Origin of the sequence: Arthrobacter rhizosphaerae (assembly GCF_023062595.1) — a bacterium.
GTDB classification, from domain to species: domain Bacteria; phylum Actinomycetota; class Actinomycetes; order Actinomycetales; family Micrococcaceae; genus Arthrobacter; species Arthrobacter rhizosphaerae.
Map to the genome: position 1 here is coordinate 115,344 of NZ_JALLAN010000013.1, position 47,160 is coordinate 162,503.

Sequence of the window (47,160 nt, forward strand, 5' to 3'; positions counted from 1 at the left end):
TGCAGAAGAACATGCCATGAAAATGCCTGTCAAGATGCTCTTCCCTCTCATCTTCTTCATCCTGCCCACGCTTTTCGTTGTGGTCCTTGGACCGACGGTGTTGAGCATCGTCGAAATGTTCTCAAGGTAGGCGTGCCATGTTCCTACATCAAGCCTCGAAATTCTGGGCGAATTTAGGACGCGTCCGAAGCTTCAGCGATGAGGAGCGTGGGTCAACCGCCACAGAGTACGGAATGCTCATGTCATTCCTGGCAATGATTGTCATAACAGGCATTACCCTCTTCGGCCTCGAACTGCTGGGCTGGTATGACGAATTGACGGCCCACCTCGAGCTCGTATTGGGAATTCCCTAACTAAATACCCAGATGGAGAACCTGGCCAAGCAGGTACTCCCCCTCCTAGACCGGACCTCCCGCGGAACCCAGACCGCGGGGGGTCCTCTTGCGTGCGCCCGAAACCTGCCGGGCAAAAACAGGATCATGCCGAGAAAGATCCTCTTGAGCTAAAGCCAGTGAAAGCGCAGGTTGCGCAGGATTTGTGCAGGAAAAAGGCCGATTGGGAAGCCTTAGCACAGGATGTTGCAAGTTCCAGTCAACACCCCGTCAAGCGTTGCTATGTTTTTTTCAGAGCTGGTGCAGGACCAGCCTCCTCCCCCTTAACTCGCTCAGGAGTCTCAAATGCTTTCTCTCTACACCAAAGCCGCAGTCCGCCTTCGTCGTGAAGAAAAGGGCGCAACCGCCGTCGAATACGGAATCATGGTGGCCCTCATCGCAGTTGTCATCATCGTCGCCGTTACCCTTCTGGGGTCAACGCTCACCGAGCTGTTCAACAAAACCGCATGTGAGGTCTCAGGGAAGAACTGGACAGCTTCCAACCCGTCCGCTACTCCGCCTGTAGTCGGTTCCTGCTCATAGTCGCTGACATCCCGGGGTGGCAGAAGCCTGCAGCTTCTGCCACCCCTCGACGTTTCCCACCAGCTTCGCTTTGAAAGGCTCTAAGGCATGGCAAAGGACTCCGAGCGCGGCGCGGCTGCGGTCGAATTTGCCCTCGTAGCACCCATCCTCGTCATGCTTTTGCTGGGAATCATGGAGTTCGGTCGGGCCTACAACGCTCAGGTTTCCCTCACCAATGCAGCCAGGGAAGGAGTCCGTGTCATGGCAGTCTCAAACAATCAGGCATCGGCCCGGACGGCTGCAAAGAATGCAGTCGTATCACTCAACCCCACCCTCGCTGATTCCAATATCGCCTTCCGTTCAACCGATGGAACAAGCGGCTGCACGGCCGACCGCCAGATGACGGTTACGATCACGTACTCGCTCAGAACGCTAACTGGCATAGCGGGACCGTTCACCATGACCGGCAGGGGCGTGATGCAATGCGGCGGCTGAAACTTAGTCCGGACCATGAACGCGGCGGAATGAGCGTCATTGTTGCCCTCCTCATGGTGGTCCTGCTGGGTTTCACCGCCCTCGCTGTGGACGTGGGAAAGCTCTATTCCGAAGAGGCACAGCTCCAGAACGGTGCAGACGCCGCAGCGCTGATGGTGGCACAGAGATGCGCCAGGGACCAGGCCGATCCGAATTGCACCACGACCTCCGCCCTTGCTGCGACCATTGTCAACGGCAATGCCTTGGATGGCCAGAGCAACCTAAGGTCCCTGGCTCTCGATTTGACGAACCGCACCGTAAGTGTCACGGCAAGTGCCCAGGAACAGGGCGAGGAACCACATAAGGTTTCGCTGCTTTTCGCCAACGCCCTTGGTATTTCCACTGCTGAGGTCAATGCAACATCCAGCGTCCGGTGGGGCAGTCCGGTGAAAGGTCCAGCGCCATTCCCCATTACCGTCTCCATCTGCCAGGTGCGCAACCAGACCGGGGTGATGCAATTACTCCAACTGCATAGCAATGGTGCCAACCCTGACTGTAATTACGGTCCTTCCGGGGCGGCAGTAGAAGGTGGCTTCGGTGGCCTAAAACAGGACACTGGCGCTTGCGGCGCCCAAATAAACATAGCGGCCAGCACAGCTGGAGGAGATACAGGAAACAATCCACCGCCGAACTGCGAGGCCACGCTGAACTCCTGGGCGGCGGACATGAACGCCGGCAAAGATGTCATCCTCCTACTCCCTATCTTCAATGCCGTTACCGGCACCGGGAACAACGCTGTCTATGGACTCAAGACGTTCGCCGCATTCAACGTGGAAGGGTGGAAATTCGGCACGCCCGGGCTTCCCTACACTTTCCGCAATAGATCGGCCGACAACACGTCTGGCCTTGAATGCCGGGAACCATGCCGAGGCATCATCGGCACTTTTATCGAATACGTTTCCTTGGCAGACGGCTATGAGTTGGGCGAAGTAGACCCAGACGGGGTCACCGTCGTCGAAATAAGCGGTTAGCGCACCGTGAGAAACCCGAACCCACACAGGAGCAGTAAGTGAAGTCACGATTGTTGGCAGGCGTCGCAGCAGTAGTGCTGGCCATCATCGGCGCCGTGCTCATGTTCACCTACGCCCAGGGAGCTGACCAGCGGGCGGTTCAAAACATGGAGCCTGTGGATGTACTGGTAGTGAAGACGGCGATCCCAGCCGGTACACCCGTCGAAGCCATCAAGGCGTCGGTGGCCATTGAGCAGTTGCCGGGCGCATCCGTTACCAAGAGTTCCCTTAAATCCTTCGACGGAATCACAGGCAAAGTAGCCGCAGTGGACCTCGTTCCGGGTGAACAACTTGTGGAGGAGCGCCTCGTGGCACCTGAGGAACTGAAAGCCTCTGGCTCAGTAAAGGTACCGCCCGGGCTGCAGGAGGTGTCCTTCCAGCTCGAGCCCCAGCGCGTCGTCGGCGGGCGGATAACACCCGGCGACCACGTCGGCGTCTTCATCTCCATGGAGAAGGGCGGCATAGAGGCCAAAGCTGACAAGGAGACCACGCAGTTCTCCGTCCACAAGGCTCTGGTAACGGCAGTCCAACGGGCACCTGAAGCTCCAGCCGCCGCGCAACCGGCACCAACAGCGGGGGCAACGCCGTCGGCCAATCCCCGGGATTCAACCCTCCCAACTGGTTCACTGATGCTCACTGTGGCAGTGAACGACGTGGAGGCAGCCAAAATCATTTTCGCATCCGAGTTTGCGAGTATCTGGCTCACGCGAGAACCCCTTGATGCCCAAGACAACGGACCCCGTATCTTTGATCGCACGGAGGTGTACAAGTGAGCCGCTTCGTACTGGTGACTCCCGACGTCGGGTTCGACAGCCGTGTGCGTCAGGCCGTAGCCGGCGGACTCCAAGGTGGTGTTCAAACCTTCTTTACGAGTGCTCTGCCCGCTGATCCCCACGAGCTGTTTACCCAGTTGGACCAGGAATTTCCCCAGGTCCTAATCCTGGGTCCCGAGGTTGCTGTGGAGGACGCACTCCGCCTCTCCACGGTGTTGGCCGTCGGTTTTCCCGAACTGAGTGTCGTCCTGGTCAATGAACCGGATCCATCGTTCATCCTGCACGCCATGCGCGCGGGCATTCGCGATATTCTCAGCCCCGCTTCCGATCCCGCCCAGATCCGTGTGCTCCTGGAACGGGCATGCCAATCATTCGTAAGCCGCCACAGGGCGCAGGAACCAAAACAACCAGGGAGTCCAGCGACGCCCAAGGGGCTCGTTATAGGTGTGTTTTCGCCCAAGGGTGGAGTGGGTAAGACAACGATTGCAACCAACATCGCTATCGGGCTCGGCAAGATCGCGCCGATGAGTGTAGTAATTGTGGACCTTGACTTGCAGTTCGGCGATGTTGCCTCAGGGCTCTATCTGGATCCTGAGCACACCGTTACTGACGCGGTTTCCCCAGCAGCTGCCCAGGATTCCCTGGTGATGAAGGCCTTCCTCACTGTCCATCCTGGAAGCATCTATGCCCTCTGCGCTCCACCGAACCCGGTGGAAGCTGACGAAATCGCTCCGGAACAGATCAGCCGTCTGCTGGAGCAGCTGGCGGAGGAGTTCCAGTACGTTGTGGTGGACACTGCACCAGGTCTCCCCGAGATCGGCTTGGCCGCCATGGAACGGTGCACTGACGTTGTATGGGTCAGCGGCATGGACATCCCGAGTGTGCGCGGACTGCGCTCAGGGCTGGATGTCCTGCGCCAACTCGACATACTGCCGGAGACGCGCCACGTAGTCCTCAACATGGCTGATGCAAAAGCGGGCCTGACCGTCCAAGACGTGGAGTCCACTATCGGTGCTCCCGTCGACATTAGTATCCCTCGTTCCAGGGCAGTCGCCTTTTCCACCAATCGAGGCATTCCCGTTCTCCAGGAGCCTGCAAAAGATCCGGCCACCAAAGGGCTTCGCCAACTTGTGGAAAGGTTCAATCCGACCTGGCGAGCCCAGGCCCAACGAAAGCTGCACCGAAGGGTGGTTGTCTAATGAAACTCTCCGAGCGCATCCAGGCGGCCCAAGTAAAGGGGCAGCCGCAACAGGCAACCGTAGCCGGAGCCTCTCCCGCGGCCGCTCACAACACTCGGGTAGCACCGCCAAGCCCGTCAAAGCCGAGTGAATCCAGGCTCACCGCTATCAGCCGTCAGGCCACCAAGTCTGGTCCAGCAGCACCTCCGACTCCCCATGCAGCAGCGGCGAGCGCTCCTTCCGGTGGGGGTTTCGCTGATCAGTTTGATCAGGTCAAACCGAAAACACAGCAACCGGTTGACGTCTTTGCCGCCCTTAAGGAGCGTGCCGCTACAGCGTTGTTTGAGCGCATGGGATCGCGCTTTAACGATTCTGCCGTCACCGAACACGAGCTCAGGACCAGCGCGCGCGAAGAGCTGACGCGGATTATCGACACAGAACAGGTTCCCCTTTCAGCCGAGGAGCGATCACGGCTTGTTCGTGACGTGGCCGACGACGTCCTGGGTTACGGGCCGCTTCAGCGACTGCTTGACGATCCGGCCGTCACCGAGATCATGGTGAACCGCATGGACCAGATCTATGTGGAGCGCAAGGGACAATTGACGCTGACCGATTCCCGCTTCAGTTCTGAAGCCCATCTGCGGAAAGTAATTGAACGGATCGTGTCAAAGGTGGGACGGCGCATCGACGAATCTTCACCTCTTGTAGATGCCCGGCTCGAAGACGGCTCCCGTGTTAATGCCGTGATCCCGCCACTCGCAGTTGGAGGCTCTTCTCTCACTATCCGAAAATTCAGCAAGGTGCCCCTGACGGTGCGCAACCTGATCGATTTCGGGACGCTCACGCCGGAAATGGCGGAGCTGCTGAACGCCTGTGTAAAGGCAAAGCTCAACATCATTGTTTCCGGTGGCACGGGTACCGGGAAAACAACCCTTCTGAACGTGCTTTCATCTTTCCTCCCGGCGAATGAACGAATCGTGACTATCGAGGACGCCGTCGAGCTCCAGATCCAGCAGGAGCATGTGGTGAGGCTGGAAAGCCGTCCACCTAATACCGAGGGGAAGGGTGAAGTGACGATCCGTGAGCTGCTCCGAAATTCCCTCCGGATGCGGCCCGACCGCATAGTGGTGGGCGAGGTCCGTGGCGGAGAGTCCCTGGACATGCTTCAGGCCATGAACACCGGACATGACGGGTCCCTCTCGACCGTGCACTCCAACTCTCCTCGCGATGCTGTGGCACGCCTCGAAACACTCGTACTGATGGCGGGCATGGACCTACCGCTGAGGGCCATTCGCGAACAAATTGCGTCTGCCGTGAATCTGATCGTCCAGATTTCCCGTCTGCGGGATGGCACAAGGCGAATCACCCACGTAACGGAAGTCCAGGGCATGGAAGGCGACATCGTTACGCTTCAGGATGCTTTTGTCTTTGACTATTCAGCAGGCGTGGATCAGCATGGGCGCTTCATGGGCAGCCCTGTTGCCACCGGAATCCGGCCTCGGTTTATCGACCGCTTTGAAGATCTGGGTATCCATGTGTCCCCGGGGGTCTTCGCCACTCCTGCTGCTCCCGCTGTCCCGAATGTGGGCCGGCCATGATGTTGACAGTCGGAGCGGTTCTTTTCCTTGCGGCGGCCGTTCTCTTGGGTGTTGCCCTCATCGTCCGCCCCGCTCCTGAAATACCCCTCAACAGACGGCGGCCCTTCGAAGGCAACGCTCCCTCGCAGCTGACCCGTATCGCCGGTAAAACAGTCGGTACCTTTGACAGAGCCCTCGCCGGCGGAAATCTTCGCCTCTTTAACCGGGATGCGTTGGAACATGCAGGACTTCGCATGACCCAGGCTGAATTCATTGTCCTGGTTCTGGCAGGTGGGGTGGTGGGTGCATTGATCGGGCTGATAGTACTTGGACCGATCCCCGCCATACTCCTGTTTATCCTCGCACCTTTCGTTGGCCACGTGGTCTTGAACGTCCTGGCCGGTAAGAGGCGCAACAGATTCGATGAACAGCTCGGCGACACCCTTCAACTGCTTGCCGGTGGACTTCGCGCCGGTCACAGCATCCTCCGTGCCGTGGATGCCGCCGCCAATGAATCGCAGAGCCCGACGTCGGAAGAGATGCGCCGCGTAATCACCGAAACCAGCCTCGGGCGCGATCTGCTGGCCTCGTTGACCGACACCTCCGAGCGGATGAAGAACGAGGACTTCGTCTGGATAGCACAAGCGATCCAAATCAATCGTGAGGTAGGCGGCAATTTGGCGGAGGTCCTCGATCAGGTGAATGAAACCATTCGTGAACGCTCCGAGATCAAGGGGCATATCAAAGCGCTCGCGGCCGAGGGAAAGTTCTCGGCCTATATCCTCATGGCTTTGCCCATTGGCATCGTAGTCATGCTGATGGCGGTAAACCCTGGATATATGAACTCCATGTTCACCAACCCCCTGGGATGGGGGATGATCGCAGCCTCCGTAATCATGATGACCATAGGCGGTTTGTGGATGCGCAAAATCATCGATCTGAAGTTCTGATCATGAATCCATTGATATTGTCCTCGCTCCTCCTGGTAGCCCTGCCCATCGGCTTTCTCACCTGGTCCATCCTCTCTGTTGACCGCAAGAGCCGGACAGCCACCGTGGATATCCTGACGCGCGGCCGGCAGAACGCCGAAGCTCCGGAGAAAAGCAGCAGTGACTTACTTTCCGCCATTGGTTACCGTCTAACGCCGACGGCCTATGTCCGTAAACTCGATCGGCTGCTTTCGCTCGCAGGCAGGCCTGTGGCTTGGCCGCTGGGCCGGATCCTCGCAGCGAAACCCGTCTTGGGATTGCTCGGCGCGGCGCTGGGTCTTCTGATCAGTACCAGCAGCCCGGCTCCACTTATCAAGCTCGTGGGCCTTTTCGTGCTGTTCCTTGGATACTTCATTCCTGATCTCATGCTTTACAGCAAAGGCATGGAACGGCAGAAGGCCATGCAGCTGGAGCTGGCCAACACTTTGGACCAGATGCTCATCGCCGTCGAAGCCGGATTGGGTTTCGAAGGTGCCATGGCGCGCGCAGGCGAAAATGGCAAGGGTCCGCTGGCCGAAGAACTGGTCCGCACCCTGCAGGACATGCAGGTAGGCCGCAGCCGCCGCGAATCCTATCTGGCGTTGGCTGAGCGCACCAACCTTCCTGAGCTACGCAGCTTTGTCCAGGCGATCGTCCAGGCAGACACCTATGGGATTGCCATCAGCCGGGTACTGAGAGTCCAGGCCAAGGTGATGCGCGTGAAGCGCCGTCAAAGGGCTGAAGAGAAGGCCATGAAGCTTCCGGTAAGCATTCTCTTTCCCCTGCTTTTCTTCATCTTTCCTGTGCTCTTCATCGCGATTCTGGGCCCTGCGGTCATCAACGCCATCACCACTTTCAGCGGCCAATGATGAGCTCATGCAGCCCCCGCCCAGGCTCTCAAGGATGCCCGCGTTTAGGCTCTCAAGGAAGTCACAATGTTTCCGCAGGATATGCCGAGGGCGGCCAGTTCCGCCAAATCAGGAAGTAGCCTTAACTCATGTCGATTCCAAGCCCTATGTCCAGTGACGGTGGTGTTAGCCGCTTCTTGCCAGCAGCACCGCTGGGGCACGCGGGCTTGGCAGCAGACTTCGGACTCCTTGACCTTCTGTTGGTGGACCCCGCAGTGTTGAAGGACCTAGAAGACCAACTGGATGGCCGGGCCGTGGCGCTCAGATTTGTCAGCGACTACACCGATATGTGGGAACAGCGGTTCCGTCGTCTGGCCGCTGCCGTCGCAACTCAGGACTGGCCGGCAGCAATGGACGCCGTGATCAGCCTGAAGATTGCGTCGTCCATGGTGGGCGGCCAGCGACTGGCATGGCTGGCCGAAAGCTTGGAAAAGCTCATCCGCCGTGAGGATTACTCCGCGGCGAATGCCCTTCTGGCGGACATTGCTGAGCATGGCGGACAAACCATCCGCGAGCTCCGCTTTATGTACTTAGAGGTCGCAGAGTAAGGTCCAGGTTCAATCGCCTCAGTTGGACTCGTCCGGTTTGGACGGAGCGAGCCGGTAACCCACTCCACGAACCGTCTGAAGCCAGCGGGGTGACTGCGGATCCTCTCGGAGTTTCCGGCGGAGGTTGCCAATGTGAACTTCAACTGCCCGCTCGTCCGATTCGCTGATATACGTATTCTCTTCGTAGTAATCACCCCGGACCACCCGTACCAGGTCAGCCTTCGTACACACCGCACCCCCACCCCGGAGCAGTTCGTGCAGAAGGTCGAACTCGCTGCGGGTAAGCCCCAATGCTTCACCGCGGAGCAGAACCGAGCGGGTTTTGCGGTTCAGGTCCAGGCCGTTGTGCCGCAGAACGGCTGTGTCCTGCTGGGCGGCGGGAACTGCCGACGTTGCCGGAGCCGCCGGCGGTTGCGCCCCTTCGGCGTTGTACCTGGGCCGCCGCATCATCGCGGCGACACGGGCCCGCAGTTCGCGTGGCCGGAAGGGTTTGGCGATGTAGTCGTCCGCACCGGCGTGAAGAGCCATCAACACATCAGGCTCCTCGGTCCGGCCAGTCAGCATCACCACATAGGCGTCGCTGAAGTTCCGGATTCTCCGAAGCACCTCGAAGCCGTCAATGTCCGGTAGCCCCACATCAAGCGTCACAACATTGGCTTGATGCTCCCGAACAATTTCAACCCCCTGGCGTCCGTCCGCTGCCGAATGAACTTCAAAGCCGGCTTGCCCCAAAACCGCCTCCAAAAGGTTACGCATGTCGGCGTCGTCTTCGATGACAACGGCCACCCCAAGATCGTTCATTTGTTACCCCATGTCCGGTGAATTCCCTCATCTGCCCAGCGCCAATGTGGCATTCACTGCAACACTATCTACGCTACAAGGCTCAATGTCACTTAGCACCACTTTTTTCATCACGAATGGCCTCGCGTCATTTATCATGACACTAAATGCAAAATAAAGAATCGAGTGACCGCTTTATAGCGCGCACGGTTGACCGGTACTTCCGGAGACTCGGACCACGGGCTCAGGTGGCTTTGTGCCAGCTGCCGCTGACGGTCATCATTGTCGGTCTGGTTATTGCCGCACCGGCTGCATGGCCGGCTGTGCTGACAAGCGAATTGTTCATTGCATCGCTCGTGTTACATGCCCTGTTGTTTGCGGGTTGCCTGTTGGTTCCGTGGGAGCGGTTGGGTCCGTATGCCCAGTTGGTCATACCCATCCTGGACCTTGTCGCCATCGGGCTCAGCCGCAACGGCGCTGCGCCGAATTTGCAGGGCCTCAGCGTACTGGCAATATTTCCTGTTATTTGGCTGTCCGCCTCGGGTATGGCCGCCAAAACAGGCATAATACTGAGCTTTTTCGGGCCCGCTCTCATTGGACTGCCAAGTCTGTTGGCGAAAATCCCCCACATCACGCCGGCTGATATAACCACTGCTGTGCTGTTGCCCTTCATGATGCTGGCCGTTTCCCTGGCCGTTCGTTTTGCAAGCGTCAATATGAGGCTTCAGCAACGCCGTCTCGAATCCCAAGAAGCGGAAATGCGAAATCTTCTTGCCGCCAGCAAGGAGAATGAGCGCCTACTGCACACAATTTTGGACACCGTTGATGTGGGAATTATTGCTGTTGATGCTGACGGCAAAGTCCTGCTCGTCAACGATCAGCAGAATCATTTTGAGTCCGCGGCCCGTCCGGTTGGCCACACCCTGGATGCTGACCCTTCTTTGAAGAACGACGGGGACGACACCCAACCCCTGCTCCTGAGCCAGGACCGTAAGACTCCCCTCCCTCCCGACCGGCACCCGGTCAAGCGCGCAATCCGTGGTGAAACCTTCGCCGATCACCTTGTGTGGTTTGGCGAGAGCCCGCGCCAGCGTGCCGTTTCCACTGCCGCCAGGGCGATTCGAAACGACGACGGCGGGTTCGACGGCGCCGTCGTCGTGTTCAACGACGTGACGGGGCTGGTAGAGGCCATCTCGGCAAAAGATGAATTCGTTGCGAACGTTTCGCACGAGTTCCGGACTCCTTTGAACGCTGTTATTGGCAACCTGGACCTAGTGCTGGAGGACGAAGAGGCGCTGTATCCGCTGGCAGTGGAACGCCTCGAAGTCGCACAGAGGAACGCAGAGCGCTTGCTGGCACTCGTCTCCGACCTATTGGTTTCCGCATCCGCGGCTGCCCATATCTACCCTCGCAAAACGGATCTCGCGGGTTTGGTGGAGTCCAGTATCGGCTCGGCGCATCTCCACGCCGAGCGGTCCCGCGTGGAGTTGGATACCGATGTCCCTGCCCCGCTGTGGGTGCATGTTGACCCCCTTCGGATAGGTCAAGCACTGGATAACCTCGTTTCCAACGCCATCAAGTACTCCCCCGATGGAGGCCATGTGAAGGTTTCCGCACGCTCTGAAAAGGGCTGGGTAAGGCTCCAGGTTCAGGATGCCGGGATGGGCATGACGGAGGCCGAAACGTCACGGATCTTCACCAGGTTTTATCGGAGCGCTGCCGCTAAGGAGGCCAGCATTCCGGGAGTGGGGTTGGGGTTGTCCATCACGAAAGCCATCGTGGAACGCCATGGCGGCGAAATCTCGTGCACCAGCAAACCCGGCGCCGGCAGTACCTTCACGGTCGCCCTCCCAGCCGACGGTCCCCCTTCGCAGGCCTAAAGCGGCCGATTTGACTAACTCTTGAGCATTCCTGCGTCAATGCTGGGAAGAACTCAATCACCCCTTGAGTGGAGATCGCAACAATTATTGCAACGGGACGCTCAGGTCCCGCAGTAAGGTCTCAGCAGTACAAAGGTCTCAGGGGGGACACAAAATGAATAAAGCAACCAAAGGCGCAATAGCGGCCGGCGCAGCAGGCATCCTGCTCCTGGGGGGAGCAGGTAGCTTCGCGCTCTGGGAAGACCTCGACAGCATTTCTGGCGGGACCGTTTCCACTGGCCAAATGACCCTGGCGGTTGGCGCGGGCACATGGGCTCAAACAGCCACTCCTGCTACGCCGATCAATATCGCCACTTTTGACATCGTTCCTGGCGACAGTCTCACGTACACAACCACCGTGACTGCCACAGCCACAGGCGACAATCTCAAGGGTGAACTCAAAATCGCCGGAAGCACGCTTGTCACAGCCTTCAACGCATTGCCAGCTGAACATGTCGCCGCCACCGTCACTAACACCGCCGTCGACGGCGGAGGCCTTCTGGTAGACGATAACAATGCAAACCTGATGACTTTTGTAGAGTCCGGCACGCCGTACACCTTCAACGTGAAGATTACCGTTGCCTTCAGCAGCGCTGCTAATGAATTGGACGACCAGAACCTCGACCTGGCCCTCCCTGCACTGGGCTTGACCCTCGAGCAGAAGCTGTAATTCCTTTCACTCGGAGATCACGATGACGAAGAGACTGTGGCTGATTCTTGCCGGGATGGTGGTGCTGGTCATGCTTGTTTCGACCAGCACCACCGGAGCTCTCTGGCAGGATCAGTCAGCCGTCGATGTCGGTTCAATTTCCTCTGGCAGCCTCACACTGCTCGTGGGCGGGCAGGACGAAACGTATGTGTTCACGGCGCTCAACGCCAGTAATCTGATCCCGGGGCAGTCCGTCCGGGCACCGCTCAGCATCAGCAACGGCGGAAGCACCAATATGACGTACGGTCTTACCGCCAGCACCACAGCAGCCGCCGGCCCGGCCGATGAGGCGCTGGCCGCCTCGCTTCGCGTAACGGTCACGGACAACGCAGCATGCGATGCCCCACAGATCCAGGTTGCGGGCCTTCCCTTCCAAGCACCGCTGGACACGGCGACATTTACGGGAAGGGAACTGGCGCCGTCGTCGTCTGAATCTCTTTGCATTGAGGTCGAACTGGACGCCAATGCACCCATCACTGCCGCCTCAGGGTCTACAGCGGCGACTTTTACTTTCAGGGGTGACCAGAAGCTATGAGCATCACGGAGTCAGCACCCAAATCAACGGGTCCGTTGTGGTGGATCCTGCAGACCGCGTCGTGGATGCTCTTGCTGACCGTTGTGGCATTGCTCGTGGCAATGATCGGCCTTCCACGCGCTACCGGTGCGACCCCCTACACGGTGCTGACGGGATCAATGCGTCCAACGATGGATCCGGGAAGCCTGGTTGTCATCAAGCCGATCGAAGCCAGTGAATTGAAGGTCGGCGACGCCATCACCTACCAGATCCGTTCGGGTGAACCGGAAGTGGTCACGCACCGGATCATTTCCATTGCACAGACGCTGGGCGGAGAAACCCTCTTCACCACACAGGGGGATGCCAACCCGCATCCGGATGAAAAGCCGATCAAAGCGGGCCAGATTCGCGGTGTCGTCTGGTACAGCATTCCGTTCGCTGGCTATCTGAATTCGCTCCTGACAGGCGAGCAGCGCATCTGGGCCGTCGGCTCCGCGGTGGTCTTCCTGCTCGGCTATGCCGTATTCATGGGGATCGGTGCCATGATGGACGCACGGAGGTCCGTGCGGAAGTCAGGGGGCGCACGCACCAAGGTGAGCGCACCGTGAGATCCGAAATCCCTCTGGTGGGAAATCGGGGAGCAAAGGGGCGAGCCATGGCAACTGACCGGAGTATCCGTATTCGAGCCCTGCTGGCGGCCGGAATGGTGTTTGGCCTCGGCGCGGTTGGAACTCTGGCTGCCTGGACGGATGAGTCCACGGCCACCGCCACCTTCAGCGCAGGAACGCTCGATCTGAAACTAGGTACTGCTCCTGAAGGTCCGTTTACCGATTCAATGGCGCTAACCAGCCTGGATATGGCTTCAATGTACCCGGGTGCGAGCAAGGCCGGGATGATCTCAGTCTCCAACTCCGGCACAGTCCCGCTCGCCTACGCCCTCGCCGGAACGGCTTCTGGTGATCTGGGCGCGGCGTTGACTGTCAGTGTCTTTGCCGGTGGTGCTGCAACAAACAATGCATCTACGGGATCCTGCAGCGGTACTCTGCTGGGAACCGCAGACCTGCCGTTGGCCGAGGCGCTCATTTCCTCGGGCCGGTCTCTCCCCGCCGCAGGCACCGAAAGCCTTTGCCTGCTGGTGAAATTGCCTGCCACCGCTGCTAACAGCCTCCAAGGCGCCACCACAACAGCCACCTTCACGTTCACCGGCAGCATGGGGAGCTAGCAGCATGACCAAGCTCCCGCCGCTCCAGAACAACCTGCTTACCCTTGGAGCGGTCCTCGGAACTCTTTGCCTCCTCGCAGCACTGGCGGGGATGATGCTGGGAGCCAAGCCGTTGATTTTCCGCACGGGTTCCATGGCCCCTGCGATTGCAACCGGCTCCTTGGGCGTTAGCGTTCCGGTGGAGGCCCGCGAAATCAAGACCGGCGACGTCGTCAGTGTCGAAAATTCGGCTGGTGTCCGTATCACTCACAGGGTTGTTGTCTCAGATGTAGCAGACGGAGCAGCAACTCTGACCCTCAAGGGAGACGCCAACACCGTCCCCGATCCCGAACCCTATGTCCTTAAGAAGGCGGATCGGGTGGTTTTCTCGGCACCGTTGCTGGGCTATGGGGTGGCATGGCTCAGCAGTCCTGCAGCAATGTTCGTGGGAGGACTCTTCACGGCTTATCTGCTCTATGTGGCCTTCGGACCTCGCCACGGCAAACGGCGGGCACTACCCCCGAAAGATGCAGGTTCTGACAATGGTGGAGAGTCTGGCTATAAGGAGCCGGACAGGCAACAGAATCCAGGCAGTAAGGCCCGCCACAGCGTTAAGCGCATGGCAGCAACTCTGGTGGCCAGTCTCGCTCTGGTCGCCGCAGGTGCACTTCACATCAGCTCCCCCGGGTATGCTGCGTTCCTTGACTCAACCTCGGCCTCAGCCAACTTCACGGCCACGGCCCTCCGGGCGCCGACGCTGAGCTGTACGAATTCAGGCCTCAACGATGTAACGCTGACTCTGACACACTCTGGAGACCCCGCCACCTTTCACGAGCTGGTGTCCGGGACACCTGCAAAGACCTGGAGTTCGGGAGCCTGGCCGGCAGGGGGCCTGGTCAGTTACACGGTAGATGCCGACGATAAGTCTTTCATTTTCAGCCAGACGACAAGCGTTACCTTCTCAGGCCTCTCAAAAATCAGCTTGTGGACCTCGCCGGCGTCCACAAGTCTGGTTACCTACACGCCCAAGGCAGCTCTTGGACTCATCCCCGCAAAGCTCCGGTGCGCCTAGGCCACAACTGCGAACCGCGGCACCGGGCCAAGGCCCTAGGTCCGCAGCGCCCGGGTAAGCTCGGCGCGGGCCAGCAGTTCGCTGTCCGAGGGATAGGCAACCTCTTCCAGGACGAGCGGATGCGGGGCGGCCAAGACGGACCGGGCATCACGCTTCTGCAGCAGCAGCCGCTCATGAAGCCACCCCGGGTACTCCACCCCTTCGCCTACGTAAAGGGCCGATCCGATGAGGGCACGCACCATGTTGTGGCAAAAGGCGTCCGCCTGGACCGTTGCCACAATGACGCCGTCAGTCCCCCGTGCGAATTCGAACCGCTGGAGCTCGCGGATGGTGGTGGAACCTTCCCTGGGTTTGCAATAAGAGAGGAAGTTCTGCAGGCCCAGGAGTTTGGAGGCGCCTTCGTTCATCAGCGTTACATCCAACGGCGACTTGTGCCACAAAGTGGAGTACCTGCCCAAGGGATCCCAGAGTGCCGGACCGTCCGCAATGCGGTAGCTGTACCGCCTCCAGAGGGCAGAAAAGCGCGCGTCAAAGCCTTCGGGGGCCACTGTCACCCTGTGGACTTCAATGGCCCCTGTGAGGTCACCAAGGCCCCTGCTGAGGGCTCCCCTCAGGCGCCTGAGGAGGGCGACGGCGGGATCCAGTTCGGCGCCCCGGTTCAGCCCCAGCCACTCGGCTCGGGTGAGGTCAAGATGCACTACCTGACCGCGGGCGTGCACCCCGGCGTCGGTGCGTCCGGCCACTGTTACCCGTACCGGCCGCCGGATCAGCAGAGCCAGGGCCTCCTCCAGAACACCTTGTACGGTCCTGAGTCCGGGCTGTACTGCCCAGCCACTGAACGGCCCGCCGTCGTACCCCAAATCGAGCCGGATACGCAAAAACCCGCCGTCCCCTATGACGGGGGCAGCGGGTTTTTGGTCGTTCATAGACTTAAGTCTAAGCCAAGGTTTTAGCGAATTACTTCGCGTCCTTTTCCTCAGCAGCAGGCTCTTCAGCAGCTTCCTCAGCGGCAGGTGCCTCTTCAGTCTCAGCAGCTTCAGTCTCAGCAGCTTCGGTCTCAACAACCTCGGCCTCAGCAGCTTCTTCAGCAACCGGAGCAGCAGCTGCTTCCTTCTTGTCGGCGTCGCGCTTGGCAGCGTTGGTAGCCTCGGCTACCACGGCCTGCTTTGCGGAAACCGGCTCAAGAACGAGCTCGATGACAGCCATGGGAGCGTTATCGCCCTTGCGGTTGCCGATCTTGGTGATGCGGGTGTAGCCGCCGTCGCGGTTCTCCACAGCCTTGGCGATGTCGGTGAACAGCTCGTGGACGACGCCCTTGTTGCTGATCAGGCCGAGTACGCGACGGCGGGAAGCGAGGTCACCGCGCTTGGCGAAAGTCACCAGGCGCTCGGCGTACGGCTTCAGGCGCTTGGCCTTGGTCACCGTGGTGGTGATCCGCTTGTGCTCGAACAGTGCTGCTGCCAGGTTCGCGAGCATAAGACGCTCGTGAGCCGGGCCGCCTCCGAGGCGCGGACCCTTAGTGGGGGTAGGCATAATTGTTTCTCCTCATATGAAAGCCAGTGGGCCGAGCACAACGTGGTGCGCCGGCCCGCTGGCCAAGATCTGCTTGTTAGAGCTCGTCGTCGCTGAAAGCGGCGTCGTCCTCTTCGATGGCTGCGGCGCGGGCTGCCAAGTCGAAACCGGGAGGTGAGTCCTTGAGGGACAGACCCAGTTCAACCAGCTTTGCCTTGACCTCATCGATGGACTTGGCACCGAAGTTACGGATGTCCATCAGGTCAGCCTCGGAGCGGGCAACGAGTTCACCCACGGTGTGGATGCCCTCACGCTTGAGGCAGTTGTAGGAACGGACGGTGAGGTCCAGATCCTCGATCGGCAGAGCCATGTCTGCTGCCAGGGCAGCATCCGTCGGCGACGGGCCAATCTCGATACCTTCAGCTGCGGTGTTCAGCTCGCGGGCCAGACCGAACAGTTCCACCAGGGTGGTGCCTGCGGAAGCAACGGCGTCGCGGGGAGCGATTGCCTGCTTGGTCTCGACGTCGACAATCAGCTTGTCGAAGTCAGTGCGCTGCTCAACACGGGTGGCTTCCACGCGGAAAGTAACCTTCAGCACCGGCGAGTAGATCGAGTCGACCGGGATACGGCCGATCTCGGCGTCGCCGGACTTGTTCTGAGCTGCCGAAACGTAGCCGCGGCCGCGCTCGATGGTCAGTTCGAGCTCGAACTTGCCCTTCGAGTTAAGCGTGGCGATGTGCAGATCCGGGTTGTGGAATTCGACGCCGGCCGGCGGAGCGATGTCCGCAGCGGTGACGACTCCCGGGCCCTGCTTGCGCAGGTAAGCAACAACCGGCTCATCGTGCTCGGAGGACACGGAGAGGTTCTTGATGTTCAGGATGATCTCGGTGACATCTTCCTTGACACCCGGAACCGTGGTGAACTCGTGCAGCACGCCATCGATCCGGATGCTGGTGACAGCAGCGCCGGGAATGGAGGAGAGCAGGGTACGGCGGAGGGAGTTTCCGAGGGTGTATCCAAAGCCCGGCTCCAGCGGTTCAATGATGAAGCGGGAGCGGTTATCGGAGACGACCTCTTCGGAGAGGGTGGGGCGCTGTGCAATGAGCACTTAGGTTTCCTTTCGGCGAGCATCCGCTATATGACGCAACACAGGTGGTGGAAAGTTCGGTCTAAAGACTTAAAGCGGGCGGGCTTGCCCGGACCTGTTACGGTCCGGGCAAGCTCACGCTGCTGGGAGTAGCCTTAGACGCGGCGGCGCTTCGGCGGACGGCAGCCGTTGTGGGCGCTGGGGGTTACGTCCTGGATGGACCCAACCTCGAGGCCAGCGGCCTGCAGTGAACGGATAGCAGTCTCGCGTCCGGATCCCGGTCCCTTGACGAAAACGTCAACCTTGCGCATGCCGTGCTCCTGTGCACGCTTTGCAGCAGCTTCGGCAGCCATCTGGGCAGCGAACGGGGTGGACTTACGTGAGCCCTTGAATCCAACCTCACCGGACGAAGCCCAGGAGATGACAGCACCGTTCGGGTCCGTGATGGACACGATGGTGTTGTTAAAGGTGCTCTTGATGTGCGCCTGGCCAAGCGCGATATTCTTCTTGTCCTTCTTACGCGGCTTGCGAACCGCGCCACGAGTCTTCGGGGGCATTATTTCTCCTACAGAAAGTTTATTGGGGAAAGTCAGCAGCTATTTCTAGCGGCCGGCTTTCTTCTTGCCGGCGACGGTACGCTTCGGGCCCTTGCGGGTACGTGCGTTGGTCTTCGTACGCTGTCCGCGTACGGGCAGGCCCTTGCGGTGACGCAGGCCTTCGTAGCTGCCGATTTCAACCTTGCGGCGAATGTCAGCTGCTACTTCGCGGCGAAGGTCACCCTCAACCTTGTAGTTGCCTTCAATGTAGTCACGCAGCTCAACCAGCTGCGCGTCCGTCAGGTCTTTGACCCGAACGTCAGCGCTGATGCCGGTAGCAGCCAGGGTTTCGTGTGCACGGGTCTTGCCCACGCCGTAGATGTAAGTAAGCGCAATTTCCAGCCGCTTTTCGCGGGGAATGTCTACGCCAGCGAGACGAGCCATAGTGGCAGTGCTCCTTGAATAAACCGGAGGTCGTAGGCAGTACACCCGTACGTTCTGTACGGCCCCAGCCTCCGACCGGGGGTTAGCTGTCCAGGCTCGTTGTTACTCGATGTCCCGGTTCAGCTTGTGCTGCCTTTTATTTACTTGCGTGGGTTAGCAACCCAGGGATTTCCAGAAGGAAATTAGCCCTGGCGCTGCTTGTGGCGCGGGTTCTCGCAGATCACCATGACCCGGCCATTACGGCGGATCACTTTGCACTTTTCGCAGATCTGCTTGACGCTCGGCTTGACCTTCATGGCGTTCCTTTGCGTGTTGCAGTTGGACCACTGGAGCGGCTTCCGGCTGATGCCGTTGCCGCCCAGAGCTTATTTGTAGCGGTAAACAATACGACCACGTGTCAGGTCATAAGGGCTCAGCTCCACCACTACCCGGTCCTCAGGGAGAATCCTGATGTAGTGCTGACGCATTTTTCCAGAGATATGTGCAAGTACGATGTGCTTGTTGGTGAGCTCAACGCGGAACATCGCATTGGGCAGCGCCTCGGTCACAACGCCTTCGATCTCTATGACCCCGTCCTTCTTGGCCATATCCTCCGCTAACTGTTGTTGCCACAGCCCTCCGGAATGCACCGGGCATGACTGTGAACGTTTTTTGATTGATTGGCCATCGCCTAGCGACCGCAAAAGGGCGCAACAGGGCAGACAACCAACAGACAACACTACGCCATGACGGCGCAAATGTTAAATCCTGCCATGTTAGCGCACGGTGCCCCCAAATGCAGCAAACTCCCCTGCCGGGGTACTGACACTCACCGCACTGGCAACCCCATCCATAATGGCTGAACGCACGACGTCGGCTGCCGCACTTTGCAGCGTGATGAGGCTCAGCATCCGGGCCTCCCCACTGCTCCGATCCAGCTTGATCTCGCCAGTCGCCAGCGTGAACACGGTATCGCCATCGGCCAAAGTATGGCTCGGATTCAAAGCCCGGGCGATCCCCGCATGAGCCGCCGAGGCTGTCCGCTTGCACTCAGCCTTGTCCAGGACGGCATTCGTAGCGACGACGACGAGCGTCGTGTTGAGCTGTCGCGGTTCTACCGCTGCCGGGGCCACAACCCTCCGACCACCTTCCGTCCCAGCGGCCGAAACCCTCGGCGTGCTCGCTCCTTCGTCGCTTAGACGCACGCTGCCGGGTTCCACCCGCTGTTCCGATGTGCCAGACTCACCGTGTGCGTCGGTCGTTACGAACGGCAAGCCAAGCGCATTGACCACCGCTATGGCGCCGACAACGATAGGCCCCTCGGCTGAGATGCCGTCAAGGGTGATCGAGGCCGTGCCTACTCCGCCTTTGTAGGTTCGGGCCATGGCTGCTCCGGTGCCGGCTCCCACGTTGCCGCGTTCGACGTCGTGCCCGTCCTTTTGGGCGAAGGCGGAGGCTGCTGCCGCGTAACCCATCTCGGCGTCAGGTCGGGCGGCGAAGTTGCCGCCGCGGCCGAGGTCGAAGATGGCTGCGGCCGGGACGATGGGAACAATGCCACCGGGAACTTCGAAGCCCCTGCCGTTCTCCTCGCACCAGCGCTGGGCGCCGTGGGCTGCGACCAGACCGTATGCGCTGCCGCCTGTCAGGACCACGGCGTCAACGAAGGACGTCAGGGTGGTGGGATCCAGTGCATCTGTTTCGTGAGTGCCCGGCCCACCGCCTTGGACATGAACGGAGCCGATAGTCCCGGGCGGCGGCAGGACCACTGTGACCCCGCTCAACCAGCCGTCGTCGGACTTTTGGACCTGGCCTACCCGGATACCTGTGACGTCAGTGATGGCTCCCATGGGTCCATTGTGCTGCACGTGCCGTTATTTGCCTTGCTGCTCCCGGAGCATCTTCTCGACATCGAGGTTTGCCGGGCGCATGCCCACCTGAGGGCAGAATTCCTCAGTTGATATGGGGGCGTTACCTGGAGCCGGCAGGACCGCGTATCGCCAGTCGTCCCGTATGCACTTGACCAGCTCGGGTACTTTCGACGGGGCCGGGGCCGGGGGTGCAGTTGCAGGCGGCCTCGGTGCGGGACGAACGGTGGCTCCGGGCTGGATTCTGCCATCACGCCACAGCGAGCTGCAGAGCTCCACCGGATCGACGGCCTCAGTGTTGTCCTCGGGACCGCCAACCGCCAAAGCGACTTCTTCGGCGTACGACTTGGCGGAAGGACCCGAATAGCAGAAGGCGGTGTATTTTGCCTGTTCCGGCGTCACGTTGAGGATATAAAACCCAGCAGTCGCAGCAGCGAGGACCAAGGGCGTCATGATGACCCCTACCAGGCGGTTCCTGCGTCGGCGCCGACGGCGCAGATCGGCACTGATCCTGCTGGTGAGCGCGGCACGTACACGCTCACGGCTCTCGCTCAGATCCGCCATTTTTGAGTCACCTCCCCCTCGGTCTCGTTAAACAGTTCTTTTAGTTTGGAACGCATCCGCAATACGCGGTTCTTTACAGCTGCCGTGGTTATCCCTGTAGCCGCGGCAATCTGGGCGTGCGGTACGTCGCCCAGGAAGAACATCCGGAATACGGCCTGGTCCTGAACAGACATGGTTGCTACCACAGCCATGACCTGCGAGATCTGGTCATTGGTGACAACAATGCTCTCCGCCGAGACGGCTACTAAGGCTTTGCTGGCATCCAGCTCATCAATGTCAGCTGTCGGCTGGTTTCCGTGTTTCCGGTTGTGGTTGTAGCTCAGGAATTTGGCTGAAGAGAAAATCCAGGGGCGCAGGGAGCCGTTAACAAGGCTCACGGTCTTTGCCTTCTCCCACAGCAGGAAAAACGTCTCCTGTGCCAGCTCTTCCGCAGCGGGGATACTGCCTGTCATCTTCACGAGGTATCGCAGGACGCCATCGGCGTACCGGTCATAGACCTCGCCGAACGCACTCTCATCGCGCTTTACGAGCCCTTTGAGCAATTCTGCTTCGTTGTCAGGATCGCCCGGACCGACGCCGGTCCGGGACCTGAAGAAACCCGCCATTTACCTAGGGCGAAAAGCTGATGGAGGAAGTGCGATCGTTCATGGTGCCAACCCAGGATGAGGATGCGGCCCAGCCATAACCGGCCCCTGTACCGTTCGAATGCTCGTGAAGATACAAGCGGCAGCCTGATCCGCCAATAAAGGAGGACAAACGGTCATTCCAACCCGTCCAGGTCAGGTCGATGAAACCCGTGTAGCCCGACCAGCACGGGTTCCCGACGATGTTCAAATAGCCGCCGCCGTACCCGGAATTGTCATAAATGGTGCCTATGACGGACGTCGCCTGAGCGCTTGCTTCAGACTTGAGCCGGAATCCCTCTTTACCTTTATCCGCTTTGCCGGCATCTACGCCGGCAAGCTCCAGCGAGCGGTTTAGCTCCTCAGGCGTGTCGTGGCATTGAAGCTTCTGCTTGGTGACATCCGCTGAGCAGTATTTGGCAGCGGACGTAGGATCCTTCGCGGCAGTCATGGTTGCTGCAAGGAACAAGCAAGCGACGATGGCCAGGACAGCCTTCAATGAACCGCGACGAACAGACATTTCCCCAGTTTACCCATGGGCCCCCTCCCCCTTATGCCGCCGCGCTTTTGAACGGCCAGCTAATGGGTTAATGTCCCGGGCGGGGAAAAAGTCTCAGGGTCAGGGAATCGGGGTGGGAACCACTCCCAGCGGCGCCAGGCGCTCCGCGCCGCCGTCGGGGGCGGAAAGAACCCAGATCCCCTTGCTGTGGACTGCAACCGAATGTTCCCATTGGCAGGATCGCTGCCCGTCAGTGGTGACAACGGTCCAGTCGTCGTCGAGCACTGCGGTGTCAATGCCGCCGCGGACGAGCATCGGTTCGATTGCCAGGCAGAGACCGGGGCGGATCTTCGGCCCCCGATGACCCGTCCTGTAGTTGGGAACGTCCGGCGCCATGTGCATCTCAGAGCCGATGCCGTGACCTACATAGTCTTCGAGGATGCCGAGCTGATTGCCCGGCACAGAAGAGACGTAGTCGTCTACAGCGGAACCTATGTCACCGACGTACTTTCCAGTGGCGAGGGCCGCTATCCCGTGCCACATGGCTGTCTCAGTCACATCCGAGAGGCGCTGATCTGCGGGATCGGCCGTTCCGACAATAACGGTGCGAGCGGAATCGGAATGCCACCCGTCCACGATTGCGCCGCCGTCGATGGAGAGGATGTCGCCGTCCTGCAAGACGCGGCTGCCGGGGATACCATGCACCACTTCTTCATTAACGGAGGTGCAGATGGTCGCCGGGAACCCGTGATAGCCCAGGAAATTGGACTTGGCACCGGAGTCGTTGAGGACAGCGGCGAACACCTCATCAAGTTCCTTGGTGGTGGTGCCGGCAGTGGCGGCAGCAGCAGCGGCATCGAGGGCGCGGCTCAAAACAAGCCCTGCCTTGTGCATGATGCGTATCTGGGCGTCGGTCTTGTACTCAATACGGGGCTGGCCGAATGCCATGGATACCTCAGTGCTTCGTCTCTGCAGGATGTCCGTCATCCCGGGTCTCTTCTTCGATCCATTCTCCCGCATTGGCGAAGCAGCTCGTAACAGGCTGGACCCGCAGTTCATCGCGGAGCCTGCCCAGAGAGTAGGTGCGCTGGAAGCCCAGTTGGCTCACGGCATAGCGGGTCAGTCGCGGCGCCTTACGGATGACTCCCGCGACGGCCTCCATAGACGCCGCCAGACACATTGCGGCGGGCAAAGGAATAAAGGCAAGTTCGACGTCGGCATGACCTGTTGCGTCGAGAACCTCCCGGAGGACTTCCCCCAAAGCCACAGGATGGCTATCACCTACATTCACGGCTCCTGTGACCTCTGTAGTGCATGCAGCCAATGCCGCTTCAGCCAGGTTTTCGATGGACGTGAGTTGGTGAAGGACGTTGGCGTCCCCGACGGCCAGTACCCGGCCTCGACGCACATTACTGATCAGTCGCGGCAACAACGTCTTGTCACCGGGACCGTAAACACCGTGCGGCCGGAGCATAACGGCACGCGGATGCTTGGCAGCAAATCCTTCCGCCAATGCTTTGGAGGAAGAGTAGGCATTGAGGTAGCGGCCCGAGACGGGATCTTCCCCTCTGTTGACGCATGGCTCCCACCACGGGTAAACGCTGGAGCTGGAAATGTGGACCAGGCGGGCGTCGGGGAAAGTGGCTGCAACTGCCTTGGTGCCGAGCACGTTGACCCTATGGAATGGTTCAGTGGCGCCCCAATCCCGCACTTGGGCACCAGCGTGGACAACCGCATCTACAGCAGGCGGTGAGCTCAACGGACCTTCGCCCAGGTCCCAGACGTTGTGGCCCGGCAGGGGACGCCGTCCATACCGAACCACTTCCCAACCGCGTGCCTCGGCAGCAACAGCAATCGCGCCCCCTACGAAGCCCGCTGCTCCCGTGACTGCAATCCTCAAGGGATGCTCTCCGAAAATAATGCCCGCAACGCCACGCGGTCTGTTTTGTTGTGCCTTCCGGAACCCGGGAGACTTGGCATGACCTCTATCCGATCCGGCAGGGCAGATTCGTCAATCAACAGGGAAAGCTCCCGCTCGATGGTCCGTTTGACCTCCACAGGCGAATAACCGCGAATGGGCTCGACCACCAGGCAGACCGCTTCATCGCCAATGGCATTTGGCACACCGATGAGCACTGCTTGGGCTACGCCATCAATGCCAGCGATAAGAGGCTCATAAAGGCCAGGATAGATGTTGGTCTTCCCCCGGATAATCATGTCCTTCTTGCGTCCGAGCATGACCAGCCTTCCCCTCCGGCCATCTCCGGCTCCATCAACGGCCTCGGGACCATGATCCAGCCGGACAAGGTCGCCGGTTGCCATCTCGGTCATGGTGTCCTCGCCAAGGTAGCCCAAACACATGTTCTGGCCCGAGAGCATCAATTCGTGGTCCTGCTCAACTCTTGCCTGGACTCCGGGCAGCGGCTCACCGAGGTAGTCACCTTCCCCCAGGCCTCCCTCTGTTCGGAATTCGGCAGTGAGCCCGGAAGCGAAATCCAATTTCTCCCTTCCCCCGGCGATGGCGACGGGGAGCACTTCAGTCATGCCATAGATGCAGTGGAAGCCGACGTTCGGAAGAAGCCGCATGGCACGTTCGAGAAACGATGCCAGAACGGGGGCGGCGCCCAGCATCACTGTCTTCAGAGGGGCAGGCCAGGACAATTGGCCGGCGTCGATGGCGTCAAGGATTGGAGCCATCTGGGATGGCACCAGAAAGACATGGCTGGCAGGACCGTAAGAGGCCTCGCCTCTGTGCCCGGCCGATGCACCGAGTTCGGCGGCGAACCGCAACGGATCAATCCGGGCCGAAAGACCGTAGGCCGGCATGGTCCAGTGCGCCCCGGCAATCAACGCGGGAAGGCCCATCATCAGTTGCTCGGAATGGATGCGGTCACCGGCAGAAAAGGTGCAGCGCGTACTCAGCTGCCGAAAGCCCGCCGCCAAGGTTCCGCGGCTATGGACCACGCCTTTCGGATGTCCGGTGGTGCCCGACGTGAAGATGATAACGGCTTCCTGCCGGGGATCAGCCGGTGCCACCAGCGGATCTGAACCGGCGGACCCCCCGGAAGTCACGCCGTCGTCGGAGTAGCCTTTCCGGGAGAGCGCGCGGACGTTCCTGGACTTCAAAGGAACTCCTGGCAGCCAGGACCCCGAGTGAAAATGCCGGACCTTCATAGCCCCATAATTCGGAAGGAGTAGCCCCCTGCGCCGTGCCAGCGGGCGGAGTGGCCCCGGCGCGCTCAGCGCATACAGGATTGACTCGGCGGCAGCCCAGCGCGGGGAGGCGAGTGAAGCCCTTTTCCGAAACAGTTCAGGACCTACGCCAGGATCGATGAAGACTATGGACCCGCCGGCGCGGACCGCAGCCAAGGCGAGAGTGAACGCAGCGGGACCGGGCCTCACAGAGAAAAGCAAGCGCTCCCCTGGTCCGAAGCCGTCCCTCTGCAAAGCCGCCGCTGTGGACTCAACAGCGGCCACAAGCTCCCGGTAACTGACTGTCTTTCCGGGCTTGCCGTTCCGTCTGGGGGGTGCGGTGAGCGCCGGGTTGTCCGGGTACTTCGACGCCGACTCGTAGACCGCTGCAATCAGGTCAGTTTCAGTTCCCGATTCAGGCGTCTGCTGATCATGGGTTTGCTTTTCACTGTGCACGGACCAGCTCCAATGATTTGTAGCCGGGAATGAGGACATTCCGGCTGATGGTCCGGGAGCGAATGGTCCAGGGTTGGAGGTTGTACTCATCGAGCAGGACCGTCATTGCCGAGTTGATTTCAGCCATAGCCAGCGGCATCCCAATGCAGAAATGCGCGCCCGCGCCGAACCAGAGCTGGCGGGCTGCAGCCGGAATCGGCATCCCGGGATCAAAGCCGCCAAGGCTCTTTACCGCATGCACAGTAGAAAGCATGATGCGTTCGCCGCGCTTGATCCTCACGCCGCCCAGCCATCCATCGTTGGTCGCCTCCCGCAGCATCATCGGCGACGGCGCCGTGAAGCGCAGCCCTTCGTTCACCATCGCGGGGAGCCCGGTGCGTTCGGCAGCCAGAGCAGGCAGCCTGCCGTCGTCGTAAAGCAGCCCCGCGAGCCGGGGGACGTAGGAGACCAGGGTCTCAGTCCCGGCGATCACAAAAGCACTGACGATCCCCACCGCCTCGTCTTCGCTCAGACCAAGAACACGAAGACGGCCGGGAAACGTATCCGGGTCATCGTCGCGATATGCCTGGCGCACAGGACCGGCAAGAAGTTCGACGGCGGCCTTTGCCTTTGCTACCTGCCGCGCCGAAAGCCGTGGCCGGCCCAGCCTCACCACCGAGGTGATGGACGACGCGCGGTTGAAAAATTCGCTGTCCGGCAGCCGCCCAGGGGCGTCATCAGGAATTCCGAGCAGCCTGCTGATGACTCCCCCGGAGAGTTCCTTCACCAACCCCACAAACTCGACAGGCGCCCCGTTCTCCAGACCCGTCGCCAATCGCTCCCGCAGACGTGCTGCTGCCGGCGCCACGATATCCTCCACGGCCCGCGGAGTGAAGAGTGCGTTGAGCCGGCGCCGCAACTCCAGGTGTTCTTCACCGTGCATGTTCAGCAGCGCACGCGGACCCACCACCGGTGTCCACAACGCCCCGGACGCCTTGGCTCCGGCTTTTGTATAGCCCCCATCCATGAGGACTTCCCGGACCAGTGAAGCTTCGCTGACCAGTACTCCCAGACCCGGAAGCCGGAAAACGGGTCGGATGGTTCCCACCGCGCGTATCAACGGATAGGCGAACGGATGGGCCCCTCGCTGCACGCGCCGTTCCCAGGTGGCAAAGGCTGTCATCGGATGTCGACGTGGTCGGGCCGAAAGCGATGGTCAGCGTACCAGGCAAGGGTGTTGGGCAATCCCCACGCCATGACGCGGCGTGAGGAGCCGAACACAACAACGTCCCGCCGGAGCGCGTAGGCGCGGGTGAGTTTACGGACACTGTTGGATAATGCCCTGTCCTCGTGCAGTTCTTCGATACTGGTACGGGGAAACCCGCCCGAGCGGAGGTACATGTCTGCGGTGATGGCCATGTTGCAGCCCGGCAGCATCTGATAGGGCCCGAGGTAGCCGTCTCCCTTGTTGCCGGGCCTGATGCGGCCAAAAAAGGAGGCGACTTCCACTGCCAGGAGCATCAGCCAGCGCCGGCCATGGCCAAGCCCTTCATCAAGCCGGGGGTTGAGTTGGCCTGCTATCATTTCCAGGCCGTCATCGAACGCCTTCATGATCCGGAGGGTCCAGTCCGGCGCGGGCAAGCAATCAGCGTCTGTACGGGCCAGCCAGCGGGCCCCATTGTCTGCCCCAAAACGCATGCCTGTGTCAGCAGCAGCTCCAGTCCCTTTCTGGGGCTCCCGGATGAGGCGTATGTCCATGGCCGGATTCCGCCGCTTGAATTCGTCCACTACGGCTGTGGTGGAGTCGGTGGACCCGTTGTCGATGACCACCACACTGAAATCCTTGTGGAGCTGAGCAGCCAGGGCCTCAAGGGTCTGGGCGATCAGTTTCTCTTCATTCAAGGCCGGAACAGCCACACAAAGCGGGTGCACTTTCGCGCCCTTGTCCAAGGCTCCCTCATTGCCGGAAAGCGTCATAAACGCACCACTGCGATTCCCAGGCTTACTCCTCCGGCAAGGCCAACAAGAGCCACCAGGTCTCCGGAGCCGCACCGCCCCAGGTCCTGTGCCATCTTCAACTGCAGGGGAAGACTCACTGATGCCATGTTGCCGAACTCTTCCACGGTCCTGACGAGCCTGTCCTGTGGCACGCCGGCACCGCGGGCAAATATGTCCCGGTAGGGAGCGCTGACCTGGTGGACGCAGACCACGGCGAAATCGGACCAGGTCAGCCCAAGATCGTCCAGCGTCTCATCGAGAATTCCCTTGCCGAGATCCAAAAACGCATCCTTGAGCTTTTCCCCATCCATAGTGAAGTACGTCGCTTCGGGATCCCGCGGAGAAACGGAACCGCCAGTCGCCAGCGTCCCGACCTCCCAATGGCTGCTCTTGGCGGCAAAGCCGAGGCCCAGGATTCCTGCCCCAGAGTTGTCATCGGGGTTGGCTGGTTCCAGCAGCAGTGCGCAGCCTGCATCGCTCATGGTGTAACCGGGGAAGGCTGAAGCAAACGTCTGGGGGTCGGGAACGGCCCACCTGACGGCCCGGGATGGAGATTCGCCGCTGGCCAGGAGTATCCGCCGGTATCGCCCTGTCCGGATGAGGGCCTCAGCAACTTCCAGTCCGTTGAGGACGCTGTTGCACGCGTTCTTGACGTCCATCACGGGGCATGCGAGGCCGAGTTTGGCGGCCACTATGTGGCCGGTGGCCGGTTCAACCATGTCCTGGCTCGCCGAGGCGAAGATGAGGAGATCGACGTCGTCAGGTTCCAGACCGTTGTTTGCCAGCAGTTTGACGGCGGCGATGGCTGCAAGATCAGAGGCCTGCTCAGTTTCCGCCATAACGGACCTGGTCCGGATTCCTGTCAATCTCGAGATCATTCCCTTGGGGACACGGAAGCCTGGGCTGGACGTGGACAGCTTGTGCTCGACTTGCTCCGTGTCCAGGCGGCCTGGGGGTACGTAGACTTCGAGGCCGGAAATTTTCGCCGCGGCAGGGAGGACTCGACTCATGAAGCGTCCCCCCGTTTCGAATTGTCCGGAAGGCTCCGGAAACCTACTGGACTGACCGGCGACCCCGGTGGGCCCGCCATGGTGTCAAAGACAAACAGGAAGGGCACGCTCCCTGTGTGGAACGTGCCCTTCCGGAACTGAGCCAGTCTGGCAACTGCCCTGACTCTACAGCTGAACAGGTGCAGTCGCTAGGCCGCCTGCGCCGCTTTGATGGCCTGCATGACGCGGTCCGTGACTTCGTCGATGGCGCCAATGCCGTCGACCTGGGTCAGGATCCCGCGCTCCGCGTACTTGGCCACTACAGCTTCTGTCTGCTCGTGGTAGAGGTCCAGACGGTGCCTGATGACGGCTTCGTTGTCGTCACTGCGGCCGGTTTCCTTGGCGCGGCCCAGAAGGCGGGTGACCAGCTCCTCGTCGTCCGCGGTCAGCTGCAGCACGACGTCGAGCTTCTGGTCGCCATCAGCGAGGATCTGGTCCAGGTAGTCCACCTGCGCCGTGGTGCGGGGGTAGCCGTCCAGGAGGAAGCCGCCGTCGACGTCCCCTTCGCTGAGGCGGTCCCGCACCATTTTGTTGGTGACGCTGTCCGGAACAAAATCTCCGGCGTCCATGTATTTCTTGGCCTCGAGGCCAAGAGGAGTCTCACCCTTGACGTTGGCGCGGAAGATGTCCCCGGTGGAAATCGCTACGACGTCGAGCCGCTCCGAAATACGTTCCGCCTGCGTTCCTTTGCCGGAGCCAGGAGGTCCGATAATCAACATTCTGGTCATCGTAAGAGCCCTTCATAGTGACGTTGCTGTAGCTGCGCATCAATCTGCTTGACCGTTTCAAGGCCTACGCCCACCATGATCAGGATCGAGGTGCCGCCGAACGGGAAGTTCTGGTTGGCGTTGATCAGGACCAGGGCCACCAACGGAATCAGTGCCACAAAGCCCAGGTAGAGGGCTCCGGGCAGCGTGATCCGTGAGAGGACGTACTGCAGGTAATCCGCGGTTGGCTTGCCTGCCCGGATACCGGGAATGAAGCCACCGTACTTCTTCATGTTGTCGGAGACCTCTTCAGGGTTGAAGGTGATCGCGACGTAGAAGTAAGTAAAGAAAACGATCATGGCAAAGTAGAGCGCCATGTAGATGGGGTGGTCCCCACGTGTCAGGTTGTTGTTGATCCATTCGACCCACGGCTGGACGGGTTCGCCCGCCCTGGGCTGGTTGAACTGGGAGATCAGACCCGGCAGGTACAGCATCGAAGAAGCAAAGATAACGGGCACGACGCCGGCCATGTTCACCTTGATGGGAATGTACGTGCTGGTTCCACCCACGGTCCTGCGGCCGATCATACGCTTTGCGTACTGTACGGGGACACGCCGCTGGGACTGCTCGACGAACACCACAAGGGCAACGGTCAGCAGGCCGATCGCGATCACCATGAAGAACGTTCCCGGGCCCTGTGACGTCCAGATGGCGCCAAGGGAGGTGGGGAAGCCGGCGGCGATCGACGTGAAGATCAGGAGGGACATGCCGTTGCCGACACCCTTTTCAGTCACCAGCTCGCCCATCCACATGATGAGGCCGGTACCGGCAGTCAGCGTGATGATGAGGAGGATGGTGGTGATGATGCTGTCATCAGGAATGATGGGAAGGTTGCAGCCAGGCAGCAGCTGCCCGGAACGGGCCAACGACACCAGTGTCGTCGCGTTCAACAGGCCAAGGGCGATAGTCAGGTAACGCGTGTACTGCGTCAGCTTCGACTGGCCCGAGGCGCCTTCTTCGTACAGTTGCTGGAAACGGGGAATAACCACCCGCAGGAGCTGCACAATGATGCTTGCCGTGATGTACGGCATGATCCCCAAGGCGAAGATGGACACTTGCAGCAGGGCACCGCCGCTGAACAAGTTGACGAGCTGGTAGATACCGCCCGAGGTCTGACCTGTCGACAAGCATTGCTGGACATTCTGGTAGTTCACACCAGGCGAGGGGATGAAAGCGCCCAAGCGGAAGATTGTGATGATTCCCAGCGTGAACAACAACTTGCGTCGCAGATCAGGCGTGCGAAAGGCCCGGCCAAATGCGCTAAGCAAGCGTCCTCCTGAGTTGTTTAATGAAGTCATGTGAGCAGGGTCAATAAACCCAACAACCGAGTCTAACGGGTGGATGCGCTCCGCCGATAATCGGCGAGGCCCCGAAAATGAAAAAACTCCCGGTTGACGAGGCCTGAGCCCCGGCAACCGGGAGTTTTTTCGCAATAGGCAACTGCTTGCCCGCACTCACTTAGAGCGCGGTGGTGCTTCCGCCTGCTGCAGCAATCTTTTCGGCCGCACTGGCCGAGAATGCGTCCACCGTGACGTCAACCTTGACGGTGATGTCACCGGTACCCAGCACCTTGACGGGCTGGTTCTTGCGAACGGCACCCTTTGCAACCAGGTTCTCCACGGTGACAGCGCCACCTTCCGGGAACAGCTCGTTGAGCTTGTCCAGGTTAACAACCTGGTACTCAACCCGGAACGGGTTCTTGAAGCCGCGCAGCTTCGGCAGGCGCATGTGCAGCGGCAACTGGCCGCCGGCAAAGCCAGCCTTGATCTGGTAGCGGGCCTTCGTACCCTTGGTACCGCGACCAGCGGTCTTACCCTTGGAACCTTCACCACGACCAACACGCGTCTTGGCGGTCTTGGCACCCGGGGCGGGACGCAGGTGGTGAACCTTCAGTGCGTTCTGCTTCTCAGCAGTGGCGCCCTGTGCCTTTTCGGCGGTGTTCTTCTCTGCCATTTACTTCGCCTCCTCTACCTTTACCAGGTGCGGAACCGTGTTGAGCATTCCGACGGTCACGGCGTCAGCGGTGCGAACAACAGTGTGTCCGATACGCTTCAGGCCGAGGGACCGCAGGGTGTCGCGCTGGTTCTGCTTGCCGCCAATGGCGGACTTGATCTGAGTGATCTCCAACTGTGCATCGGAGGGAATCAGGTTCTTGGCCATGCCTTAGACACCTGCCTTCTGGTTCTGGTTCAGAAGAGCGCGCACCAAAGCAGGCGGAGCAACCTCGTCCAGCGGCAGGCCACGACGGGCTGCCACGGACGCGGGCTCTTCCAGGCGCTTCAGAGCGTCAACAGTCGCGTGAACGATGTTGATGGCGTTGGAGGAACCGAGCGACTTGGAGAGGATGTCGTGGATACCCACGCACTCCAATACTGCACGGACCGGACCGCCAGCGATAACACCGGTACCGGCGGAAGCCGGACGCAGCATTACGACGCCTGCAGCAGCTTCACCCTGCACACGGTGCGGGATGGTGCTGCCAACGCGGGGAACGCGGAAGAAGGACTTCTTGGCCTCTTCAACGCCCTTGGCGATTGCTGCGGGAACTTCCTTCGCCTTGCCGTAGCCGACGCCGACCATACCGTTACCGTCACCAACGACGACGAGTGCGGTGAAGCTGAAGCGACGACCACCCTTGACGACCTTGGAAACGCGGTTGATGGTAACAACGCGCTCTACGAACTGGCTCTTCTCGGCTTCGCGGCCGCCGTCGCGGCCACCACGGCCACCACGGTCGCCGCGGCCCTGGCCACGGTCACCACGCTCGCCACGACGAGCGCCACCACGGCGGTCATCAGCGGCTGCGGGGGCAGTGGTCTCAGTGGCTTCAGCAGCTACGGCAACGGGTGCCTTCTGATCTGCAGACACAGTGTCCTTTTCCTTGTTTGCTTCCGTCACAGTGACAGCCCACCTTCACGTGCACCGTCAGCAACAGCTGCGATCCGACCGTGGTACTTGTTACCACCGCGGTCGAAGACAACAGCTTCGATTCCGGCGGCCTTGGCGCGCTCAGCAACGAGTTCGCCAACGCGCTTAGCCTTGGCAGTCTTGTCGCCGTCGAATGCACGAAGGTCGGCTTCCATTGTGGAGGCGCCAGCCACGGTCAGGCCCTTGGTGTCATCGACAACCTGGACGAATATGTGGCGTGCGGAACGGTTGACGACCAGACGAGGACGTACAGCCGTACCTGAGAGGCGCTTGCGGATACGAAGCTGGCGACGGCTGCGTGCGGCAGACTTGCTCTTGTTCGTACGCTTCTTGTTAATTGCTATGGCCATGGTTACTTACCAGCCTTTCCGACCTTGCGGCGGATGACTTCGCCGGCATAGCGGATGCCCTTGCCCTTATAGGGGTCCGGCTTCCGCAGCTTGCGAATGTTGGCAGCAACTTCGCCGACCTGCTGCTTGTTAATACCAGAGACAGAGAGCTTGGTCGGACCCTCTACTGCAAAGGTGATGCCGTTCGGTGCCGAGACGTTGACGGGGTGGCTGTAGCCCAGAGCGAACTCCAGGTCAGAACCCTTGGCCTGAACGCGGTAACCGGTACCGACAATTTCAAGCTTCTTCTCGTAGCCTGCGGTGACGCCCTGGATCATGTTTGCGATCAGGGTGCGTGTCAGGCCGTGCAGCGAACGGGAGGCGCGCTCGTCGTTCGGGCGGGCGACAGTCAGGGTGCCTTCTTCCAGGGATACCTCGATCGGGCTGGGCACAGTGTGGCTCAGCTCGCCTTTGGAACCCTTGACGCTGACGACAGAGCCGTCAACCTTGACCTCAACGCCGGCAGGAACGGTGATGGGGAGACGTCCAATACGTGACATTATTCTCTTCCTTTCCCGTTACCAGACGTAAGCGAGGACTTCGCCGCCCACGCCCTTCTTGCCGGCCTGCTTGTCAGTCAAGAGGCCGGAAGAGGTGGACAGGATTGCGACACCCAGGCCACCGAGCACGTGCGGCAGGTTGGTGGACTTTGCGTAAACGCGCAGTCCCGGCTTGGAAATACGACGAACGCCAGCAATTGAACGCTCGCGGTTCGGGCCGAACTTGAGCTCGAGGGTCAGCTTCTTGCCAACCTCAGCGTCTTCTTCTTTCCAGGAGGCGATGTAACCTTCGGCCTTCAGGATGTCAGCGACGCGTGCCTTGAGCTTGCTGTAAGGCATAGACACGGAATCGTGGTATGCCGAGTTTGCGTTGCGCAGACGCGTAAGCATATCTGCGACAGGATCTGTCATAGTCATGTGGGCTCTTGCCCTTCCTCATAACGGTTTCCGCTGGCTGGTCCGGGAATCAATTCCCAGTACCTGGTCAGGCGGACCTTTTATGTAGCTAGATTAATCTTCGGTCTTGAACGGGAAGCCAAGCGCCTTCAGCAGCGCGCGGCCTTCGTCATCGGTCTTTGCAGTGGTGACAACCGTGATGTCCATACCGCGAACGCGGTCAATGGAATCCTGGTCGATCTCGTGGAACATAACCTGCTCGGTCAGACCGAAGGTGTAGTTGCCGTTGCCATCGAACTGCTTGCCGCTGAGGCCGCGGAAGTCGCGGATACGGGGCAGTGCGAGGGTTACCAGGCGGTCCAGGAATTCCCACATGCGGTCTCCACGCAGAGTTGCGTGTGCACCGATGGGCATGCCTTCGCGCAGCTTGAACTGAGCGATCGACTTGCGGGCCTTGGTGACCTGGGGCTTCTGGCCTGTGATCAGGGTGAGGTCGCGGACAGCGCCGTCGATCAGCTTGGAGTCCTTTGCGGCATCTCCAACACCCATGTTCACGACAACCTTGACCAGGCGCGGAACCTGGTTAATGTTCTCGTACTTGAATTCCTCAACAAGCGTGTCCTTGATGGAATCCGCGTACTTGGTCTTCAGACGAGGAACGATCTTGCTTGCCGGAGTCTCGAGAGTCTCAGTCATTAGATGTCCTTCCCGGAGCTCTTGGCCACGCGTACGCGCACTTCACGCTTCACGCCATCGCGCTCAACGGTCTCGGTGCGGAAACCTACGCGGGTGGGCTTCTTGGTGGACGGGTCAACCAGAGCCACGTTGGAGATGTGGATTGAAGCCTCAACGACCTCGATGCCACCGGTCTTGGTGCCGCGCTGCGACTGACCGACCTTGGTGTGCTTGGTTACGCGGTTAATGCCTTCAACCAACACGCGGTTGGTCTCGGGGAATACGCGCAGAACCTTGCCCTGCTTGCCACGGTCGCCGCCGCGCTCAGCCTTGGCGCCAGTGATGACCTGAACGAGGTCACCCTTCTTGATCTTAGCCATGGACTACAGCACCTCCGGAGCCAGAGAAACGATCTTCATGAACTTCTTGTCACGGAGCTCACGACCAACCGGTCCGAAGATACGGGTGCCGCGGGGGTCACCGTCGTTCTTCAGGATTACAGCTGCGTTCTCGTCAAACTTGATGTAGGAACCATCCGCACGGCGGCGTTCCTTCTTGGTACGGACGATGACGGCCTTAACCACATCGCCCTTCTTTACGTTGCCGCCCGGGATTGCGTCCTTGACGGTAGCGACGATGACGTCGCCAATGCCTGCGTAGCGACGGCCAGATCCACCGAGAACGCGAATGGTAAGGATTTCCTTAGCACCCGTGTTGTCGGCGACCTTGAGTCGCGACTCCTGCTGAATCACTGTTTACTCCTTGCGTCGCGCGGGTTCTCAGACCGAAAATCTTCCTACGGAATGAGCCTTGCGGAACGGTTGATCGGGGTGTCTCTTGACCTGCCTGGATTTTGCCAGACCAGGCCTAAACTCCCGTGCCAAAAACATTTGCTTCCCAGGCGAATCCTGACTGCTCAGGACGCAAGGGGGCACTATGCCGTGGCACGATTGTTTACGAGGTTGATGACAGCGCACGAACGGCGCCATACAAACTCAATATCCTAGCACAATTCTTCTGGGTCCCCATATCACATGGAGACGCGGAAACCCCCGCTCCCAAAGGGAACGGGGGTTTCCAATGCAGCTTCGCTTCAGCAAAGCCGATGGTGTTACTTGGCCTTTTCGAGGATCTCCACAAGCCGCCAGTTCTTAGTGGCGGACAGCGGGCGGGTCTCGGCGATGAGCACGAGATCGCCGATGCCGGCGATGTTCTGCTCGTCGTGAGCCTTGACCTTCGAGGTGCGGCGGATGACCTTGCCGTACAGGGCGTGCTTCACGCGGTCTTCAACCTGGACAACGATGGTCTTTTCCATCTTGTCCGAGACCACGTAGCCACGACGCGTCTTACGGTAACCGCGCTGCTCAGCCGTAGCTGCCGCAGCAGAAACAGTTTCCGTCACGTTCTCGTCCTTTTCACTCACTTGGCGTCCTCCTCGGTCTCAGCTTCGGCCGGCTTTTCAGCCTTCTCAGCCTTGGCTGCTGACTTCTTGGACTTCTTTTCTTCCTTGGCTTCCACAACCGGTGCGGCAACCTCGGCACGAATGCCCAGCTCGCGCTCACGGAGAACGGTGTAGATGCGAGCGATGTCCTTCTTTACCGCGCGCAGACGACCGTGGTTCTCCAGCTGACCGGTGGCGGACTGAAAACGCAGGTTGAACAGCTCTTCCTTGGACTTGCGGAGTTCTTCAACGAGACGCTCGTTGTCGAAACCGTCCAGCTGTGCGGGTGCGAGATCCTTCGACCCTACTGCCATTTCTATTCACCACCTTCGCGACGCACAATGCGTGCCTTCAACGGGAGCTTGTGGATTGCAAGGCGCAGGGCCTCGCGAGCTACCTCTTCATTGACACCGGAGAGTTCGAAGAGAACCCGGCCCGGCTTGACGTTTGCAACCCACCACTCCGGAGAACCCTTACCGGAACCCATACGGGTTTCAGCAGGCTTCTTCGTCAGCGGACGGTCCGGGTAGATGTTGATCCAGACCTTACCGCCACGCTTGATGTGGCGGGTCATTGCAATACGTGCGGATTCGATCTGACGGTTAGTGACGTATGCCGGGCTCAGAGCCTGGATGCCGTACTCACCGAAGGAGACCTTGGTGCCGCCCGTAGCAGCGCCGGAACGACCCGGGTGGTGCTGCTTACGGTGCTTGACTCGACGTGGGATAAGCATTTAAGCCTGTCCTCCTTCTACTGCAGCGGGTGCAGCCTCAACTGCCGGAGCGGCTTCAGCAGCAGGAGCTGCTTCGGCTGCCGGACGGTCGGTACGACGACGGCGGTCACCACGGTCAGCGCCACCCGGGCGGCCCGGACGGTCGCTGGCACCACGGCCACGGGACGGAGCAGCAGCTGCTTGCTGTGCCAGTTCCTTGGCGGTGACGTCACCCTTGTAGATCCAGACCTTCACGCCAATGCGGCCGAAGGTGGTCTTGGCCTCGTAGAAGCCATAGTCGATGTTCGCGCGGAGGGTGTGCAGGGGCACACGGCCTTCACGGTAGAACTCCGAGCGGGACATTTCTGCGCCACCCAAACGACCGGAGCAAGCGATACGGATACCCTTGGCACCGGCGCGCTGTGCTGACTGCATTGCCTTCTTCATCGCACGGCGGAAAGCCACACGGGAAGTCAGCTGCTCTGCAACACCCTGGGCAACAAGCTGGGCTTCCATCTCGGGGTTCTTGACCTCGAGGATGTTCAGCTGAACCTGCTTGCCGGTGAGCTTTTCGAGCTCGCCACGGATGCGGTCTGCCTCGGCGCCGCGGCGGCCGATAACGATGCCCGGACGTGCCGTGTGGATGTCCACGCGGACACGGTCGCGGGTGCGCTCGATCTCAACCTTGGCGATACCGGCGCGCTCCATGCCCGTGGACATGAGCTGGCGGATACGGATGTCTTCGCGAACGAAGTCCTTGTACCGCTGGCCGGCCTTGGTGCTGTCAGCGAACCAGTGCGATACGTGATCGGTGGTGATGCCGAGTCGGAACCCGTGCGGGTTTACTTTCTGTCCCACTTAGCGAGCCTCCTCTTTCTCCGGGGTAGCGACTACCACGGTGATGTGGCTGGTGCGCTTCTTGATCTGAAATGCACGACCCTGAGCACGCGGCTGGAACCGCTTCATGGTCGGGCCTTCATCAACAAACGCTTCGCTGATGATGAGGTCACCTTCGTCAAACGCCACGCCGTCGCGGTCCGCGAGGACCCGGGCGTTGGAGATTGCCGACTGTACTACCTTGAATACCGGCTCAGAAGCTGCCTGGGGGGCAAACTTCAGAATTGCCAGAGCCTCGTTCGCTTGCTTACCACGAACAAGGTTGACGACGCGCCGGGCCTTCATAGGCGTTACGCGGATGTGACGCGCAATTGCCTTGGCTTCCATTGCTTTCCTTCTCTCGTCTTTGACGTAAGTGCAGGCGCCTAGCGGCGCTTGCCCTTACGGTCGTCCTTGACATGGCCGCGGAATGTCCGCGTGGGAGCGAATTCGCCGAGCTTGTGCCCGACCATCGACTCGGTGACAAACACCGGAATGTGCTTGCGTCCGTCGTGCACGGCGATCGTGTGGCCGAGCATGTCGGGGACGATCATCGAGCGGCGGGACCAGGTCTTGATGACGTTCTTGGTGCCCTTTTCGTTTTCCCTGGCTACCTTTACAAAGAGGTGCTGGTCAACGAAAGGACCTTTTTTCAGGCTGCGTGGCATGTGTCCAGGCTCCTATCGCTTGTTCTTGCCAGTACGACGGCGACGAACAATAAGCTTGTCGCTCTCTTTGTTGGGGCGGCGGGTACGGCCTTCAGGCTTACCGTTCGGGTTGACCGGGTGTCGTCCACCGGAGGTCTTACCTTCACCACCACCGTGCGGGTGGTCAACCGGGTTCATGGCTACACCACGGACGGTCGGGCGGACGCCCTTCCAGCGCATACGGCCGGCCTTGCCCCAGTTGATGTTCGACTGCTCAGCGTTACCAACTTCACCGACGGTTGCGCGGCAGCGCACATCGACGTTGCGGATTTCGCCGGAGGGCAGACGCAGCTGGGCGAAACGGCCTTCCTTAGCGACGAGCTGTACAGAGGCGCCAGCGGAGCGGGCCATCTTGGCGCCACCACCCGGACGCAGTTCAACTGCGTGGATAACGGTACCCACCGGGATGTTGCGCAGGGGCAGGTTGTTGCCAGGCTTGATGTCAGCGTTGGCACCTGCCTCTACGAAGTCGCCCTGGGACAGCTTGTTCGGCGCGATGATGTAACGCTTGGTGCCATCAACGTAGTGCAGGAGGGCGATGCGAGCCGTGCGGTTCGGATCGTACTCGATTTCGGCAACGCGGGCGTTGACGCCGTCCTTGTCGTGGCGACGGAAGTCGATCAGACGGTACTGGCGCTTGTGTCCACCACCCTTGTGACGGGTCGTGATCTTACCGGAGTTGTTACGGCCACCCTTTTTGGGCAACGGACGTACCAACGACTTTTCCGGCGTCGACCGCGTGATTTCAGTGAAGTCCGCTACGCTCGAGCCGCGACGGCCCGGGGTAGTCGGCTTATATTTACGGATTCCCATAATTCATTTCCTCGTTAAAGTGGTCTCCGCTACGCGAGCGGACCGCCGAAGATGTCGATAGTGCCTTCTTTAAGGGTGACAATCGCACGCTTGGTGTTCTTGCGGGTACCCCATCCGAATTTGGTCCGCTTGCGCTTACCGGCACGGTTGATGGTGTTGATCGATTCGACCTTGACGGAGAAGATTTTCTCCACGGCCAGCTTGATCTCGGTCTTGTTCGAGCGGGGGTCCACCAGGAAGGTGTACTTGCCCTCATCGATCAGGCCGTAGCTTTTTTCCGACACGACAGGTGCAAGCACGACGTCGCGGGGGTCTTTGATGGTGGCTGCACTCACTTGGCATCCTCCTCGTTCTTTGCAGCCTTGTCAGCAACGAATGCTTCGTAGGCAGCCTTGGTGAAGACTACGTCGTCAGAAACGAGAACGTCATAGGTGTTCAGCTGGTCTGCGTACAGAACGTGAACTTCCTCGAGGTTGCGCACGGACAGTGCTGCAACATCGTTGGCGCGCTCAATGACAACGAGCAGGTTCTTGCGCTCGGAAACGCCGCGCAGTGTTGCCAGTGCTTCTTTGGCAGACGGCTTGGTGCCGGCAACCAGTTCAGCAACAACGTGGATGCGTCCGTTGCGGGCGCGGTCAGACAACGCGCCGCGCAGTGCAGCAGCAATCATCTTCTTGGGGGTCCGCTGGCTGTAGTCACGCGGTGTGGGGCCGTGAACAACGCCACCACCGGTCATGTGAGGAGCACGGATTGAACCCTGACGGGCGCGGCCGGTGCCCTTCTGCTTGAACGGCTTGCGACCTGCACCGGAAACTTCGGCGCGGGTCTTGGTCTTGTGGGTACCCTGGCGAGCAGCAGCGAGCTGTGCAACGACGACCTGGTGCAGCAAGGGCACGTTGGTCTGAACGTCGAAGATCTCTGCAGGCAGGTCAACCTTGACAGTGCTAGTCATTGAACTAGGCTCCCTTCACGGCAGTGCGTACGAGTACGACCTGGCCGCGGGCACCGGGAACGGCGCCCTTGATCAGGAGCAGCGACTTCTCGACGTCAACCGCGTGAACGGTGAGGTTCAGCGTGGTGTGACGGACGGCGCCCATGCGGCCGGCCATTTTCATGCCCTTGAAGACGCGGCTCGGGGTGGATGCGCCACCGATTGAACCGGGCTTACGGTGGTTCTTGTGTGCACCGTGGGAAGCTCCAACGCCGTGGAAGCCGTGACGCTTCATAACACCGGCGAAGCCCTTACCCTTGGTGGTGCCAACGACGTCGATCTTCTGGCCGGCTTCGAAGAGCTCAACTGAAAGCTCCTGGCCCAGCTCGTAAGAGTCAGCATCTGCAGTGCGCAGTTCGACGACGTGACGGCGAGGCGTGACGCCTGCCTTTTCAAAGTGACCAGCCAGGGGCTTGGTGACCTTGCGGGGGTCGATCTGGCCGTAGCCGATCTGAACGGCGACGTAGCCATCAGTCTCTGCGTTACGCAGCTGAGTGATGACGTTCGAGTCAGCCTGGACCACAGTTACGGGGATGAGCTTGTTGTTCTCGTCCCAGACCTGGGTCATGCCGAGCTTCGTGCCCAGCAGGCCCTTTACGTTACGGGTTGCGGTCATAGTCTCTCAGCACCTCCCTACAGCTTGATTTCGATGTTCACGTCGGCAGGCAGGTCGAGACGCATAAGCGAGTCAACGGCCTTCGGCGTGGGATCGATGATGTCGATCAGACGCTTGTGAGTACGCATTTCGAAGTGCTCACGGCTGTCCTTGTACTTGTGCGGAGAGCGGATTACGCAGTAAATGTTCTTCTCCGTCGGAAGCGGCACAGGGCCAACAACCGTTGCGCCTGCGCGCGTGACCGTCTCAACGATCTTCCGTGCTGAAACGTCAATGACCTCGTGATCATATGACTTCAGCCGGATGCGGATTTTTTGTCCCGCCATGTCGCCTGACTCTCTTTCAGTCTGTAGCTTCCCCCGAATTAGGGCTGCCCTGTTTACTTTCGTGTTGCATGTGGCTGCCGAAGCATTTGAAGTCGTAACTACCACCCGCCGCACAAGCTGAATCCGGACGTTTCCGGGTTCCTCAACCTGCCGACGTAACCGACCCCCGCGGTCGGGCGTGTCGCGCTTCTTACGCGCAGCAGCCCGCAGTTCCATGGGGAGTGGGTTATGTTTGGTCTTCCACTTGGACCCTGACATCCGGCATTATCCGGATCGGGACGCGAAGAAGCGCTTGAACAACTCATCTAGTATGCCGGATTTTATCCACAGAAGCGAATCAGTCAGCACACAGCCCCGGGAGGACCCCTCGCTCCTGATTGTCGCAGGGCCGGTTATTGCCTTCAGCAACTGCCGATTGGAAGATAAGGGCATGACTGTGCAGGATTCTGTGTCTGTTCAAAGTCTGGCCAGCCGGCTGCCCCCCGGCTTTACGCTGGGCGTGGCCACGGCCTCCTTTCAGATCGAGGGCGCCCTCAATGCCGACGGACGGGGGCCGTCCGGCTGGGATGCATTTGCAGAGAAACCCGGTGCCATTCTGGACGGACATTCGCCTGCTGTTGCCTGCGACCACTACAACCGTTCTGCCGAAGATGTAGCGCTGATGCGGGATCTGGGGGTCGATTCTTACCGTTTCTCCCTTTCCTGGCCGCGCATCCAGCCTGACGGCACCGGGCCTTTCAACAGCCAGGGCCTTGATTTTTACGACCGCCTCATTGACCAACTGCTCGACGCCGGCATCTCTCCCATGGCCACCCTTTACCACTGGGACACTCCCCTGCCGTTGGAGCACCAGGGCGGTTGGATGAACCGCAATACCGCGGAGCGGTTCGCCGAGTACAGCACGGCCGCCGCGGAGCGGTTCGGTGACCGGGTCGCCCAGTGGGTAACCCTCAACGAGCCCGTCTCGGTGACCCTTAACGGCTACGCCCTCGGTGTTCATGCACCCGGCCGGGACCTGCTGTTCAACGCGCTGCCCTCCATCCACCACCAACTCCTGGGCCATGGTCTTGCAGTACAGGCTCTCAGGGCCGCCGGAGTCAAAGGCGGCGTGGGCGTCACCAACCTCCACTCCCCCGTGCGCCCTTCGACCTCCAAGCCGGGTGACAGGCTCGTGGCCAAGGTGTTCGACACGCTGATGAACCGGATCTACGCAGATCCGGTCCTGCTGGGGACATACCCGAAGCTGCCCCTCGCGGCCCGGCCATGGTTGCGCTCCATGGGGAAAATTTCCGACGCCGACCTCCGCACCATCCATCAGCCCTTGGATTTCTACGGCCTCAACTACTATTACCCGGTCAAGGTCGCCTTGGGCCGTGGAGCGGTCAGGCTGCCGGCAACTGCCGGCGCCGTCGCCCGCCTGCCCTTTCACGAGGTGGGCTACCCGGAGTACGGCACAACTGGATTCGGCTGGCCTGTGGCGCCGGAGCACCTCGGTGTCCTGCTGCGGGAACTCAAAGACAGATATGGGGCAGCGCTGCCGCCTGTTTTCGTGACGGAGAGCGGTGCGAGTTTTCCTGAACCTGATCATGTGTCAGGTCCCATCGACGACGCCGACAGGATCAGTTACCTCTCCGGTCATCTCGCGCATGCCCTGGATGCGACGGCGCCCGGCGGAATCGCGGAGGACGTGGAACTGCTGGGGTACTACGTTTGGACGCTGCTCGACAACTTCGAGTGGGCCGCCGGATACTCCCAGCGGTTCGGTCTGGTCCACGTTGATTTTGACACCCTGGAGCGTACCCCCAAGGAGTCCTTCTACTGGCTGCAGGCTCTCAGCAGAGCGCGTCGAAGCTCATAACTGAACCGGGCAGCCAGCGCCCAGGACAGCTTCACCTTAAGTGGTGGGCTACTTGTCCTTGTTTGCCCTGTTGATGCGTTTTGCGCGCTCAATCTCTTGGCGGAAGTGGTTCTTCGCCCAAAAGACTCCAGCTACAACAACTACAGCTATCACCAGGAATATCAGCCAACCCATGCCGGCTCCTCTCATCGAAACCAACACTATCAGGGGCCACCGACAGGTCCTTCGCCGTTTGGCGCCCGGTCTGGAGCTCCGGACGCGCCCGAAGAATCAGCAGCGGCTGGTTTCGTTCGGTTCAGCCGCCACACCGCAAAGATGATGAGGGCGACAGCCATGAGCGCCAGTAGAGCGAAGGTGTACTGACGCATGGCCCACATCAGGCATAGCGTGACGCCGGCCGCTCCCCACCAGACGAACAGGGGTTCGTTGCGCGCAGCACCCACAAGCAGCAGGATTGCCAGAAGTACCAGCACCCAGAGTTGCTGACTTTGCGTCCCTCCAAACACTATGGCTATTCCGCTCGCCGACAAGAGGGCCGCACCCGCGCCCAGGATTACTCGGCCCGGCAGGCTTTGGCCGGCCGCGAACCTCAACGCAGCGAGCAGTGCGGCCAGAATCACGAACCACTGGGCCGCCCAGAACGGATCCGGACCCTGAGCCGGCCAACCAATGAAGAGTACTGCCCGCTGGACGGAAGCGGTCACTGCAAGGGCACCCAGTTCCGCCGTCAGCCGCCGGATCCTGGTAGGCGCCTCCAGCCAGCAGGCCAGGGACACAGCTGTCACCAGGACGGCCGCGGTTCCCGCAGTTGCATCTTCCGCAAGCCCCATTGCTGCTACAAAGGCCAGGCCAACGATTCCTCCCCCAGCCAATGACCAACGCCTCAGGGGGTCGGTTGCGAGCTGCGCCTGATTGGCCCACCTTCCGAGGTACAGGATTGCAGCCGAAAGTCCGCATCCTGCCAACCACGGAAGATAGCTTCCCCAGGGGTCGTCCCCGACAGAAACGATGTCGAGGGCAGCCAGGCTGGCACCCGCCAGCGCGGCCAGCACTGCCGGCGGGTACAAGGCCCCGATCCGTTCAAGATGCGAGGCCACAAAACAGACAACGGAAACAACCAGGATAGACACGCCCGCAATCCAATCTGCAGCCAGCGGAGAAACCGCACAAGCTGTCACCGCTGCAGCGCCGGAGGCTGCCAGCCAAAGACGGTCTTCGATATCCGGGATCGCCCGGCGGCTGTAAGTGGCCCCAATTCGACTGGTCTCACCAGAGGGAAGATGCCGGCGTCGAACGAAAATCCCGAAAGCAGCACCTGCAATTGAGAGAGCGAGCAGCACCAGGGCGACCCCGTCATGGCTCAGTACGGGAGCAGCCAGAAAAACCGCCTGCTGTTCCGGCCCTGCTCCTGAGCGAAGCAGCGGTCCGAGAGCTACGATACCGAACACAGCAGCGTAGACACTCAGATACACAGCGCCACGGGCAGCAAAGGATCGGCTGGCAGTGACCGCCGAGGCCAGAAGCAGCACCAATTCCAGGAGAACCACCCAGCGCAGGCTTCCAGCCTCAGCCCCGGAGGAAAGCCGTCCCAGGAGAATCTCTTGAATCGGCAGGACTGCCTGAACAGCCAGGGTCCCCCAAACGGCAGCCTGCTGGTAAGAGATCTCCGCCAGTCGGTTCCGCATCAGCCATCGAATCCCATGCTGGGCGGCGAGAACGACGGCGAGTGACACCGCCACCGCCGAAGCAGAACCTGTGACGTCGTGAATCAGTACGACGACCAACGCAGCGGACAATACGCGCACACCGAGGAAATAGGCACCCTTGGTCCGGTTTCCTTGGATCGCCATAACCATGGCGAGGCCGTAGACCGTGAAGATTGCCAGCACGAGTTCAACATCCAGGATTTTATCGCCGCGGATGACAAGCAGAAAGGCGAAAACCGACGGAGCGAGGGATGCTGCCGGCACGTTCCCTCGAAGTACAAATCCTGAACTGGCGGCACTCAGCGCGAGCACCACGGCACACAGGGTACCCGGCCAGCCCATGCCGGAATTGTCCATTGACGATCCCAGCAGCAGCACGGCCATGGCTTGCAGCCCCAAGACCACGGCGACGTCTCCAACCATAGCCCCATGGCTGGGTACCCGCTCGACGGATAAGTGCCAAGCTGCCAATGGAAAAACCAGTTGAGCACCCAGCACAAGGACAGCCACGAGGGACGGGGTGAAACTTTCACCCGCGAAAACCAAAGGCCCTGCCGCATCCGTGATCTGTTGAAAAACAGTCAGGCCGAGGACAGTCAACATGCCGCGCGCCATCCACCAGTAGGTCCAGCGATGGCGAACGGTGGACAGCCTGGCACCAGATGCAGTCAGATAGGCGGCCGTCAGCAGAAGCGCGATGTTTCCCGCGGCCAGGGACACCTGGCTAAAGGCCAGCGGCACAAGAATCAGGGAAGCTACCAATGGCAGGAGCTCGCCTACCGTGGGAATCCACCGCCCCTGGCTTCGGCCATCTGCATGATCTCCCGATAAGCGTCCGTTCAACAACAGGAGCCAGCCGATGACAAAGGCAGCGCCAAGTTGGACGAGGAGTGTCGTGGCTGTCAGGGCCTTGCCCGGAGTCTCGTCGAAAGACGGCATCGCGATAATAGCGAGCAACCCGGCAATCGCACTGCCTGCAAGCGTGGAGCCAGGGGAAAGTGTGCGAATACCCACTTTGAGCAATCCGGCGGAGACCAGTTGCTGCATCACCAGAGCAAGAATGAAGGCCAGCAGAGCTCCCACGATGCGCTGGGCTGACTCCCCCATCACCTCGAACACTACGAGCGGGACAGCCAGCGTGCTTGCGACGCGGGCGGCGAGTACAAAGTAGCCGCGCCCGGGTCCAGGCAGCACCGCCCGTAACAGCCAGAACAGGACGGCGAGAATGAGGAAGACAACCAATTGCCGCTCTCCCAGGACGTGACTCACAGATGCGGCAGCCACGATCGTGGCCACAGGCATCCATTCGGCTACTCCCAGCAGTCGGGTCGCCAGTGCCATGCCGATCAGAAGTGTAGCCAGCAGGGGAAGCCAGACGGGCAGACCAGATGGGCGGTAACCTGCTTCAAACCCGGTCCAAATCACCCAAACCCACGAGCCAATGAGCTGGACCGTGAAAGTCGCTGCTACGTCCAGGTTCCAACGATTGGTGCCCCCGCCGAACCACCGTGCCACGCGCTGCCGGGAAAATCCCAGGACCAGTGCCTGTACTGCCAGCAAGGCGGAAATCGCCAAAGCCATCGAGGAAGGACGATCCGTCAACTCCCAGACGGCTGCTGCGCCCGCTACCGTGAGCGCTGCCCGCGCACCATAGAAATTCAGAAGCCTGAAGCGGCCCGGGACGGCAGCCACGACGGCGAGATACAGACCGCAGAGAAACATCACCAGGGCGTATTCGGCCTTGGTGACAAGGAGCGGCACCAGAGTGACGGAAACTGCAACCGCCGGAACCACCAGGGGGTGCAGCTGGATCAAAGGTTTCACATACAGCGGCGGAAGCCACCGTGGGCGAAGCGCGGTCAAGAGCGTCAGGAGCACCGCCAGGCCAATCATCGCGGTGAAATACCAGACCAATGCACCGCCTAAAACAGATACTCCTGACCAGGTGCTGGAGACCACAAACGTCAAAGACAAATACGCCAGAACACGGCTTTCCAACCGCACCGCGGCAAACGAGTAGGCGGCCAGGCCGAGCAACGACGTGGTCAGCCAGGCAATGGGCCCGTCCTGCAGCGCAAAGTTGTACAGGGCCAGGCCCACCACCGGGATAAGCGCAAGACCAGTTCCAGCAAAAGCCACGGCGGCAGGGCGCAGGCGCGGGACCCTTCGGTGGAGCACAAATCCTGCAGTGTAGAAAAGTGCCGTGATGCCGCAGACCCCTACAAACTTCAGAAGGGTCGGCAGATTCGTCCCCAGGAACAATGCGCCGGCGGCAACAAGGAGAAGACTGGCCATGTACAGGGTGATGTTGATGTTTTGGCGGTCGCGCTTCTCCTTGCGGGCACGCCGTTCCCCCTCGGTCTCCTGGGGAGTCGGCCAGGCCGGCGGAGGCGGCGCAAACCCCTGTCGCGACCAAGCCTGCCCGGAGGACGCAGACACAATTGCGGGTGAGGGCAGATCCATGGACGGCGGCACGGCCGCCGTCGGCTGTCGATCAGAACCAGCCAGAGGGATCCATTGACGTTCCTGCTCGCTCACGAAGGGACTGCCTGCGTGGGGGGAATCGGTGGGGTTGATCGTTTCCGGCTGGAAGATGAAGCCGTCTTCTGCCAGGTCCCGCCGTGCCCGCTCCGGCGCAGGCGATACCTGAAGTGGACCAGATGTTGTCGGTGGAGCTGGCGCTGGGGCTGTAGCGTCCCGCCAACCCTGGAGATGCCCGGCTTGGAACCCTGCTTGGAAGGATCTGTCTCGGGGAACATCAGTCTGTTGAGGCTGTTGCCGGTGCCCTGCCCCGGCAGTAGTCTTGTTGCCGGCTTTTCGTCCCCACAGGAAACCAATCAGCAGAAACAATCCGCCTATCAGGAAGAATTCGATGATCTGGTAAGCCATCGACATGATGGGACCTTCCACTGGGCATTCCGGGGAACTTGAACAGATTGACTGCAGGTGTTCTCTACGAGCAGTAATAAGTCCATTGAATTGTCCAGGTCCTTGGCTTCCTCGGACCGTACGACGTCCAAAGCCCTGTCCGGCCTTCCCAGGCCCCGCTCACAATCTGCCATCACCGGAAGATGCACGTTAGAACCACTGAT

59 protein-coding genes (1 of these 59 cut by a window edge) are annotated in these 47,160 nt (G+C 60.3%); 17 read left to right on the top strand and 42 right to left on the bottom strand.

Annotation, left to right across the window (positions count from 1 at the left end):
- From MU551_RS16905 to MU551_RS16950, 10 genes are all read left to right on the top strand, one after another.
- Positions 1 to 130, top strand: the 3' portion of a protein-coding gene (locus tag MU551_RS16905; protein WP_247046475.1) for a type II secretion system F family protein. 749 nt of this gene lie to the left of the window's left edge; only the last 130 of its 879 coding nucleotides appear in the window; its start codon lies beyond the left edge, outside the window; the stop codon is at positions 128 to 130.
- A gap of 547 nt (positions 131 to 677) precedes the next feature.
- On the top strand, positions 678 to 914 hold the full coding sequence (locus tag MU551_RS16910; RefSeq protein WP_247046476.1) for a Flp family type IVb pilin: 237 nt from the start codon (positions 678 to 680) through the stop codon (positions 912 to 914).
- 87 nt (positions 915 to 1,001) lie between these two features.
- Positions 1,002 to 1,388 (top strand): TadE/TadG family type IV pilus assembly protein, encoded by a 387-nt coding sequence (locus MU551_RS16915; RefSeq protein WP_247046478.1) that lies wholly within the window; start codon positions 1,002 to 1,004, stop codon positions 1,386 to 1,388.
- Between the two features lie 29 nt (positions 1,389 to 1,417).
- Positions 1,418 to 2,398, top strand: coding sequence for a pilus assembly protein TadG-related protein (locus tag MU551_RS16920; protein ID WP_247046480.1), 981 nt, complete (start codon positions 1,418 to 1,420; stop codon positions 2,396 to 2,398).
- Between the two features lie 38 nt (positions 2,399 to 2,436).
- Entirely contained in the window at positions 2,437 to 3,210 is a 774-nt protein-coding gene (gene cpaB, locus MU551_RS16925; protein ID WP_247046481.1) for a Flp pilus assembly protein CpaB, read from the top strand.
- A complete protein-coding gene (locus MU551_RS16930; RefSeq protein WP_247046483.1) occupies positions 3,207 to 4,409 on the top strand; it encodes a CpaE/TadZ family protein in 1,203 nt (400 codons plus the stop codon). The genes cpaB and MU551_RS16930 overlap by 4 nt, the downstream gene beginning before the upstream one ends.
- Complete coding sequence (locus MU551_RS16935) at positions 4,409 to 5,986, top strand: TadA family conjugal transfer-associated ATPase (RefSeq protein WP_247046485.1); 1,578 nt, start codon at positions 4,409 to 4,411, stop codon at positions 5,984 to 5,986. The genes MU551_RS16930 and MU551_RS16935 overlap by 1 nt, the downstream gene beginning before the upstream one ends.
- Complete coding sequence (locus MU551_RS16940) at positions 5,983 to 6,915, top strand: type II secretion system F family protein (RefSeq protein WP_247046487.1); 933 nt, start codon at positions 5,983 to 5,985, stop codon at positions 6,913 to 6,915. The genes MU551_RS16935 and MU551_RS16940 overlap by 4 nt, the downstream gene beginning before the upstream one ends.
- A gap of 2 nt (positions 6,916 to 6,917) precedes the next feature.
- Entirely contained in the window at positions 6,918 to 7,802 is an 885-nt protein-coding gene (locus MU551_RS16945; RefSeq protein WP_247046489.1) for a type II secretion system F family protein, read from the top strand.
- A 128-nt stretch (positions 7,803 to 7,930) separates the two neighbouring features.
- Positions 7,931 to 8,389, top strand: a complete 459-nt coding sequence (locus MU551_RS16950) for an Hpt domain-containing protein (protein WP_247046491.1) — start codon at positions 7,931 to 7,933, stop codon at positions 8,387 to 8,389.
- Between the two features lie 18 nt (positions 8,390 to 8,407).
- Here the strand turns inward: MU551_RS16950 and MU551_RS16955 are convergent, their stop codons facing one another.
- Positions 8,408 to 9,190 carry a response regulator transcription factor gene (locus tag MU551_RS16955; protein ID WP_247046493.1) on the bottom strand — a complete coding sequence of 261 codons (783 nt, stop codon included), beginning with the start codon at positions 9,188 to 9,190 and terminating at the stop codon, positions 8,408 to 8,410.
- 146 nt (positions 9,191 to 9,336) lie between these two features.
- On the opposite strand from MU551_RS16955, the gene MU551_RS16960 reads away from it, so the two are divergent.
- The 6 genes from MU551_RS16960 (at position 9,337) to MU551_RS16985 (ending at position 14,584) form a co-directional block, all read left to right on the top strand.
- Positions 9,337 to 11,049: a sensor histidine kinase gene (locus MU551_RS16960; protein WP_247046494.1), complete on the top strand. Its 1,713-nt coding sequence runs from the start codon at positions 9,337 to 9,339 to the stop codon at positions 11,047 to 11,049.
- 154 nt (positions 11,050 to 11,203) lie between these two features.
- Entirely contained in the window at positions 11,204 to 11,758 is a 555-nt protein-coding gene (locus tag MU551_RS16965; RefSeq protein WP_247046496.1) for an alternate-type signal peptide domain-containing protein, read from the top strand.
- Between the two features lie 22 nt (positions 11,759 to 11,780).
- Entirely contained in the window at positions 11,781 to 12,332 is a 552-nt protein-coding gene (locus MU551_RS16970) for a hypothetical protein (protein WP_247046499.1), read from the top strand.
- Positions 12,329 to 12,919 carry a signal peptidase I gene (locus tag MU551_RS16975; RefSeq protein WP_247046501.1) on the top strand — a complete coding sequence of 197 codons (591 nt, stop codon included), beginning with the start codon at positions 12,329 to 12,331 and terminating at the stop codon, positions 12,917 to 12,919. Before MU551_RS16970 ends, MU551_RS16975 begins: the two co-directional genes overlap by 4 nt.
- 47 nt (positions 12,920 to 12,966) lie before the next feature.
- Positions 12,967 to 13,533, top strand: a complete 567-nt coding sequence (locus MU551_RS16980) for a SipW-dependent-type signal peptide-containing protein (RefSeq protein ID WP_247046503.1) — start codon at positions 12,967 to 12,969, stop codon at positions 13,531 to 13,533.
- A 4-nt stretch (positions 13,534 to 13,537) separates the two neighbouring features.
- A complete protein-coding gene (locus tag MU551_RS16985; protein WP_247046504.1) occupies positions 13,538 to 14,584 on the top strand; it encodes a signal peptidase I in 1,047 nt (348 codons plus the stop codon).
- A gap of 35 nt (positions 14,585 to 14,619) precedes the next feature.
- On the opposite strand, the gene MU551_RS16990 is transcribed toward MU551_RS16985, so the two are convergent.
- From MU551_RS16990 to rpsJ, 39 genes are all read right to left on the bottom strand, one after another.
- Positions 14,620 to 15,510 (bottom strand): tRNA pseudouridine synthase A, encoded by an 891-nt coding sequence (locus MU551_RS16990; RefSeq protein ID WP_247046505.1) that lies wholly within the window; start codon positions 15,508 to 15,510, stop codon positions 14,620 to 14,622.
- A 31-nt stretch (positions 15,511 to 15,541) separates the two neighbouring features.
- Positions 15,542 to 16,117 (bottom strand): 50S ribosomal protein L17, encoded by a 576-nt coding sequence (rplQ, locus tag MU551_RS16995; protein ID WP_247046508.1) that lies wholly within the window; start codon positions 16,115 to 16,117, stop codon positions 15,542 to 15,544.
- 76 nt (positions 16,118 to 16,193) lie between these two features.
- The gene (locus tag MU551_RS17000) at positions 16,194 to 17,204 is read right to left on the bottom strand and encodes a DNA-directed RNA polymerase subunit alpha (RefSeq protein ID WP_056626606.1); all 1,011 of its coding nucleotides are present in this window, start codon (positions 17,202 to 17,204) and stop codon (positions 16,194 to 16,196) included.
- A 134-nt stretch (positions 17,205 to 17,338) separates the two neighbouring features.
- Positions 17,339 to 17,740, bottom strand: coding sequence for a 30S ribosomal protein S11 (gene rpsK / locus MU551_RS17005; protein ID WP_018773682.1), 402 nt, complete (start codon positions 17,738 to 17,740; stop codon positions 17,339 to 17,341).
- A 45-nt stretch (positions 17,741 to 17,785) separates the two neighbouring features.
- Positions 17,786 to 18,163 (bottom strand): 30S ribosomal protein S13, encoded by a 378-nt coding sequence (rpsM, locus tag MU551_RS17010; protein ID WP_011692780.1) that lies wholly within the window; start codon positions 18,161 to 18,163, stop codon positions 17,786 to 17,788.
- A gap of 182 nt (positions 18,164 to 18,345) precedes the next feature.
- Positions 18,346 to 18,459 (bottom strand): 50S ribosomal protein L36, encoded by a 114-nt coding sequence (rpmJ, locus tag MU551_RS17015; protein WP_009358722.1) that lies wholly within the window; start codon positions 18,457 to 18,459, stop codon positions 18,346 to 18,348.
- A gap of 69 nt (positions 18,460 to 18,528) precedes the next feature.
- Entirely contained in the window at positions 18,529 to 18,750 is a 222-nt protein-coding gene (gene infA, locus MU551_RS17020) for a translation initiation factor IF-1 (protein ID WP_009358723.1), read from the bottom strand.
- A gap of 168 nt (positions 18,751 to 18,918) precedes the next feature.
- Positions 18,919 to 19,989, bottom strand: coding sequence for a P1 family peptidase (locus tag MU551_RS17025; protein WP_247046510.1), 1,071 nt, complete (start codon positions 19,987 to 19,989; stop codon positions 18,919 to 18,921).
- Between the two features lie 24 nt (positions 19,990 to 20,013).
- A complete protein-coding gene (locus tag MU551_RS17030; protein WP_247046511.1) occupies positions 20,014 to 20,571 on the bottom strand; it encodes a hypothetical protein in 558 nt (185 codons plus the stop codon).
- On the bottom strand, positions 20,559 to 21,176 hold the full coding sequence (locus tag MU551_RS17035; RefSeq protein WP_247046512.1) for an RNA polymerase sigma factor: 618 nt from the start codon (positions 21,174 to 21,176) through the stop codon (positions 20,559 to 20,561). Before MU551_RS17035 ends, MU551_RS17030 begins: the two co-directional genes overlap by 13 nt.
- 4 nt (positions 21,177 to 21,180) lie before the next feature.
- A complete protein-coding gene (locus MU551_RS17040) occupies positions 21,181 to 21,714 on the bottom strand; it encodes a hypothetical protein (protein WP_247046513.1) in 534 nt (177 codons plus the stop codon).
- 99 nt (positions 21,715 to 21,813) lie between these two features.
- Positions 21,814 to 22,641 carry a type I methionyl aminopeptidase gene (map, locus tag MU551_RS17045; RefSeq protein WP_247046545.1) on the bottom strand — a complete coding sequence of 276 codons (828 nt, stop codon included), beginning with the start codon at positions 22,639 to 22,641 and terminating at the stop codon, positions 21,814 to 21,816.
- Between the two features lie 7 nt (positions 22,642 to 22,648).
- Positions 22,649 to 23,593: an NAD-dependent epimerase/dehydratase family protein gene (locus MU551_RS17050; RefSeq protein ID WP_247046515.1), complete on the bottom strand. Its 945-nt coding sequence runs from the start codon at positions 23,591 to 23,593 to the stop codon at positions 22,649 to 22,651.
- Entirely contained in the window at positions 23,590 to 25,341 is a 1,752-nt protein-coding gene (locus MU551_RS17055; protein ID WP_247046517.1) for a class I adenylate-forming enzyme family protein, read from the bottom strand. The genes MU551_RS17050 and MU551_RS17055 overlap by 4 nt, the downstream gene beginning before the upstream one ends.
- A complete protein-coding gene (locus MU551_RS17060) occupies positions 25,331 to 26,503 on the bottom strand; it encodes a cytochrome P450 (protein ID WP_247046520.1) in 1,173 nt (390 codons plus the stop codon). Before MU551_RS17060 ends, MU551_RS17055 begins: the two co-directional genes overlap by 11 nt.
- Positions 26,500 to 27,297 (bottom strand): glycosyltransferase family A protein, encoded by a 798-nt coding sequence (locus MU551_RS17065; protein WP_247046523.1) that lies wholly within the window; start codon positions 27,295 to 27,297, stop codon positions 26,500 to 26,502. Before MU551_RS17065 ends, MU551_RS17060 begins: the two co-directional genes overlap by 4 nt.
- Positions 27,294 to 28,328 carry a 3-oxoacyl-ACP synthase III family protein gene (locus tag MU551_RS17070; protein WP_247046524.1) on the bottom strand — a complete coding sequence of 345 codons (1,035 nt, stop codon included), beginning with the start codon at positions 28,326 to 28,328 and terminating at the stop codon, positions 27,294 to 27,296. The genes MU551_RS17065 and MU551_RS17070 overlap by 4 nt, the downstream gene beginning before the upstream one ends.
- 188 nt (positions 28,329 to 28,516) lie before the next feature.
- On the bottom strand, positions 28,517 to 29,086 hold the full coding sequence (locus MU551_RS17075; RefSeq protein WP_247046546.1) for an adenylate kinase: 570 nt from the start codon (positions 29,084 to 29,086) through the stop codon (positions 28,517 to 28,519).
- A 5-nt stretch (positions 29,087 to 29,091) separates the two neighbouring features.
- On the bottom strand, positions 29,092 to 30,402 hold the full coding sequence (gene secY, locus MU551_RS17080; RefSeq protein ID WP_247046547.1) for a preprotein translocase subunit SecY: 1,311 nt from the start codon (positions 30,400 to 30,402) through the stop codon (positions 29,092 to 29,094).
- A gap of 190 nt (positions 30,403 to 30,592) precedes the next feature.
- Complete coding sequence (rplO, locus tag MU551_RS17085) at positions 30,593 to 31,087, bottom strand: 50S ribosomal protein L15 (RefSeq protein ID WP_247046525.1); 495 nt, start codon at positions 31,085 to 31,087, stop codon at positions 30,593 to 30,595.
- On the bottom strand, positions 31,088 to 31,294 hold the full coding sequence (gene rpmD, locus MU551_RS17090; RefSeq protein ID WP_056626615.1) for a 50S ribosomal protein L30: 207 nt from the start codon (positions 31,292 to 31,294) through the stop codon (positions 31,088 to 31,090).
- Positions 31,295 to 31,297: 3 nt separating this feature from the next.
- Positions 31,298 to 32,032, bottom strand: a complete 735-nt coding sequence (gene rpsE, locus MU551_RS17095; protein WP_247046526.1) for a 30S ribosomal protein S5 — start codon at positions 32,030 to 32,032, stop codon at positions 31,298 to 31,300.
- A complete protein-coding gene (gene rplR / locus MU551_RS17100) occupies positions 32,029 to 32,412 on the bottom strand; it encodes a 50S ribosomal protein L18 (protein ID WP_247046527.1) in 384 nt (127 codons plus the stop codon). The genes rpsE and rplR overlap by 4 nt, the downstream gene beginning before the upstream one ends.
- 2 nt (positions 32,413 to 32,414) lie before the next feature.
- Positions 32,415 to 32,951, bottom strand: a complete 537-nt coding sequence (gene rplF / locus MU551_RS17105; protein ID WP_247046528.1) for a 50S ribosomal protein L6 — start codon at positions 32,949 to 32,951, stop codon at positions 32,415 to 32,417.
- An 18-nt stretch (positions 32,952 to 32,969) separates the two neighbouring features.
- Positions 32,970 to 33,368, bottom strand: coding sequence for a 30S ribosomal protein S8 (rpsH, locus tag MU551_RS17110; protein WP_056425243.1), 399 nt, complete (start codon positions 33,366 to 33,368; stop codon positions 32,970 to 32,972).
- A gap of 93 nt (positions 33,369 to 33,461) precedes the next feature.
- Positions 33,462 to 34,043 (bottom strand): 50S ribosomal protein L5, encoded by a 582-nt coding sequence (gene rplE, locus MU551_RS17115; protein WP_247046529.1) that lies wholly within the window; start codon positions 34,041 to 34,043, stop codon positions 33,462 to 33,464.
- Positions 34,043 to 34,402 (bottom strand): 50S ribosomal protein L24, encoded by a 360-nt coding sequence (gene rplX / locus MU551_RS17120; RefSeq protein ID WP_066436866.1) that lies wholly within the window; start codon positions 34,400 to 34,402, stop codon positions 34,043 to 34,045. Before rplX ends, rplE begins: the two co-directional genes overlap by 1 nt.
- Before the next feature lie 3 nt (positions 34,403 to 34,405).
- Positions 34,406 to 34,774: a 50S ribosomal protein L14 gene (rplN, locus tag MU551_RS17125; protein WP_003803789.1), complete on the bottom strand. Its 369-nt coding sequence runs from the start codon at positions 34,772 to 34,774 to the stop codon at positions 34,406 to 34,408.
- A 359-nt stretch (positions 34,775 to 35,133) separates the two neighbouring features.
- On the bottom strand, positions 35,134 to 35,445 hold the full coding sequence (gene rpsQ, locus MU551_RS17130) for a 30S ribosomal protein S17 (RefSeq protein ID WP_247046530.1): 312 nt from the start codon (positions 35,443 to 35,445) through the stop codon (positions 35,134 to 35,136).
- Positions 35,442 to 35,777, bottom strand: coding sequence for a 50S ribosomal protein L29 (rpmC, locus tag MU551_RS23370; RefSeq protein ID WP_281507255.1), 336 nt, complete (start codon positions 35,775 to 35,777; stop codon positions 35,442 to 35,444). Before rpmC ends, rpsQ begins: the two co-directional genes overlap by 4 nt.
- 2 nt (positions 35,778 to 35,779) lie before the next feature.
- Entirely contained in the window at positions 35,780 to 36,196 is a 417-nt protein-coding gene (gene rplP, locus MU551_RS17140; protein WP_003803795.1) for a 50S ribosomal protein L16, read from the bottom strand.
- Positions 36,197 to 37,033, bottom strand: a complete 837-nt coding sequence (rpsC, locus tag MU551_RS17145; protein ID WP_247046531.1) for a 30S ribosomal protein S3 — start codon at positions 37,031 to 37,033, stop codon at positions 36,197 to 36,199. It abuts the gene before it with no gap.
- Positions 37,034 to 37,399, bottom strand: a complete 366-nt coding sequence (rplV, locus tag MU551_RS17150) for a 50S ribosomal protein L22 (RefSeq protein ID WP_003803798.1) — start codon at positions 37,397 to 37,399, stop codon at positions 37,034 to 37,036. It abuts the gene before it with no gap.
- 38 nt (positions 37,400 to 37,437) lie between these two features.
- A complete protein-coding gene (rpsS, locus tag MU551_RS17155) occupies positions 37,438 to 37,719 on the bottom strand; it encodes a 30S ribosomal protein S19 (protein WP_018773666.1) in 282 nt (93 codons plus the stop codon).
- A gap of 12 nt (positions 37,720 to 37,731) precedes the next feature.
- Complete coding sequence (gene rplB / locus MU551_RS17160) at positions 37,732 to 38,571, bottom strand: 50S ribosomal protein L2 (RefSeq protein ID WP_247046532.1); 840 nt, start codon at positions 38,569 to 38,571, stop codon at positions 37,732 to 37,734.
- A 29-nt stretch (positions 38,572 to 38,600) separates the two neighbouring features.
- A complete protein-coding gene (gene rplW / locus MU551_RS17165) occupies positions 38,601 to 38,906 on the bottom strand; it encodes a 50S ribosomal protein L23 (RefSeq protein ID WP_011692807.1) in 306 nt (101 codons plus the stop codon).
- Positions 38,903 to 39,523, bottom strand: coding sequence for a 50S ribosomal protein L4 (gene rplD, locus MU551_RS17170; protein ID WP_247046533.1), 621 nt, complete (start codon positions 39,521 to 39,523; stop codon positions 38,903 to 38,905). The genes rplW and rplD overlap by 4 nt, the downstream gene beginning before the upstream one ends.
- A gap of 4 nt (positions 39,524 to 39,527) precedes the next feature.
- Positions 39,528 to 40,178, bottom strand: a complete 651-nt coding sequence (gene rplC / locus MU551_RS17175) for a 50S ribosomal protein L3 (protein WP_003803812.1) — start codon at positions 40,176 to 40,178, stop codon at positions 39,528 to 39,530.
- A gap of 17 nt (positions 40,179 to 40,195) precedes the next feature.
- A complete protein-coding gene (rpsJ, locus tag MU551_RS17180; protein ID WP_038464699.1) occupies positions 40,196 to 40,504 on the bottom strand; it encodes a 30S ribosomal protein S10 in 309 nt (102 codons plus the stop codon).
- Between the two features lie 430 nt (positions 40,505 to 40,934).
- Between rpsJ and MU551_RS17185 the strand changes: the two genes are divergently transcribed.
- Positions 40,935 to 42,362, top strand: a complete 1,428-nt coding sequence (locus MU551_RS17185; RefSeq protein WP_247046534.1) for a GH1 family beta-glucosidase — start codon at positions 40,935 to 40,937, stop codon at positions 42,360 to 42,362.
- Between the two features lie 48 nt (positions 42,363 to 42,410).
- Here the strand turns inward: MU551_RS17185 and MU551_RS23375 are convergent, their stop codons facing one another.
- Complete coding sequence (locus tag MU551_RS23375) at positions 42,411 to 42,536, bottom strand: hypothetical protein (RefSeq protein WP_281507256.1); 126 nt, start codon at positions 42,534 to 42,536, stop codon at positions 42,411 to 42,413.
- A 29-nt stretch (positions 42,537 to 42,565) separates the two neighbouring features.
- Positions 42,566 to 46,963, bottom strand: coding sequence for a hypothetical protein (locus MU551_RS17190; protein WP_247046535.1), 4,398 nt, complete (start codon positions 46,961 to 46,963; stop codon positions 42,566 to 42,568).
- Between the last annotated feature and the right edge of the window lie 197 nt (positions 46,964 to 47,160).

What these genes read in the sequence shown, in the direction of transcription:
- MU551_RS17030 (WP_247046511.1), bottom strand. Translation starts at nt 20,571, where the DNA reads ATGGCGGATCTGAGCGAGAGCCGTGAGCGTGTACGTGCCGCGCTCACC.
- MU551_RS16980 (WP_247046503.1), top strand. Translation starts at nt 12,967, where the DNA reads ATGGCAACTGACCGGAGTATCCGTATTCGAGCCCTGCTGGCGGCCGGA.
- MU551_RS16910 (WP_247046476.1), top strand. Translation starts at nt 678, where the DNA reads ATGCTTTCTCTCTACACCAAAGCCGCAGTCCGCCTTCGTCGTGAAGAA.
- MU551_RS16945 (WP_247046489.1), top strand. Translation starts at nt 6,918, where the DNA reads ATGAATCCATTGATATTGTCCTCGCTCCTCCTGGTAGCCCTGCCCATC.
- rpsM (WP_011692780.1), bottom strand. Translation starts at nt 18,163, where the DNA reads ATGGCTCGTCTCGCTGGCGTAGACATTCCCCGCGAAAAGCGGCTGGAA.
- rpmD (WP_056626615.1), bottom strand. Translation starts at nt 31,294, where the DNA reads ATGGCCAAGAACCTGATTCCCTCCGATGCACAGTTGGAGATCACTCAG.
- MU551_RS16990 (WP_247046505.1), bottom strand. Translation starts at nt 15,510, where the DNA reads ATGAACGACCAAAAACCCGCTGCCCCCGTCATAGGGGACGGCGGGTTT.
- rpsH (WP_056425243.1), bottom strand. Translation starts at nt 33,368, where the DNA reads ATGACTATGACAGATCCTGTCGCAGATATGCTTACGCGTCTGCGCAAC.
- MU551_RS17190 (WP_247046535.1), bottom strand. Translation starts at nt 46,963, where the DNA reads ATGTCGATGGCTTACCAGATCATCGAATTCTTCCTGATAGGCGGATTG.
- MU551_RS17035 (WP_247046512.1), bottom strand. Translation starts at nt 21,176, where the DNA reads ATGGCGGGTTTCTTCAGGTCCCGGACCGGCGTCGGTCCGGGCGATCCT.
- rplO (WP_247046525.1), bottom strand. Translation starts at nt 31,087, where the DNA reads ATGGCAGAGAAGAACACCGCCGAAAAGGCACAGGGCGCCACTGCTGAG.
- rplV (WP_003803798.1), bottom strand. Translation starts at nt 37,399, where the DNA reads ATGGAAGCCAAGGCAATTGCGCGTCACATCCGCGTAACGCCTATGAAG.
- MU551_RS16985 (WP_247046504.1), top strand. Translation starts at nt 13,538, where the DNA reads ATGACCAAGCTCCCGCCGCTCCAGAACAACCTGCTTACCCTTGGAGCG.
- MU551_RS16915 (WP_247046478.1), top strand. Translation starts at nt 1,002, where the DNA reads ATGGCAAAGGACTCCGAGCGCGGCGCGGCTGCGGTCGAATTTGCCCTC.
- MU551_RS17070 (WP_247046524.1), bottom strand. Translation starts at nt 28,328, where the DNA reads ATGAGTCGAGTCCTCCCTGCCGCGGCGAAAATTTCCGGCCTCGAAGTC.
- MU551_RS16975 (WP_247046501.1), top strand. Translation starts at nt 12,329, where the DNA reads ATGAGCATCACGGAGTCAGCACCCAAATCAACGGGTCCGTTGTGGTGG.
- MU551_RS16940 (WP_247046487.1), top strand. Translation starts at nt 5,983, where the DNA reads ATGATGTTGACAGTCGGAGCGGTTCTTTTCCTTGCGGCGGCCGTTCTC.
- MU551_RS17185 (WP_247046534.1), top strand. Translation starts at nt 40,935, where the DNA reads ATGACTGTGCAGGATTCTGTGTCTGTTCAAAGTCTGGCCAGCCGGCTG.
- rplE (WP_247046529.1), bottom strand. Translation starts at nt 34,043, where the DNA reads ATGACTGAGACTCTCGAGACTCCGGCAAGCAAGATCGTTCCTCGTCTG.
- MU551_RS17025 (WP_247046510.1), bottom strand. Translation starts at nt 19,989, where the DNA reads ATGGGAGCCATCACTGACGTCACAGGTATCCGGGTAGGCCAGGTCCAA.
- rplB (WP_247046532.1), bottom strand. Translation starts at nt 38,571, where the DNA reads ATGGGAATCCGTAAATATAAGCCGACTACCCCGGGCCGTCGCGGCTCG.
- MU551_RS17060 (WP_247046520.1), bottom strand. Translation starts at nt 26,503, where the DNA reads ATGACAGCCTTTGCCACCTGGGAACGGCGCGTGCAGCGAGGGGCCCAT.
- infA (WP_009358723.1), bottom strand. Translation starts at nt 18,750, where the DNA reads ATGGCCAAGAAGGACGGGGTCATAGAGATCGAAGGCGTTGTGACCGAG.
- rplQ (WP_247046508.1), bottom strand. Translation starts at nt 16,117, where the DNA reads ATGCCTACCCCCACTAAGGGTCCGCGCCTCGGAGGCGGCCCGGCTCAC.
- rpsK (WP_018773682.1), bottom strand. Translation starts at nt 17,740, where the DNA reads ATGCCCCCGAAGACTCGTGGCGCGGTTCGCAAGCCGCGTAAGAAGGAC.
- MU551_RS16920 (WP_247046480.1), top strand. Translation starts at nt 1,418, where the DNA reads ATGAGCGTCATTGTTGCCCTCCTCATGGTGGTCCTGCTGGGTTTCACC.
- map (WP_247046545.1), bottom strand. Translation starts at nt 22,641, where the DNA reads ATGGCATTCGGCCAGCCCCGTATTGAGTACAAGACCGACGCCCAGATA.
- MU551_RS16935 (WP_247046485.1), top strand. Translation starts at nt 4,409, where the DNA reads ATGAAACTCTCCGAGCGCATCCAGGCGGCCCAAGTAAAGGGGCAGCCG.
- rpmJ (WP_009358722.1), bottom strand. Translation starts at nt 18,459, where the DNA reads ATGAAGGTCAAGCCGAGCGTCAAGCAGATCTGCGAAAAGTGCAAAGTG.
- MU551_RS17065 (WP_247046523.1), bottom strand. Translation starts at nt 27,297, where the DNA reads ATGACGCTTTCCGGCAATGAGGGAGCCTTGGACAAGGGCGCGAAAGTG.
- rpsJ (WP_038464699.1), bottom strand. Translation starts at nt 40,504, where the DNA reads ATGGCGGGACAAAAAATCCGCATCCGGCTGAAGTCATATGATCACGAG.
- MU551_RS17040 (WP_247046513.1), bottom strand. Translation starts at nt 21,714, where the DNA reads ATGTCTGTTCGTCGCGGTTCATTGAAGGCTGTCCTGGCCATCGTCGCT.
- rplD (WP_247046533.1), bottom strand. Translation starts at nt 39,523, where the DNA reads ATGACTAGCACTGTCAAGGTTGACCTGCCTGCAGAGATCTTCGACGTT.
- MU551_RS16965 (WP_247046496.1), top strand. Translation starts at nt 11,204, where the DNA reads ATGAATAAAGCAACCAAAGGCGCAATAGCGGCCGGCGCAGCAGGCATC.
- MU551_RS17075 (WP_247046546.1), bottom strand. Translation starts at nt 29,086, where the DNA reads ATGTTGATTATCGGACCTCCTGGCTCCGGCAAAGGAACGCAGGCGGAA.
- rplR (WP_247046527.1), bottom strand. Translation starts at nt 32,412, where the DNA reads ATGGCCATAGCAATTAACAAGAAGCGTACGAACAAGAGCAAGTCTGCC.
- rpsS (WP_018773666.1), bottom strand. Translation starts at nt 37,719, where the DNA reads ATGCCACGCAGCCTGAAAAAAGGTCCTTTCGTTGACCAGCACCTCTTT.
- rplC (WP_003803812.1), bottom strand. Translation starts at nt 40,178, where the DNA reads ATGACCGCAACCCGTAACGTAAAGGGCCTGCTGGGCACGAAGCTCGGC.
- rplP (WP_003803795.1), bottom strand. Translation starts at nt 36,196, where the DNA reads ATGCTTATCCCACGTCGAGTCAAGCACCGTAAGCAGCACCACCCGGGT.
- MU551_RS16955 (WP_247046493.1), bottom strand. Translation starts at nt 9,190, where the DNA reads ATGAACGATCTTGGGGTGGCCGTTGTCATCGAAGACGACGCCGACATG.
- MU551_RS16970 (WP_247046499.1), top strand. Translation starts at nt 11,781, where the DNA reads ATGACGAAGAGACTGTGGCTGATTCTTGCCGGGATGGTGGTGCTGGTC.
- rplF (WP_247046528.1), bottom strand. Translation starts at nt 32,951, where the DNA reads ATGTCACGTATTGGACGTCTCCCCATCACCGTTCCTGCCGGCGTTGAG.
- MU551_RS16960 (WP_247046494.1), top strand. Translation starts at nt 9,337, where the DNA reads ATGCAAAATAAAGAATCGAGTGACCGCTTTATAGCGCGCACGGTTGAC.
- MU551_RS16950 (WP_247046491.1), top strand. Translation starts at nt 7,931, where the DNA reads ATGTCGATTCCAAGCCCTATGTCCAGTGACGGTGGTGTTAGCCGCTTC.
- rplX (WP_066436866.1), bottom strand. Translation starts at nt 34,402, where the DNA reads ATGGCTAAGATCAAGAAGGGTGACCTCGTTCAGGTCATCACTGGCGCC.
- rpmC (WP_281507255.1), bottom strand. Translation starts at nt 35,777, where the DNA reads ATGGCAGTAGGGTCGAAGGATCTCGCACCCGCACAGCTGGACGGTTTC.
- MU551_RS23375 (WP_281507256.1), bottom strand. Translation starts at nt 42,536, where the DNA reads ATGGGTTGGCTGATATTCCTGGTGATAGCTGTAGTTGTTGTAGCTGGA.